The sequence below is a fragment of the Vibrio sp. PID23_8 genome, assembly GCF_003584965.1.
Taxonomy (GTDB): Bacteria; Pseudomonadota; Gammaproteobacteria; order Enterobacterales; family Vibrionaceae; genus Vibrio.
Genome location: NZ_LIXE01000007.1, coordinates 57,672 through 114,448 on the forward strand (window position 1 = coordinate 57,672; position 56,777 = coordinate 114,448).

Genomic DNA, 56,777 nt, shown 5'->3' on the forward strand with positions numbered 1-56,777 from the left:
TTGGTTCATTCCCCACGTTTAAAATTGAAATTTGGGCAGAGCTGGTATCTAGAGGTTGTGATAACCGTCTAAATACCGCCCAGTGCTGACAAGGATCGTTAACCGTGCGCATGTTGCCCCACGGTAGTGGAATGCCGTTACCGCGATAGACTGCTTTTAATTTACCCGGGCCATAAGCATCAAAATAGTGCCAGTGAGGGTATGGGGATACAACAGTCATACGTCGCATTGCGACAGAGGGAGAAACTCCCGCTTTTTTATGTACCGAGATTTCGTAACCTGAGCGGTCAAGTAACTGGCGATAAGGTACTTTCGGACACAATAATGCCCCCGCGAAGAAACTAGACTCAAAGTCAAGCCATGCTTGCAGAATGTCTTGAGAGTTAAGACTAGAACCTGATGCCGAGCCGTCTGGTTGATCCCAGTTGTTCTGTTGGCCGATGGACAATACGTTGTTCATCCCATCACTACTGTGTAGTACTCGATGGCCAATATAAACCGCAAGGTCGTATTTCAACCTGGTAGGGTAGTCACGCATGAGTTTGTTGAGATAGATGGTGCCTGGCGCTTCCATAAATGAGGTCACCAGTTGCTTGGCGCTGACGCCTAGTTCATCAATGACGTCTTGCGGTGCTCGGTCTACCCAACGAATGTTAAATCCCATACTTTTAGCGATATCAATCAGATCTTCTACTGATAAATTTAAGCGCTTCAATCCGACCTCTTCTGCTGCACGCTCTAAGTCTGGGAAATGGTTTTGGTGGTTTTCTTGGTGAGCACGAATTAACAAATGGGCAAATTGCCTCCCTGTGATGCCAGTTTGGGAAAGCATCTCAGGAATGGCAATTTGCAGAATATCGTTAGAGAACAAGAAGCTTGGCTCTAATGCCATACCATTGATGCCACCTCGATTGCCTTTGTTGGGGGTGATCGCTTCTAGCTCCGGCTTATCGTCCAAAAACCAAGCGGGCTCTTTTTGAAAAACTTCGGCAATCACCTCTAGCATATCGATGCTAGGAACCCGTTTTCCTCGTTCTATCATCGAAAGGTACGAAACGGATGGTGCGTACTCCGGATTAATTCTTACACAGCGCGCAGACAAATCCTCCAACGTTAAATGGTTGTTTTTTCTTAGGTTGCGAATTTTCGTACCTAAAAAATGGGACTGGCGAATCAGGCTTTTTGGCACAGACATTTTGTAAAATTCACACTGTAAAATTTTTGTTGTGAAATTGTAGTCAATAATTCGCTAGTCTTCATAATAAGCAGGCAAAGAAATTTACTCTCCACTTCACAAATTTGCCTGAAACTTAAACGTCAGTTTTAAGTTTTTACTCTAACTAGTGTGTTAAGTACGAGGATATGACGATGAATATGCTGAACTTCGATAAAAAAGAAACCCAACAACAACGTCCGTTTATCGCTGAAGCTGTATTTGCCGTCGAAGCGGTAAGTGCTGAGCAGCAGAGTGAGAAACAGGTGAAAGCGAAGCAACTACTCGACCGTATGTTTCCGTTGGAAAAAGGGTCACACCAAGATGTTTCAAGCTATGTGATTGATTACCGACATGTGCTGGTTTTCTTTAAAGATGGAACCCATAGTGGCCTGAAAAGCCCAAAACACTTTGTGGCTTATACGGGTGAAAAAGAAGACCCAAAATCCATTTTGTTTAAAGACGAGTCAGGCAGTCATGTTGAAGTGCTGTTTGGTTGTCATAAAGGCACGGGATGTATTGAGCTAATGGATATCAATGACATCCAACTCGAAACACGTACGACATTCAGCCCAGAGCTAACGGGCAATGCAACAACGGCGATGCGTCACTGGATTAGTCTTATTAAAGGCGATAAGAAAGGCAAACCAATGGCGTGCAGTGAAGATAAAGAATATACGGCTAAAAATGGTGAAGATTACTTTTTAAGTTACTGTTACAGAATGGATTAATTTACATTCAAGAGTCAGAATAACAAACCCCCAAGCACAAGCTTGGGGGTTTGTGTTTTGAAAAAGCCGTTTAGACGGGCATGACACGGTTCCGGCTTAGCTGTTTGGCTTCATAGAATTGTTTATCAGCTTTATTAATCAGCGATTCTAGCGTATCAACGATTTGGTACTCTGCCACGCCAAATGACGCAGTGATGCTTTGTACCTGTGTGCCAGAGCGTTTATCGGTGACGCGTAATTTTTCAATCATTCGCCGCAGTCTGTCTGCGTACTTGAGACCAATGCGAAACGACTTGTTTGGTACAATCAACGCAAATTCTTCCCCGCCAAAGCGGTAGGCACTAATACCATCTCGACAGCTTTTTCTGATCGTGACTCAGTGAGATTCGTAAGAAAAGTTGGAATATGGTTTCATGTAAAGCAAGGAGTGTCTTGTGAGCATTAAGGTGGGTCTGTACTGGTTTACAAATGATTTGAGAGTTCATGATAATCGATTGCTGCAACATGCATCCTCAGAAGTAGAAAAGCTCATTTGTCTGTATTGTTTGCCTAAAATTACGCCTTTTTTGGCACACTTTGCGCAAGAGCGTGAGTTTGGTCGGGTAAAACGACAATTTTTAGAGCAATCATTACATGATTTAGATAAATCTCTTATTGGGTTTGGGCAGCGATTATTTACAACGGTATGGGAGCCGCGAGTGGCGATCATCCACGCCATTAAGCAGTCAGGTGTAACGCACCTTTATGTAGATGCAGTTCCTTCTTCTGATGAGCAAAGTGTGATCCAAACCATCAGAACTCAATGTCCGCACATTTGTGTCGTTCAACATCATAATCGTAGTTTGTTCAACATTGTGCAGCTCCCCTTTACTCTCGATGCATTGCCCAAGACCTTTACTCAGTTTCGAAAAAAGACCGAGAAGCAAAAGGTCAAGTTACCCGATGAAATGGTTAAATCGCTTCCCCCACCACCTCCTGAATTAGATTGGCTTGTCTTATTAAGCTCGGATGAGGAAAGCAAATCAGCGTGGCTAAAAGGTGGTGAGCGGGCTGGGCTGATACATTGTGAACGATACTTTTTTTCGTCATTGGCGAGTCAATATAAAGACACTCGTAACAGTCTTGATGGTATAGACAACTCAACGAAATTCTCTCCTTGGCTAGCACATGGCTGTATTTCACCGAGGACCATTTTCGCAATGCTGAAGCACTATGAATGTCTCAATGGAGCGAATGACTCTACCTATTGGATTTATTTCGAACTTCTTTGGCGTGAGTATTTCTATTGGTATGCTCGCAGATACGGAAAGCAACTTTTTCAATTTGCTGGTATTCGAAACCAGCCGCCGCTTACCACATTTTATGCGCATCGCTTTTTGCAATGGAAGAAAGGTGAAACGCCTTTCCCTATCGTAAACGCTTGTATGCACCAACTCAATGAAACGGGCTACATGTCGAATCGTGGCAGGCAATTGGTTGCAAGTTGTTTGGTGCACGAACTTGGCCTTGATTGGCGCTATGGCGCAGCATATTTTGAATCACAACTGATCGACTACGATGTGGCATCGAACTGGGGAAATTGGCAATACCTGGCTGGAGTCGGAGCCGATCCGCGAGGGTCACGACAATTCAACCTCGAAAAACAGACGCAGATGTATGACCCATATATGGAATTTATTGACCGATGGCAAGGCCGTTGTGCTGGCGCCCAGTTGGACAGCGTGGACATGGTCGATTGGCCTATCGTGATGGAAAGCCAAGAAAAAACCTCGTCCTAGGAGAAGCCGTAATGCAATTTGAAGCCGTACGATTGGTTTTGGGCGATCAACTCAACAGTGAGCATTCTTGGTTTAAACAACCTGACGAAAGCATCCTCTACCTGATTGCAGAGCTTAAGCAAGAGAATACCTACGTGACGCACCATATTCAAAAAGTGTGTGCGTTCATCTCTGCAATGGAACTGTTTGCAAAAGAGCGCCAAAGCGAGGGTCATCAGGTCTTGTATCTTTCTTTAGATGACACCCAGCCTTTCGATGCTCTAGAGCAACTCTTACAGCATTATGTGAGTGACGTTGGTGCAATCAAGTTTGAATATCAACGCCCAGATGAATACCGACTTTTGGAACAGTTAACGAGACTCAAGCTTGAAGGGGTTGTGACGCGATGCGTTGATACTGAACACTTTTTATTACCTTTTGAAGAGATTGAATCACAGTTTCCGCAAGGTAAGCACATCATGATGGAGCACTTTTACCGCCGCATGCGTAAGCGTTTTAATATCTTGATGCAAGATGGCAAACCGTTAGGAGGGAAATGGAATTACGACGCTAATAACCGAAACAAGCTCAAAGCCAAAGACATTGAACAACTGCCACATCCCTTGATGTTCAGTACTGATGTGAGTGTGATTACTGATCGGTTAGCGCGACATAACATCAAAACAATAGGCAACCTTGGGGGGGATTTGATCTGGCCGATCAATCGCGCGCAAAGCTTGTCCTTACTCGCTCATTTTTGCAAAGTCTGTTTACCACTGTTTGGTCGCTTTCAAGACGCGATGACGGGGAAGCATGATGCTAAGTGGAGCTTGTATCACAGTCGGATTTCTTTCTCGCTTAATAGCAAGCTGCTGCACCCCAAAGAAGTGATTGATGCGTCACTCAAGGCATTTCATTCCAACGCTGATATTGATATCTCTCAAGTTGAGGGTTTTGTACGACAGATACTAGGCTGGCGGGAATACATTCGCGGCGTTTACTGGGCAAACATGCCTGCTTACCAGAAAAAGAACGAATTGGGAGCAGAAAGAAAGCTGCCCAACTTCTTCTGGAATGGCGAAACGAAAATGGCGTGCATGCGAAACGCAATTGGGCAGTCGCTAGATTATGCCTATGCGCACCACATCCAACGTTTGATGGTCACGGGTAATTTTTGTTTGCTAACGGAAGTCGACCCCGATCAAGTGGATGAGTGGTACCTCGGCATCTATGTCGATGCCATTGAATGGGTAGAAATGCCGAATACGCGAGGGATGGCGCTATTTGCTGATGGTGGCATTGTTGGCACAAAACCCTATGCGGCGAGTGGTTCTTACATCAACAAAATGAGCGATTACTGCAAGGGCTGCCATTATGACAACAAAGCACGTAGCGGTGAAGGCTCCTGTCCATTCAATAGCTTATATTGGCGCTTTATGAACAAACACGATAAACGTTTAGCAACCCACCCACGAATTAGGATGATTTATCGCTCTTGGGACAATATGGAAGAGCAGCAACGTCAAGCGATACTGGATACCGCAGAACACTACATAGAAAACGCGGAGAACTTGTGATGGAAATACTCATCGTCGGTGGTAATGGTGGAATTGGTTTGGCGATGGTGCAACAAGCAGCGGCTCGTTTTCCTCATGCTCGGTTGCACGCAACGTACCGCAATCAAAAGCCCAGTTGGTCGCATCCTCATGTTATCTGGTATCAAGTGGATGTGACGCAAGATGCCCAAGTCAAAGCGCTCAGTGAGCAAATTGAACAAGTTGATTGGTTAGTGAACTGCGTGGGTATGTTGCACACTCAAGATAAAGGCCCAGAGAAGAACCTTAACGCGCTCGATGCGGATTTTTTCCATCTCACCATTGCTGTGAATACTCTGCCGAGTTTGCTGTTAGCGAAATACTTTACACCCAAGCTAAAACGCAGTACCGCGCCCAAATTTGCCACCATATCGGCCAAAGTCGGCAGCATAGGAGATAATCAACTAGGCGGTTGGTACAGCTACCGCGCATCAAAAGCGGCGTTAAACATGTTCCTTAAAACCATGTCGATAGAATGGCATCGAATGGTCAAACATGGCACGGTGCTTTCACTTCATCCAGGTACGACGGATACCGCCTTATCAGCCCCATTTCAAGCGAATGTGCCTGAGGGTCAGTTGTTTACACCAGAACGTGTGGCAAATGATTTATTGAGCTTGATAGAAAACTCAACCCCTCAAGATAGCGGGGCATTTTGGGCTTATGATGGCACGTTATTACCTTGGTAAAAGATCAGGGCCTTTAAAAGTTAGAATCAGAAAGAGACGATGGGCGAGTGCCCTACATTTTCTTTGTTTTTACTTCTTTGTTTTTACTTCTTTGTTTTTACTTCTTCGACAACGCTCAGAACAATAAATGATCTCTTCCCAATTTCGCGCCCACTTCTTTCGCCAAGAAAATGGGCGTTTACACACAAGACAAACCTTTATCGGCAGATTGGACTTAAAACCTTTCATCGCTCTGATTGTTCACTCCTCTTGGTTTCACCTTGCTTGATACCGCTTGATTTTAGTCGAGTGTAGCTATTTGTTGAGTATAGCTATTTGTTGAGCGGTGCTACTTGTTAGGAGTGGCTACCTGTAGCATGAGGCTATTTATCGAATAAATACAGGTAATCGCCGTAACCTAGGCTCGCCATCTTGTTGACAGGGATAAACTCCATCGCAGCGGAGTTCATGCAGTAACGTAACCCGGTTGGTTTTGGACCGTCTTTAAATACGTGACCAATGTGAGAATCACCAAATTTACTGCGGATCTCGGTGCGAGGGTAGACCAATTTAAAGTCGGTCTTCTCGACGATGTAAGCTGGGTTAATTGGTCGAGTAAAGCTTGGCCAGCCAGTGCCTGATTTGTACTTGTCGGTAGATGAGAAAAGTGGCTCACCAGACACAATATCAACGTATATTCCGGCTGCCTTGTTGTCCCAGTACTTGTTGTCAAAAGGACGCTCTGTTCCCTCTTCTTGGGTGACGTAGTACTGTAGCTCGGTCAGTTTTGCCTTAATCTCTTTGTCGGAGGGTTTAGTGTAAACCTTTACTTTGGTTTGTAATTCCTGTTCTTCAATAAGCTGACGTAGTGTTTTGGGATTCTCTTGGCGATCGTCACCAAAAACTTTATCTAAGTATTTGTCTCGGCCAGATGCGTAGCGATAGTACTTATATTTCAAGCTACTCTTTTTGTAGTAATCTTGATGATACGTTTCTGCGGGGTAAAATTTTTCAAACGCGATCAGTTCTGTTTTGAGTGGCTTTGGATAGATCATTGCTTTATTGATTTCCATCATAAATTGCTCGGCAATCTGCTTTTGCTCTGCATTATGGTAGAAAATTGCAGGGCGATATTGAGAACCACGATCGACAAATGAGCCTTTGTCGTCCGTAGGATCGATATGACGGAAGAAATAATCTAGCACTTGCTCGTAACTCACTACGTTAGGGTTAAACTTCACTTCGATGACTTCAATATGGCCAGACTTTCCCGAAGAGACTTGGCGATAGGTCGGGTTTGCTAAATCACCACCTGAATAACCAGACACAACGTCCAATACTCCCGGCAATTGTTCTAAATCCGATTCAGTACACCAAAAGCAACCACCCGCTAATGTCGCAATGTCGGTAGTGCTCGATGCGTTGGCTTTACCCATGGTGTCGGCAGTCCCCACTTTGCTGAGTAGAATAAGCAGGACAGGAGTAACCAAAGCGAATGCCCACAGCAACTTAGATACTTTCTTCATAGCAGCCTCAAACGTTAGTTTCGTTATCAGTATTACGTAACAAGACAGGATAAGGCGTGAAAAAATTGCAGTGTTGTTGAAAATTCCTTTGCCCTTTTTGACCAGAAAGTTACAGTAACGGCACGAAACAAGCACTCATCGAGCGAAAGTAGAGTCGGTGAGTTGGATAGCAATATGAGGGAAACCATGCAAGCAGAAGTTAAATGGGTAGAAGGCTTTAAGTTCCTTGGTCAGTCTCAATCTGGTCATTCAGTGGTGATGGATGGCAACGGCGGCGCAACGGCACCAAGCCCAATGGAAATGGTATTAATGGCTGCTGGTGGTTGCAGTTCTGTAGACGTTGTTGATGGTTTGAAAACGGCGGGTCAAAAAGTTACTTCTGTTAACGCAAAGCTTACAACGGAGCGCCGTGAAACAGCACCGCGAATTTTTACACAAGTGAATATCCACTTTGAAGTTTCAGGGGAAGACCTAGACTCCGAAATCGTAGCTAAAGTAGCGGCAGATTCACTAGAGAAATACTGCTCAGTGTGTTTGATGCTCGGTAAAGGCGTAGAGATGACTCATAGTTGGGAAATTGTATAAACCCCTTTGCAAAATCACAAAATAGGAAAGAGAAAAGCGCGAGCTTTTCTCTTTTTTATCAATATTTTGCATTACTCTATTAACGTCAAAAGTTGTAGGAATAATCCAGTGACCGAATTAGAAAAAATGATGTCTGGGCAAGTCTTTGATGGTGGAGACGAAGAGATTGATGCGATTCGTACGAATGCAACCAAAACGTTACTCAAGTTGAATAGCAGCACCGATGCCGAAGAGCGTATTACCTTACAAGCAGAGCTACTAGGCAAGGTGGGAAATAGCTATATTCAACCACCATTTCATTGTGAATTTGGTAAAACCATTGAGATCGGCGAGCAGACTTTTATCAACATGAACGTGGTGATGCTTGATGGAGCCAAAATCACCATCGGTAGCCACGTTCTTATCGGCCCTAGTGTTCAGTTTTATACCGCTTCGCACTCTCTGGATTACCACAGTCGACTCAAGTGGGAAACGTTTTGTAAGCCGATCACAATCGAAGATAGTGTCTGGATTGGTGGCAACTCGGTGATCAACCAAGGCGTGACCATTGGTGCTCGCTCAGTCATTGCAGCTAACTCAGTGGTAAACAGTGATGTCCCACCAGACTGCCTTTACGGCGGCACGCCTGCCAAGTTGATTCGTCGTCTGGATCAAGAGAACTCGTTAAATGCTGCACCTGAATAGCGCACAAAATTATGTAGAACATGCGTAGATTGGAAATATAATGCCTTATAAATTTCTAATCAGTGATGACAAAAATGAGAAAGTTCTACGTAGTTGAGGGTGATATCAACGCCAAGAAAGCAAAATTAGCTTATCCAACATTGGTTTTGTGTGAGAAGTGTGTCAATCACTATGTCGTCATTAGCGAAGGTGAGAGAACGTATCAAGAATGTGCTAAATGTGGTGCAGATAAGTCTTAACGTCTCCCTGAATGGTAAAACACAAAAGCCACGGTTTCATTCTAAAAACTCGTGGCCTGTTTGTTTTTAGCGTGCAAAGATGTATGTCGATGAGTAAAGACTAGTCAATTTTTACTGTCGCCCATACAAAGCGGTGGTCAGAAGACACTTCTTTATCTGTACCACGATCCCCAACTCGAGAGTCATTAAATAACAAACGACCCTCTTCGCCTTTTGCTTGCCAATATACGCCTGTATCTACCACATCAAGGTCAGCAGATGGCACCGCGTAATCCACTCGTGAGCCAAACGTTGCAGTGCGTGTTTCTGGGTTAAGGGTGACCTTTGCTGTTGTCTTCGTGCGTTGCCCCTGCTGATTCTGGTGTGTTCTGTTGGCCGACGTGATCAACAGTTTGATTAACTAAAGAATCACTCATTAGCTCTAATACACCGTTGAATCGAGCGTCTGTTGCATTGCCAAATTCAGTATCTGCGTTTAAGTCCCCCCATCAATTAAGGGCGGCGTATTCTAAATTATCAATTCCAATAATAAACGTTTGCGGCGATCGTCTGACTCGTTTGGGGCAGCAGTTAACGAACTTAGAATGAGATTGCTTTTTGAATCAGCCATTTTGCGTATTTCGAGCGAGAGTGAGGAAAAGAGTCTCGAATAAGAGATTTTCATTGAGAATAAGACCATCTAAACTACTCGCCAGAAATGACCTTGATATTGGAAAGAAGAAAATGAAATACGACTGGATCTTGTTTGATGCTGATGAAACCTTGTTTCACTTTGATGCCTTCAAAGGTTTGCAGCTGATGTTTTCTCGCAAAGGCGTAGATTTTACTGAGCAAGACTTCGTGCACTACCAAACGGTCAATAAACCACTATGGGTCGATTATCAAGATGGTAAAGTGACGGCAGAAGAGTTGAAGCATAAGCGTTTCACCGAGTGGGCTGAAAAGCTGAGTACGACGACGGCAGAATTGAACAGTGCCTTTCTAGAGGCGATGGCAGACATCTGTACGTTGTTGCCAGGCGCAAAAGAGCTGATGGAAGCGCTGCATGGTAAAGCGAAGATGGGGATCATCACCAACGGGTTTACCGAACTGCAAGCGATTCGACTAGAGCGTACAGGAATGGCGAACTACTTTGATCATGTGGTGATCTCTGAGCAAGTTGGCATCGCGAAACCGGATTTAGGTATCTTTGAATACGCGATGGGGCAAATGGGCTACCCATGTAAAACTCGAGTACTGATGGTGGGGGACAACCTGCATTCCGATATTCTTGGTGGTCATAATTTTGGTATTGAAACTTGTTGGTTGAATACTACCGGTGCAAGTGTTGATGGCCAAATAGCACCAAACTATACGGTTGCTTCATTAGATGAGCTAAAAAGTATCCTTGTTGCGTAGATATCGTAGATTACCTAGGTGACCTTGGCTACCTAGCATGCAAAGTTCGTCTTAACATGCTAAAAAGGCTTTAGGGACCGGATTGAAAACACCATCGAATGCACGATGGTGTTTTTGTTTAATTCATCAACTATCACATTATTCATCAACAATCACGGCTTCGAGGTTCCCCCATGGCTCAAGTGCGACATCTTGCCCGCCGTTCCAAATAATAATCGGCAAAGGATCGGGTTTAACATATTCAGAGAAAGTGGAATCTGAAATTAGATCGGTCGATTTGACGGGGAACACCAGTAAGTCAGCAAACATAACCTGTTGATCGTATTTCAGGATGTCCGCTACTTTCCCCCAATAAATAAAATCATTGGCTTCCATCCATTCTGTGGTTGGATTGGTCTTGAGCATTTGAGAAGCTGGTGGATACTGAATATCAACGTCTAGCACTATTCCCTCTGTGCTGTCTCTTAATCTAACTTGAATCCCATCGTTAATGTTCTCGGTATAGGTGAACTGATCGGATGGCGGCTCGATTAATTGCGCTAAAGTAGCCGGGTTAGAAAAGTCCATACCGGGTAGGTAACGTTCCAAAGCGATGATCGGATCAAACCCGCCGATGTTGGTTTGTGCCTCTAAGACGCTGAACCTAGGTTTAGGGTCGGATTCTTCTGGGTTGATGACATAGGTCGACCATTCTGCTCGATAGCCATTGAGGTTTTGTCCCACCGATTGATAAATATTCAACGATACGGCGTAAACGGCTTTATGTTGCTCTGGATAAAAACGCATTTTGGCGAGCTTAAATGAGGGGGGTATAAAGGCTTTTTCAAATGCACGGACACGATGAGTGGCAATTTCAAAGTTGATAAACAGCGTCTTTGGTGCGTTCAGCAGTGAGAAGAACATCTTCGGTTTTTCTATGCCATAAAGAATGCCCAGACCTTGGTAAATATCTAGTAGAGCATAGTATAAGGTTGGTAGGGTGTGGGCTGGAAGCACAGCGGGTTGAGATTGAGCGATACCAAACAGCGTTGCAAATACGTCTTGTGGATCTTGCCCTTCCAGAACACAACCGATGAGGTGGGTGAAAAGCTCTGAACTATTGCTCGATTGTGTCGCTAGCGCACATGCACTAACACCACCAGCAAGTACTTGAGCAGGAGAAGTGACGGGTTGAACTAGGAACTCGCTCGTTTCCGCCAGTACAAATGCTTGTGGTGATCCTATAACGAACTGCCCCCATGGAAAGTCATGGTGGATGTCGATAGACCTTGGCTTGGTTGTGACGAACTTAGCACTGACCGAACTGCCATCGTAATAATAGCGGGAGACGCTTCCCATTGGCCCCAAGACTGTTTCACTTGCATCAAGATACCACTGTGAAAAGTGCAGGCGTTTGTTGATTTCTGTTCTGTCGGCTTTTTTTGTCTTGAGCGGAACCGTCCAATGTAAATTGCCCTCATTCGTTAGCAGTGTGCCGGACCATTGTTGAGGCAATGAGGTGAGTTGTATTTGCGCTGGTGTTAGATTGGATAGTTGCAACAAGTCAGTTCCAGGCGTCGCTTTATAGCTGGCAAATCGATACAGATACGTGGTGTCACTTCCTGGGAGTTGAACAAACGTTTTTAAGTCGACTTTATAACCTTGCTCCGCACGGGTAGTGAGTCCGATATCCGCGATAACATAGAATTTTTTCGGGAATAAAATCTCTCTTAACCGTTGCCATCCCTTTTCTTCGAGGAATGTGTCAAAGCGCGTGGCATCCGCTGGAGAACGATCAATGACGACTGGTTTGACGCTCGTGATCTGGTAGGGTGGAAAGATGCCAACACTGCTTGAAAATGCGTGTATTTGGGAGGGGGCGAGCTCCCATATGATGAGCCCGCGATCGTTTATCTCATAAGGAAAAATGGGGGGCTCCTGACCGGAGATGGTGGCTTGTCGAAATGCCGCATCTAGCCTTGCTCCGCCAAATACGTTGTTTCTAATTTCCGTCAGTATCTGCTTTTCTTCTAATGAGATACGGAGTGCGGGGTTGGTGTTGGCAAGTGTTGTTGAGCCTATCAAAGTGCAAAACACCAGGCTGACAACCATTGTCAGTCGAACGATCGCTTGAGTATTCATGAAAGGCCTCCTTGCCTACATTAGATATGTCACCAAGCAAGTATAGTTAATCCATAGGAAGATAATTTTAGCTTTTAAAATATCCATTGGAAGTTACTGGGTTGTGGTATGTAAGATAAGCAAAGAAGACAAGGGAAAACGCCGAATAATCAGCGCTGTCAGTGGGGAGCTTAGTCTACTTATGATTGCAGCTCTTTTTCACCCAGTTTGAAATAAATCTTGCCGACAATGACTTCAGAGATCAAGATGGTGAACACGACGGCAAAGAAGGCGACCACACCATTCCATGGGCCACTGAAGTTGATTTTGTCACCAAACAACAGGTTGATGGCTTCAAGCATGATGAATTTCGACCCGACTAAAATGACGTATGTCGAAAGTCCGCGATAGATCTTCGGGGCAGTGCCAGGTTTTGATTTAAAGTACTCTGCAATTTTGTGTTCTGCTTTAATTGAAAGTTTCAGGAGCAACTGAAGTAATAGTGCTGCTGCAAACGAAATCGTAAACGAATCAATGGTCACGAAATCCCAATATTCGTCGTAGAAGTTCAGTACCGTCAGGTCTACCAATACCGCTAAGGTATAACCAACAAACAGACGTTGTGGCGTGTTAAAACCGTAGACTTTATCTGCTGCGCTCATAAGAACCCTCAATCAAATAGTGAACAAGTTTGCAAAGTCTTGCCTTGCGCTGATGGAATAACTATAGAAATTCATTTGACCTAAAACTTGCCATTTTGCGCCATGTGCTCAAATGAAAGACAGTAGGCCGTCTATAAATGCCGGCGCAAACCGCGTTAGAATGGAGTTTCATTATGGGAAGGAATCATCATGGCAGACATTAAACAGCTCGATAGTAAAGTGGTGTATCAAAATAAGTGGATGACAGTGCGAGAAGATAAAATTTTACGCCCGAGCGGAGCCGAAGGGATTTATGGGGTGGTGGATAAACCAGACTGCGTCGCGATTCTGGCAATCGACTATGGGGAGATCCACTTAGTTCAGCAATATCGTTACACCATTGGTCAACGTTGCTGGGAAATTCCTCAAGGTGCATGGGAGTCAAACCCAGATGCTAACCATTTAGAATTAGCGAAAGGCGAGCTGCGCGAAGAGACAGGGCTACAAGCGGGGACGATGGAGTATGTTGGTCCTCAGTTTATCGCGTATGGATTTTTGAATCAGACCTGTCATGTCTATGTTGCCAGTGACTTGTGTGAAGTCGGTAACCACCTTGATGCAGAAGAAGAGGATCTCATCACTCGTGCTTTTTCTATAGCGACGTTCGAACAGATGATGATCGACGCTGAAATCAAGGATTGCGTTACCGTCGCAGCTTACGGTTTGGCTAAGCTTAAGGGGATGGTGTAGTTTTGCCGGTTAAGGGTTTGCTTGAGGTCGATCTCCATTACTTGGCCAGTCACGTACGTGAACATCCATCTGCGGGAAAGAAATTTCGATACCATGTTGTTTAAACAGTTTGTCAATTTTTGAGTTAATGATATGCAAGGTTGGCAAGCGATGATCAATTGAGTTTATATACACACGTAATTCAAAGTCCAAACTGCTTGCTCCAAAGGATAAGAAAAATACTGAAGGTTCGGGGTCGTCAAGCACAATAGAATGCTCTTTGGCGACATCATAGAGCAGCTGCTCTACTTTTTCGATGTCGGAGCCGTATGCCACGCCAATCGGTATCACAATTCGTGTAATGGAATCACTGAGTGACCAGTTTATCAGTTTTTCAGTAATAAACGTTTTGTTGGGTACGACGATTTCTTTATTGTCCCAATCAATAATGGTCGTTGCTCGTGTCTGGATTTTACTAACCGTACCGGAGAGATCATTAATAGTTACGATGTCCCCAATGCGGATTGGACGCTCAAATAATAAAATCAAACCAGAAATAAAGTTAGCGAAAATCTCTTGCAAGCCAAAACCGAGGCCGACACCAAAGGCCGCGACCAGCCACTGCAATCTTGACCATTGAAAACCGAGAGTAGAAAACGCGAACATGACACCAACCATTAAAATTAAATAGCGTAGTAGGGTCGTTATCGCGTATCCCGTACCAGGACCAAGCTCTAACTTTCGCAACACTAACAATTCCAAAATACCAGGTAAGTTGCGGATAGCAACGAAGGTCACTATGAGTGTGATAACGGCTAAAATGAGCGATTGAAGTGTCACGTCAACCAATGTTGAACTGCCGCTGATCACTTCGCTGACTTGCCATACGATAACTTTATCGAGCCAACGGGTCATTTCTAAAGCACTAGACCAGAGTGTAAGCAGCGCGATGACTAAAACGATTAAAGACAATCCTTTCAATAGTGTGGTCGATTGTTCATTTATTTCTTCGCTATCCAAGCCCTGAGCGTCAACGTCTGGTAAGTTTTCTTTTAGCCGAGCTATTTCCTTGGACTCTTCCTCTTGTTCTTGCAGGTGTGCAACTAACTCTTCACGTCGTGCGAGTAAACGTTGATAATTTAGTTGCCGATATTCAAGTTTAAGCCAACGTTCTCCTAGCTGATAGATAAATAACCCACCTAGCAGCAAGAAAATGGTCATCTGTTGATAGACCAGGAACATCCGAGATGCAACAGAAAGCCCCATCACACTCAATATGATGATGGCAATAAATGAACCCAAAATAATGCCCTTCAGTAAGAAGAACCCCACCCCTTGATGAAGTGGAGCAGGAAGTACCAACGAAATCCGATCAGACTTAAGTAACCCAAAATAAACGAAGGTCATTATTGTTATCAAAATTAAAAATAATAGCCTTGAAACTTCGGCTTGTTCATTGTTTGCGACAACTTCGGCGAAAGTGATGATGAGTAAAAAGGCAGTGATAGGTATGCAGAGTTGGTTACTCTTAACATTAAGAAAAGTACAGACCTGACTTGGCCACTTGAGATGAACCTCTAACAACCCATTTTTTTCGCTCATCCCATGAATGAGCTCTAAGGCAAACAGAGCAAAGGCGCTTGCCATGATTAGTATTTTTGAGTCGTTAAAATTCGGAGAAGGCCAGACCCAATATAACATCATGGCAGTACAGGCAAACCATATTGGTAGAATGAAAGCACGGCATATCACCAATAGTAATAGGGATACACTGTTTTGAAATCGGTCCTTTACAGGGTGACCGTATACTTTTTTATATTGAGCACTCAAACTTATGGAGTAAGCATCGGACTTACGACGGAGATAAAACAGAATTAAGGTGTAAGTAGGCATAAGTATGCTTACAAACAGTAATGAAGAATGATTTAAGCGTTTCGACATGGATGAAATAGGATGTGAAGTTCCAAACCACACCTTAGGGTCAAAATGAGCCATGTTTTGCCACAAAGGTGGATTGCTTCGTGCCCAGAGTTGTTGCTCTTTCAGGAAATTACGCGCATTTTTAACCTCTAATGCGTATTGATTAATACTTACCTGCAGTTTGCTTAGTGCAATAATCAATTTCTCATAGTCGTCAATAAGCTTTTCAAGTATTTGTTTAGAAAGATTATTTATACGTTCTGTCGGTTTTAAAGACGTATCATCGTTCTCTTGTGTAGGCACACTACTTTCTTTGTCTAATAACTGGGTGAGTTCATATTTTCGAATATGAGCATGTGCGATCTTATCAGGGATCACCCTGTCTTCCACCTTTTTGGGGAGCCTTTCTAATTGAACGCGAAGAGAGGTGCCAAAGGCAGGGCTGTTTTTTAACCAAGCTAGGTTTTCTCTCACCAAGCTTTGCTCTTCGGATAAGTTGTGTAGCTTCAATTGGTATTGTTGGGTGGACACTCGAGTGTCATCGATATCAACTAATACACTTTCCAGCTCGTCTGCATGCTGACGTAATTGATCAATATCTTGTTGTATTTTTTTTGATGGACCGACGATCCTCTCTGCGCTTGCTTTTGCTTCAGCGATTAATACTTTAACCGAGGCTTGCTCCAATTTTGTCAGATTATTTTGCAGCTTTTCTAAAACGGGTGAAGCTAATTCTAGTTTTTTTTCGAGCAGTTTCTGTTCGAGTTGAAGTAATTCAAAGCGTTCATCCAAGCTTTGTAAAGCCATAGATGTGGCTTCTTGTTTTAACTTCAATCCTTGTAAACGTGTCGCTGTAAGCCATTGGTCGACTTGAGAATGTGATGAAGATTTGATGATGGTATCTTTATCTGTTTTGGCAAAAGTTGCTTTGTCTATCTCTTGATTGAGTTTGGCGAGCGAAACGGGCAGTGTTTTTCGATCTTCGGTAAGTTGTGTTAGGTTTTGTGCATTGGAGCGCAACGTAATCTGCCATTGATTGATGGCGGCTTGAAGCGATGAAATTGACTGTGAGAGATCATTGTAATTTGTCGTTTCCGTTGTGTTAAATATGTCTAATGAGTTTGCTTGAGCGATTTGCTCTTGAAGTTGTTTTTCTTGCGTTGGGAATTGATGGATAACATTTTGATAGTTTTTGGTTAATGACTGCTGTGTCGCAAATTCATTGATTTCTTTCAAAAGGGTTTCGTATTGTGCGATCTTGGTTTTGTCTTTGGGAGATTCATTATTGAGTCGTGTGATTTCACTTTTCAAAAAATCAGTTTTTGGTAAATTTTGGGCAGTAACGAACGCAGATGTGACCAAGAATACAAAGGCGAAGAACCCCACATAAATCTTATATAATCCACTGTTTAACCGTATCTTCAAACTCTACCTCAACTTGCTCTAATCTCGTAAAAATAAGTGTATACGCTAGTTTAGATGGTCGCCTGTTTTCCGTACCCTAAAACAAAAAACGCCCCAGTGTGAAGTGGGGTGCTGTCATGCACCTATTTGGTGATGCATAGATGGCGATTTCTGCGGTAGTATTCTTCTAGTTAGGTATGCTTGGCAGAACTCTAACGTAGATATTGATTGAAATTACCAGTCAAAAGGGTGTAGAAACGGTAACGCTAGTGAGACATATGATATTGTCGCAACAGAGAAGGACTCCTCGTGCAGTACGTAAAAATTAAAGATTCAATTGTTGAACAGATAGAAGCGGGCACGCTCTCCCCTCGACAAAAGTTACCTGCGGAGCGAAAATTAGCCGAGTCCTTCAACACTACACGTGTCACTTTACGTGAAGCATTGTCGTTACTGGAAGTCGAAGGCCGGATCTATCGTGAAGATCGCCGAGGTTGGTTTATCGCGCCAGAGCCATTGCGTTACGATCTAACACAAACGCTCAACTTTCAGGCTATGGCTAAGGCACAAAACCGCATACCAAAAACACAATTAGTCGCGGCGAAAACTACGTTAGCGAATAAGCAAGCGACACGCTTATTGGACTTGCAACCGTTTTCTGATGTCTATCGTATTGATCGCGTACGTTATCTGGATGAGCGACCAGTGGTATACGTGACGAATTACGTTCGTCCAGATATTTTTCCAAACCTATTGGATTTCGAACTCACTGGCTCGTTAACAGATATTTGCCGTGAACACTTTAGTGTCGTGTATCAAAGCACTCGTTATCGGATTTCTACGAGTACGTTAATGGGGGAAATGGCTCAAGCACTTCGCGCCACCTCTGGCACTCCTGCGATGGTAATTGAACGCATCAATTACAATCAACATGGTGAGCAGATAAGCTGTGATATCGAATATTGGCGACATGATGCCATCAGTATTGAGTCTGTTACAGCGTTTACTCAATAGTAGCGCATTTACCGTTTGGGAGCGTGTCACTGAAGCACTTTCTTTGTTAAATAAACAATATCGTCAAGCAACTTGGAAGAGCCAACTATTACTCTGTGCTGTTTCCCTTGAACTTGAATCAGTGACCACGCTCTGAATGCTACCTCTTGACGTCACTTGGGTATAGGATCTGTTGGGGCGTTTATTTTTATTATGAGTTTGGTGTCTTGCAACTATTGATATATAGAGGAACCATTTTAACTTAACTTTAAACTGGCTAATGAAAACACTTGTTAGGATAGAGGCAATAGCTATCAGCTAACTATCGATTTAGTCTAAAATTTGTATTGGATATATTTATAGCCAAATATATCTATTAAATAATGACTAATCAAATTTTTTAATGTTCCGAAGTCATTTCTGGTCTTTATTAATGCTCTCTATTGTTCGAGTATTTATAAGCTCGAAGTTTAATGTAAGTAAAGAGCACATTATGAAACGTATAATCACTCTAGCAAGCCTTGTCACCTTGACAGTGGCACCGGGCACGTAGGTGGTTTCTTTTGGGCGGGTAATACTGAGACCATAAGTGGGGATGTTGTTGATAGAAAACAAGCAGCATACGAGATAGGATTTGATATGATTAAAGACTAACAGAGAATGGCTTCAAGTCCACGTCGGAAAGAGTTTGTCAATAGTTATGGTAATGTTGACCGAAAATCATTTTCTATTACTAATACGAAAGTAACGGTGGATGAGTTTCCTCAGTATTATGGCGAAAAAGTCTATCAATCAGTATTAAAAGTTAAATATGAATATCCTATTCGTGAACTTAGGTGTCGTTAGGTTTTATTATAAATTTATTTTTTAAGTAGCGACTTATTGATATTGAATAATGGGGGTTCCCCCCATTATATTTATTTTCTACGAGGAACTTACGAGTTGGTGGTTATTACGCTTTGCTATTAATTATCCCACATTACGTTATTTTTTTCTCGTGACGCTGCAGTAAGAAGTTCAATTAATGGAAGCGCCCTATTTTTTAAGCTAACAGCATGCTCTGTCATATCTTCGTCATCTGAAAGGCTTTTTATTTCTGGCAAATCACTTTCATTATCGAGCGCGATTTTTAAATTATTGAGTGCCGCTGGCACGTCATCGGCGAGGATCGCACCTGGGATCTCGGTACTATGCCCCATCATTTTAAGCATATGTAAAGCTATATCGTGGAACATGATGACGTTTGAATAGGATTTACAGCTAAATGTGACAAGCATCGTTAGTTATCCTTATGATTGAATAGATACTTTGGTAATCTTAGCTCATATTTTTTCTTATGGAGCTGAAAATTAGATGACCGATAAAGTGTTAAGTACCGAGTTGGGAAAGTTTGGCTACACTGATTGTTTTGGCTTTAAATACAAGATCAAAGGATGAAAGTGATAGGGGGCACTTTACCTTTATGATAGCCTCAGTGTTTAAAACTCAGATGCAAAAGGTGAGTAAAGATAATGAAAGTATTCAGCAATTTTGATAGTGGCAGTATTCACGTAGTGAACGCGGATGACAAAAATAACATCCGACTAAAAATACCGAATGACAACATGTCAGAATTCTACCAATGGTTTCACTTTCGTCTAGAGACAGAAGCCGAGCAATCGCACACGATTAAATTATTGGATTTGGCAAAATCAGCCTACCCGGAGGGCTGGCAAGGTTATGATGTGGTGGCGTCTTACGACCGTGAGGAATGGTTCCGTATTCCCACTGAATTTGATGGGGATACCCTGACCTTTACTGTGATTCCTGAGCATCGTTCTATCTACTTTGCTTACTTCGCACCTTATACGTACGATCGACACCTAGACCTGTTACACATGGCGCAAACTGCTCACCATTGTCAGTTAGAAACGTTAGGCCACACCATCGATGGCAACGACATGAGTTTATTGACTTTTGGTGAGCCAGAAGAGGGCAAAAAGAAAATTTGGATGATCGCCCGTCAGCACCCGGGTGAAACCATGGCTGAATGGTTTATGGAAGGGATGATTCAACGCCTTCTTGATGAAAATGATGCCGTTGCGCGTGCGCTATTAGAAAAAGCAGTGTTGTATGTTGTTCCAAATATGAACCCAGACGGCGGTATTCGTGGTCACTTGCGCACTAATGCAGTCGGTGTGAATTTAAACCGTGAATGGCAAACCCCATCTATGGAAAAAAGCCCGGAAGTATTCCTAGTACGTGAGCGAATGTTAGCAACAGGGGTGGATATGTTCTTGGACATTCATGGTGATGAAGCGATTCCATACAACTTTGTTGCCGGCTCTGAGGGGATTCCATCCTACGATGAGAACCTTGCTAAGTTAGAGGCGATGTTTAAGCAGGCGCTTTTAACCATTACGCCAGAATTCCAAGATAAAATTGGTTATGACAAAGACGAGCCAGGTAAAGCTAATTTAACGGTAGGCTCTAATTGGGTTGCGGAGCAATTTAAGTGCTTGTCTTATACGATTGAAATGCCATTTAAAGATAATAACAACTACCCAGATCCGCTTTATGGCTGGTCGCCGGAGCGAAGTGTGTTGTTTGGTCAGGATGTCTTAACGGCAACGCTTGCCGTTTCGGACGAAATTTGACCACATACATTCACAGTCCGCTTTTTGCGGGCTGTGCTACCTGTGAGCGATTCGACGCATCTATTTGCTAGAGTTGGTACCGTTTATGTGATGGCCGGTGATGAGAAACAGCTCGCACCAACTGGCTCTTTAGGTGAAGAAGTGCAACGTTTCGAAGACATGTTTGATGATGTTAGCAATGGTATGGATACAAACGATGTTGCGACAGGCTTGAACGAAAAGCTCGGTTCTGAGCCAGCGTCTGTCACTGGCTATCGGAAGGTTACATCCAGTTGAAGCGGTTGGCGGAACGTTCTCCGCCAATCATGGAAGATCTTCATGAGTTTGAAGGCGCTAAGCGCAGGTTATTCACAAGGCGGTGCCATATGAATCATCGCTAATCCGCCTAATGAGGTCTCACGGTATTTCTTGTTCATGTCTTTACCGGTTTGATACATAGTTTCGATAACTTTATCTAATGATATAAGGCATTTACTGGTGCGCTTTAAGGCCATGCGAGAGGCGTTGATGGCTTTAATTGCCCCCATCGCGTTTCGTTCAATACATGGCACTTGAACCAATCCCCCAATGGGGTCACAAGTCATACCCAATGAGTGTTCCATGGCGATTTCGGCGGCGATACAGATTTGTTCATTACTGCCCCCTCTTAGTGCCGTTAAACCCGCAGCGGCCATAGAAGAGGAGACACCAACTTCACCCTGACAGCCAACCTCTGCACCCGAAATCGATGCATTCGTTTTGTATAAGATTCCAATCGCACCAGCGACAGCGAGAAAGTCTTTAAGTTGCTTAGTGTCGAGTTCTTTGATGAAGCGATGGTAGTACATCAGTACTGCGGGAATCACACCCGCAGCACCATTGGTTGGAGAGGTCACGACTTGTCCTCCTGCCGCATTCTCTTCACTGACAGCAAAAGCAAACAAGTTAATCCAATCCATGATCTCCATTGGATCATTTTCAATCGCCGCATTGGCTTCAAGTTTCTTCAGTAGATTTGGCGCTCGGCGAGTGACGTTCAGCCCACCTTCCAAAATTCCTTCGGTATCGAAACCTCGTTGCATGCAAAGTGACATCACTTTCCATATTTGTTGTGCTTTTTGGTCAATGTCTTCTTGTTCACGAAATGCGCGTTCGTTTTGAAGGATCATTCCACCGAGGCTTAGACCGTTTTGTTCAGCTTTTTCCAGCATTTCATCAGCAGAAGAGAACGCGAAGGGGACTTGCACTTCCGTTTCGTTACAGCCGTGTTCTAGTTCTGCAGCGGTAGCGATGAAGCCTCCGCCGATGGAGTAGTAAGTTTCGAACGCCACTTGTCCGCCTTCAGCATCAAATGCGGTGATCATCATACCGTTCTCATGCAAGGGAAGATTATCGCTGTGGAAGACAATATCGTGAGCATAGTTGAACGCGATCACATGGACGCCTGAGACCGATAGAGTGCCATGTTCAATCGTATGTTGCAGTGCATTTTTGGCGCTCGACATTTTGATGGTATCAGGACGATTTCCCATCAAGCCAAGTACAACGGCACGGTTAGTATGATGGCCTTTTCCGGTCAGTGACAAAGAACCATAAAGGTCAACTTGCACCTTGTGTACTTTCGACATAGAGTCACTCAGTAGTTGAGTGAAATGGTAACCTGCAAGCATTGGACCATTAGTGTGTGAACTGGATGGGCCTACACCAACCTTAAAAATATCGAAAATCGACAGCATAATGAACTTCCTGTAGCCGTAGACCTTTCGCAAGGTCATTTAGAATAACATTGTTAAGTAGATGTTAATGTCGGGAGGGGGTATTGGCAAAGTGAATTTTTGTATACAAATCATTCAGTGCAAATTGGGGAAATGAGAACTTGGTAATGACGTTAGATAAGGTGGTCCTGGTTCTTGGTAAGCGGTTAGTGAACGATGAGCTGACTCTCGAGGGGCGAACTCGAGTAGAAGCATTAGTTGAGGCGTTAACGGATTTGCGCGTTGAAACGACGGCATTAGTCTTTTGTGGTGGCGTGACACGGGGTCAAACCGTCTCTGAAGCCGATGCCATGCTCACCTACTTTCGTCAGCTAACAGCCTCTGATTTCATGCCTTTTCCTCAGAGCCAAATCATCCTAGAAAACCAGTCACTTAATACAGTGCAGAATATGCAAAATTCAGTGGTAGCGTTGCAGCGAAGCGGGCTTTGCAAGAAGGACCAGCGGATTCAAGTCTCGTTGTTGTCCAATGATTACCACTTAGAGCGCATTTTAGAGATTCAAACCTTGATGGATGAACAAGGCTTACTGCGTGTGCTCAAAACGGGGAGTTTAGAGGCGGGGATTGAGTTAGATATTCCGATTGATATTAATCACCACATCAGCGCACACTATCCTCATGTTGGTACTTACGCTGAGGCGTTTTTATTGTCTGATGAACTCACAACGTATCGTGTGTATTTGGAGGGAGTGAAGAACAAGGCGTTTAAGCGAGACTTAGTTCAGGTGCAAGCCAAACCATTAGCCATTGCTCTCAAGGCGATAGAAAATCTCCAAGCTTTGCCTTTAGAACAAGAGGTTCTACGTCAAATCTCAGAAATGAAAAAGGCCATTGAGATGACGGCCATTGATGATTCAGTTCTAGCAGCAGAGCAAGCGTTGACGGTGCTCCATCCGATCCTCACAGCGTTAAATCAACGCCTCGATCCGGAAACTAGCGCTTTAGCTCGCGGTGAGTACGTACAGCACTCAATACAATCTAAGATTGCGAAAGCGTAATGAGGGTGAGGCTACGATGGGTTGCTTTCTTTGTGGTTGCTACGATAGTACTCCCACTGCTCAATGCGTTCATTTTCAGATAGAAGACAGTAGGTTATGCGTTCACCATTTTCCGTTACAGTTTCAAGTTCCCCGCCTTGTTGTACGCAGTATACTGCCGCTGGGTTTGACATTGATGTGTACTCTGTAGAGCGAGTTGCGCCTTCATAAGTTGAACAACCTGCAAGAACCATCGTGGCAGACACTGCTGTCATTAAACTTGTTTTTTTCATTCTTTATCTCCACATGGGATGAGCGACTATTGCGTTGATTATAGGAGACTTTAAGAAAAAGATTGTCTTCTGTTTGTTAAAAGCATGATCCGGTTAGGATATTTTAGAAATTGCTCGCTGTTTAAACAATTTGGCTTCAATCGTATCCAAATTGAAACTTGGGAAAGCCGATGAAATTCGGTAGTATGCGTGCAAAATATTCATAGCGGAAACCTCGATGAGACATCTAAAATCGACCACGCACCCAGATATTGAACATCTGGATGATAAAATCATCTTTCAGCGTAATGCTGCGCGAGCCATCGTGTTAGACGGTGAAGATGTATTACTACTCTATACAGAGCGTTACCACGATTACACTTTGCCGGGCGGTGGTATCGATGCGGGTGAAGATGTCATCGCAGGCTTGGTTCGTGAGCTAGAAGAAGAAACGGGGGCGAAGAACATTCATAGCATTAAGCCATTTGGTATTTTTGAAGAGTTTCGTCCTTGGTATAAAGAAGATGCAGACGTGATGCATATGATTTCGTATTGCTATACCTGCAAAATAGATCGTGAACTGGGTAAGACCGCTTACGAAGACTATGAGGTGAAGAATGGTATGCGACCAGTCTGGATGAATGTACACGAGGCGATTGCACACAACGAAAAGACCATGGCAGAGAGCCCGAAAAAAGGGATGAGCATTGATCGCGAAACTTTCCTTCTACAGTTGATCGCGAAGGAACTGTTGTAATACCAATAACAGTAAGTAAATGAACAGTTATTTAGTATGATTGGGATAATAACCCACCGATAAAAAGTCAACGCCAGTCATAAAAAAGTCCGAGTTCCTCCCCCGGAACTCGGACTTATTCCAGACGCGCAAGCGAAGCGTCATTCTTATGTTCTATTTCGATACTCTAATTTTGTATCAATATGTTTATGCCAATAACAATAGCCGCTTTGTATTTGCTGTGTAAATAATTAATAGGCAAAAAATATTGATTTTCATTTTTTTCGTAAAGACCTGTGATCAATATCTACACATATTGCAAGTTTTTTGGCTAGATTCTCACCGCTCGTATTGGATTTCTTAATTTTGAGATAGATTAATTGAACTTTTCGACGCGTGTTGGAAGTGAGATCAAGTACTTAGGGATTCATGACGCAAGGAAATGTAATTTTACATGCTTCTGACTTTGGCTGATTCATCATAAATCGATCAGCGGTGGCAGGCGGCCTAGGTCAATAAGTGGTTGCGGGTGATGTACCGATGGCGATGAAAATAATAATAAAGGCTGAAAAGAGTCACTGCGCAGTTTACTAACATCAACTAATTGCTCTAACGCATAAAAACGTTGGACGTATTGTTGCGTCTCTTTTGGCAATGTTAGCAGATTAAAATCGTCGGTTCCTGCTCGTTTTATTGCTCTTGCAACTCGACCTTCTCCAGCATTGTATGCCGCTAACGTTAGGGTGATGTCGTGGCCAAATTTTTGATATAGGAACGCTAAATAAGCTAGCGCAGCTTGAGTGCTAGCTTCGGCGTCAAACCGTTGGTCATTGTCTGATGACACCTGTAATCCAAATCGTATTGCGGTCGCCGGAATTAATTGCCAAAGCCCGGCAGCATTTGCATGGGAAACCGCATCTAGGTTATAGGAAGACTCCAACATTGGCACTAATACCAAGTTAGCTGGCAGCGACTTCAGCTTTAATTGTTTAAAAATGTGGTCTATCAATGAGCTGGCTGAATCAAGACGTTCGGCAATTTGCGACTTATAAGGGACGAGCACTTGATATTGGTGTTGAATATCATCACGGTGTGGTTTTGCATGAGCGGATGAGGAGGGACTCACTAAAGATAAGGCAACGAAAAGAAAGCCCACAGAGGAACACCGGGAAGGTATTAATGTCTGCGGGCAGAGCGAAAATCGCTTAGAAAGAGCGCTCTTCATAAGTATGTTGCACAGGTTGCTTGAGTTGACTGACTAACTCTTGGAACGCCGCAGAGCTTTGGCCATTACTCTGATTGTCCTGTTGGCATTGTTTCACAAAGGATTCCAACAGTGTCCATTGCTTTCTTGCTTGCGTGCCAATTTTAGATGGCAAGGCATTGAAGATTCGGTTCACACTGGCTTCATTACACGGCAACCCAAGAGCTCGCATTAGCTGGCTTCTTTCACTTGCAGAGCGACCAAGCTGATTCAAAATTGGCATTTGCTTTAGAATGTTTTCGTTTAGCGAATCGCCATCGAATTGCAAATACAATGTTTTTTGTTGTTGAATCAGCCCCAATAGTTGTTGGTAGAGTTTGACGTCTTCTGCGATAGAGCGAACAAACTGCTGAATGTGCTGTGATGCCGCCGTTGCCATGGTTGACTCCTAATGAGATGCGTTATTCGTGCCCAGTGTGGAATTGCATCACTGCTTTCGACAGCGCTTTGGTGTCGAGATTCAGCTCGCCACGTGCTAATGCGCTGCGGATCTGTTCGACCTTTGTCATGTCAATGTCTGGCAGTGATTGCATTTCTGCTTGAGCACGGTCTATAGCCGCGGTATTTGCTTGAAATGCGGGCTCTCGGTTTTTGCTCTGTGCGATAGGTTCGACAGGCTTTTTGCTCGCTTGCTGAAATTTAGTTTGTGGGACATGACCGCCCGTGACTTTATCGATTTTCATGTTGTGGTCCTTAATCATCATGTTCTAAATCGATTAGGCGACCAGGCTTTGATGAACATTAAACTTTAATTTTTACTCGATATCGATACTGGATGACGAGTAGTAAAGTGAGAAAATGTTACCTTGAGTCCAAAATCAGAATTGAGTATGGACTTGATTCACCCCTGTCACAACCGCCCGAATGACTTTACCTGAACCGATGTTCTCAACCTTAATCTGATGTCCTCTCTTTCCGTTTTCTAAGGCGACGCCCTTGGTGCTAGCACTAAATCCATCTTTGCTAGCGATGATGATCACTTCGTTGCCTTTTTCAATAAGTGGCGGAGCGCTGAGGTTGGTTGGATCAATCATTTGGCCTGCTCGAATACGGCGAATGGTTTCTAGCCCAATGGCTTGGTTTGTCTGTGTGTAGAAGTCGTCTTGACGAGAAATCGTTCGCGACTCAATTTTTAAGTTTGAGGTTGAGATGGATTCGTTACGTCCAATCGCAGTGGTGGCAACGAGAACCGGAAGTGTCACCTTAGATTTGATAGTCACATTGATTCGCCATTGAGAGTTGACATCTTCACAACTGACAGCTCGTTTTAAATTACCAATAGGCAACGGACGATTATCTCGTCCTGTGATTGCCAAAGGTGAATTACAAACGGGCAGATGATTGGCAGAACCTGGTACCCAAATTTGATAGTCCAGTTGATAATTTCCCCATTGGCGGGACTGTGCGACTTGCGCTACTTCTTGTTCAAACTGTTCGCTGACGATGGCTTTGAGCTCATCTACCGTCAGGGTTTTCTCATTAGCAATGGCATTCAACGAGCTTGCAATCAGAGCCAAACCGCAAAGCAGCATGATTGAGGGAAATCGACCTTTCCCCTTCTTTTGAATGGTTTCCGCAATCCGGAAGCGACGCTTCCCTGTCTGTTCATAATTCATTGATATATAAGAATAATTTTTATGGCATACATCTTGTTTTAATATTCGATGTATTCGAGCCGACTTTAAGGAAAGATGCATGGCGATCACATTCGAAAATGCGTTAGGTGTACATCCAGAGGCACTCAATTTTCGCGTTCAGCGTACCAAAGTCCTCGCCAGTAACCTAGCAAATGTTGATACACCTGGGTACTTGGCAAAGGACCTAAGTTTCACCACCGTGATGAATCAAATGTCAGCGGGCAGTGTGAACAAACCAGTGCCGAAGCTTCAGGTTGAGGCGCAATATTCGGTGCCTTACCAAAACAGCAAAGACGGCAACACTGTAGAACTGGGCGTGGAACAAGCCAAGTTCACGCAAAACAACATGGACTTTCAAACCAGCCTGACGTTTCTCAACATGAAATTCAGTGGCTTGGCGAAAGTGATTGAGGGACGTTAAACATGTCATTTACTGATATCTATTCGATCACTGGCTCGGCGATGACGGCGCAAACCGTTCGTCTGAACACGGTAGCCAGTAACCTGGCCAACGCCGATGCAGTGTCTTCGAATCCGGATGATGCCTACAAAGCACTGAAGCCAGTGTTCGCAACTGTGTATCAAAAAACACAGCTGGCGACGGAAAACGGTGTTTATCCGAATGCGGAAGTGCGCATTGTCGATGTGGTGCAGAATGCGGGTCAGGCAGAAAAACGCTTTGAGCCAAACAACCCGCTAGCGAACGATGAAGGATATGTGTACTACCCAGACATTGATGTGGTTTCAGAGATGGCAGACATGATGTCCGCAACGCGCAGTTTTGAAACCAACGTGGAAGTGTTGACGAATGTGAAAAGCATGCAGCAAGGTCTGCTTCGACTAGGGCAGGGTAATTAATGAGTCTCGCACAATACACCGCGCTTTCTTCTGATGCGCCAGTCGCGACCACTGCTAGTGGCGACACAGGTGGCATTTCCGCGAACCCGTCGGATATGAACAGCGCAACGTCACTGCAAAACGAGTTTATTTCGCTAATGGTGGCACAGATTCAAAACCAAGACCCACTTAACCCGCTTGATGGCACGGAGTATGTCAGCCAGTTAGCGCAATTTTCTCAGGTTCAAAGTACCGAAAACATGTCGATGCTCATGCAAAACAGCATGGTATTGCTCGACAACATGCAGGTACTTTCAACGGCGGGCTTGGTTGGTCAAACCGTGTATGTATCATCAAACGAGTTTGAACTTGGTGAAGGCTTGCAAAGTGGCAAAATTGAGCTAGAACATGGCTCGAACCAAGTCGCATTGGTCGTCAAAGATGAATTCGGTCAATCGACCAAAGTCCCACTAGGTGCACACGGTGCGGGTGACGTCGAGTTCTCTATCAGTCCAGAAGAACTTGGTTTGAAGCCGGGCAAATACACCGTCGCGGTGGAAGTTCAAGAAGGGCAAAAGAGCCCAAATGTTTTGCTGGCAGGCACGGTTGAGCAGGTACGTATTCCTAGCTCAGGTGGCGCAGCACTGGTCAATGTCCAAGGCGTTGGCAACGTTCCTTTCTATCAAATCACTCAGTTTGGTGCTTAACCAAATAAGGAAATCAGAGGTTATTTATGAGTTTTAACATCGCACTTAGTGGTCTGGACGCGACCAACACAGAGTTAAATACCATCAGTCACAACATTGCCAACGCATCAACGTACGGCTTTAAAGGTGGTCGCACAGAATTTGCAGCGGTTTACAACGGCATGCAACCGGGCGGCGTAGAAGTCGCGTCGATTTCTCAGAACTTCGATAAGAATGGTTCGGTGACAGGCACAGGTCGTGCAATGGACTTGGCGATCAACGGCAGCGGCTTCTTTGTGACGAAAGATCACATGGGTCAGATGCTTTACACTCGCGCAGGTGTGTTTGGTACTGACAAGAACAACTTCGTAACCGCAAATAATGGTGCCAAGTTGCAAGGTTATAGCGTAGACAACAATGCTAACCTTCAAACTGGTTCTGTTGGTGATATTAAAGTTTCTACGTCTTCACTAAATGCTAAAGCAACCGATAACCTTGACTTTGTGGCGAACTTTGATGCAAGCGCAACGGCAGTCGATCAAGCGATTTACCCATTTGATTCTTCCGATCCAAACTCATTCAACTCTTCTTACACCAGCAAGGTTTATGACTCACTTGGCAACTCGCACACAGTAACTCAGTACTTCACGAAGACATCAGATAACGAATGGCAAGTGAATGTGGAAGTCGACGGTGCGCCAACGATACCAGCAACGGCTCAAACGGTTCAATTCAATACCGATGGCACGCTGGCATCTCCAACGGGTTCTTTCAACGTTGCATTCCCTGCGGCGGGCGCAAACGCAATGAGCATTGATATCAGCTTGAACGGCAGCACTCAGTTTGGCGCTGCGTTTGGCGTGAGCACTAACAACCCTAACGGTTACACTTCAGGTGAGCTTGCGGGCGTTCGAGTGGAAGACAACGGTATGGTTTATGCGACTTACACCAATGGTCAGTCTCAGTTACAAGGTCAGGTTGTATTAGCCGATTTTGCTAACACGCAAGGTCTATCGAAAGTGAGCGGCACGGCATGGACACAGAGCTTTAGCTCAGGCGCACCAATCATGGGTGTTCCGGGTACGGGCACATTGGGTGACTTAACACCGGGTGCGTTAGAAGGCTCTAACGTCGACTTAACTAGCGAACTTGTCGCGTTAATGACGGCGCAGCGTAACTACCAAGCCAACGCGAAAACCATTTCGACCAATGACAAGCTGACTCAAGCTCTGTTCAACGCGGTGTAATGGGAGAGTCGCATGGATAGCTTGTTATTTACTGCCACGTCGGGTGCGAGCCGAGTCCTCAAGGCTCAGCACGTGCGTTCGAACAACTTGTCGAATGCTGACACCGCAGGTTTCCGTGCCGATATGGAGCGCGTTCGCAGTGTTGAACTACAAGGTTCGGGCTTTGATGGCCGCACCATGGTGGTGACCAACTCCGCCGCAACGCGTTTTGATTCTGGCGACATCATGAAAACTGGCCGCCCTCTCGATGTGGCGATCATGGGTGAGGGTTACCTCACCGTTGAAACACCTGCTGGCAATGAAGCTTACACGCGAGCGGGCAATATCAAAGTCGATACCTTTGGCGCAATGAGTATCAATGGCTTCCCTGTTGTGGGTGAAAACGGCCCTATGGTGGTGCCTGATTTTCAGAAGATTGAAATCAGTGAACGTGGCCGTGTGTCTGTCATTCCACCGGGTGGCGGTGCAGAAGTGGAAGTGGGCACCTTAAAGCTAGTAAAACCGACAATCAACCAACTGCAAAAAGAGAGCGACAGCTTGCTACATAGCGTAGATGGCGTGCCTTTCCCTGCGGATGAAACCGTGCAGCTTTCTCCAGAGCACATTGAGGGCAGTAACGTGTCTGCCATTGATGAACTGCTGAGCGTGATGTCGCTGACGCGTAACTTCGAAATGCAAGTACGCATGATGAAAACCGCAGAAACCTTGGCGCAAGCCGGAAACAAATTGATGGCGGCGAGATAACCCTTACACGAAGGGATTCTCGTCCAAAGGAGATAACCAATGCATTCAGCATTATGGGTAAGTAAGACGGGCATGGCAGCTCAAGATACGAAAATGACTGCCATCTCTAACAACCTAGCGAACGTCAACACGGTCGGCTTTAAGCGCGATCGCGTGGTGTTTGAAGACTTGTTCTACAGCATTCAGCGTCAACCCGGTGCGCAAGTCGACCAAGTGAATGAACTACCAAGCGGTGTTCAGCTTGGTTCCGGTGTTCGTGTTGTGGGAACGCAGAAAGTCTTCACTCAGGGCAACACTCAAAATACCACTCAAGAGTTGGATTTAGCGGTGATGGGACAAGGCTTTTTCCAAATCGAAAACTCTGACGGTCAGATCATGTATACGCGTAATGGTCAGTTCCACATCAACTCAGAGGGTTTGATGGTCAACAGCCAAGGCTTGCCACTGGAACCGCAAATTCAAATCCCAGACAACGCGATTTCGTTCTCTGTGGGTGTGGATGGCACGGTAACGACAACCTCTGCAGACGATCCAACGCCACAGCAACTGGGTCAGATTACGCTAGCGAAGTTTATCAACCCAGCGGGTCTAGAAGCTGTTGGTGGCAACTTATTCCGCGAGACAGAAGCAAGTGGTCCTGCGGATGAATTGATTGCGGGCGAAGACGGTGCAGGCAGCATCAAACAGGGGGCTTTAGAAGGCTCAAACGTGCAAGTAGTGGAAGAGATGGTCGACATGATCACCACTCAACGCGCGTACGAGATGAACGCCAAAGTAGTCTCTGCCGCAGACGACATGCTGAAGTTTGTCGCGCAATCGATGTAAGTAAGAAATTGGTGATGATGAAGGAAAAAGCAATGAAATGGCTATCGAAGAGTTGGGCAGTTGCCGTCGTGTTGCTGGTGGGGTGTGCGGGTCGTGATGAATTTATTCCACCCGAGCCAAACACAGAGGAATACGCGCCACCAGTGTTGGATTACACCTTGCCAGAGACCAAGTCCGGCAGCCTTTATCGTCACCAATACACAATGACGTTATTTCAAGATCGCCGAGCCTACCGAGTCGGTGATGTTTTGACCGTGCAGCTCTTTGAAGAAACCTCTTCAAGTAAGAAGGCAGGCACACAGTTTGGCAAAAGCTCAACCGTAGACTTTGCCGCGGCAACCATTGGCACCCAAACCATTGATGAGCTAGGCGTGAGTATTGATGGCAGCCGCAACTTTGATGGCAGTGCATCCAGCTCGCAAGGCAACAAATTACAAGGTGCGATCACCGTGACTGTGCATGAGGTATTGCCAAATGGTGTGCTTCGCATTAGCGGTGAAAAATGGCTGCGACTCAACCAAGGCGATGAATTTATCCGGCTCACAGGCATTGTGCGCGTTGATGACATCAACCGCAGCAACCAAGTTTCTTCTCAGCGTATTGCTGATGCTCGTATTACCTACGCAGGTCGCGGCGCATTAGCCGATAGCAACGCAGCCGGGTGGCTGACGCAGTTCTTCAACAGCCCATGGGTACCATTCTAATGAAGTCTATTAACGCATTTTTTACTTCTTTTCTATTGGCTTTGTCCTTGGGACTTCCTGCCACTTCACAAGCTGAAGTGGAAATTCCGATCATGGATTTGGTGGATGTTCAGGGCATCCGAGAAAACCAATTGGTCGGTTACGGTTTAGTGGTGGGTTTGGCCGGTCAAGGTGACCGTAACCAAGTGAAATTCACCGCTCAATCCATTACCAACATGCTGCGCCAATTTGGGGTTCAGATTGATGACAGCATGAACCCAAAATTACGTAACGTGGCGTCCGTAAGCGTTACCGCATCCGTTGACCCAATGGCTGGCCCAGGTCAAACACTGGATGTGGTGGTTTCCTCTATCGGTGATGCGAAAAGCTTGCGTGGTGGCACATTACTGTTGACGCCACTGCGCGGTATTGATGGCGAAGTGTATGCCATCGCTCAAGGCAGTGTGGTGGTGGGGGGCTTATCCGCCGAGGGTAAAAGTGGCTCTAAGGTAGAAGTAAACACACCAACCGCAGGTCGCATTCCAAATGGTGCAACGTTGGAGCGAGAAATCGAAACTGACTTTAACCAGCGTGACGAAATTACTTTGAATCTACGCAAACCAAGCTTTACGACAGCAAAGAACATCGCCCGTGAAATCAACAATACCTTTGGCCCAAATGTGGCAAAAGCGATCAACAAAGCGCGTGTAGAAATGCGTGCGCCAATGGATACCCAACAGCGTGTCACCATGATGTCGATGTTGGAAGAAATGAGCGTGGAAGAAGGCCGTAAACCGGCTCGAATCGTATTCAACTCTCGTACGGGTACTGTGGTGATTGGTAAGAATGTTAAGGTTGGTGAAGCGGCAGTAAGCCACGGCAACTTGACCGTTCGAATCTCCGAATCTCAACAAGTCAGCCAGCCTAACGCGTTTGCTGATGGTGAAACCAAAGTCGTGGATCAAACCCAAATCGAAGTAAACGAAGATCAGGCGCAAATGGTGATTTGGCCTCCGGGTACGGAACTGAACACCATTGTCAACGCTGTAAACAGCTTAGGTGCTACGCCAACGGATCTGATGTCGATTCTGCAAGCATTGAACGAAGCGGGTGCGCTGAATGCTGAACTTGTGGTGATTTAAGGAGTTAGCGATGAAGTTAGATACGAGCGGCGATCAAGCTCAACTCAATACCATGCTGTATCACGACAACAGTGCCCTAGCGAGCATCAAGAAAAGTCGCGACCAAGAAGGTGCTCTTGAAGTGGTTGCGGGTCAATTCGAGGCGATGTTCCTACAAATGGTGCTGCGTCAAATGCGCAGCAGCAGTGATGTATTGGCCGACAAAGACAGCCCGTTTGCTAGCCAGCAACAAGGCGTGTTTCGCGATATGTACGATGGACAATTAGCGATGGAGTTGGCGAAAAAACAGAACTCCGGTATCGCCAATATGCTGATCCAGCAACTTAGCCCTTCAATGCGCGAAGTGGCGTTCGACCAATCACGCAATGTCTCTCCAGCAAACGATGGAAAAGAGGTCAGTCTTGAACGCAAATCACAACTTGAAAAGGGTGACATCGCGATGACAACCGATGCAGTTAATCCCATGCAGCAAGCGGTCGCCTCTGTTAAACAAGTGCTCGGTGAAGCCGGAATGACGACCGCGTTTACTCAGCCGCTGATTAGGAAAATGGAGCTGTAAATGAACCTTGTGAATATCGCCCTTTCAGGCTTAAACGCGAACCGTGTGGCGTTGGATGTGACCGCGCAAAACGTGGCTAATATCAACACACCGGGATACAGCCGACAACAAGCGCTGATGGCATCCGTTGGTGACGGTAAGTACAACAAACTCAGCCCTGGCATGGGTGTTGAAGTGACGAGTATTCGTCGCGTAACGGACCAGTTCTTGGTTAAGCAAACATGGTCTACTAACAGTTTAGCGGCTTATTCGGCAGGCTATACCAGCGCGATGAGTCAGCTTGAGAACACGCTTGGCGCTGATGGATTCAGTGTTTCAGCAGGTTTAGATTCCTTTAACGCCGCACTTAATGATGCCACGGTAAAACCGGAATCGATTCCATACCGTCAGCAAATCATTAATGAATCAGAAGCGTTAGCGCGTCGTTTCAATACGCTAACTGAGTCTCTTCATAATCAACACAAAGACATGAGTGACCAGCGTACTGCGGCGTTGAACCATGCCAATAGCTTGATGGCGAACATTGCTGATGTGAACAAGCAGATAGTCGAGATGCAAGGCATAGGCGGTAACCCAGCTCAATTGATGGATACTCGTGATGCGTTGATTGACGAACTTTCTCAGATTGTTGAAATCAAAACGACCGACCAACCAGACGGCAGCATGCAAGTGACACTGGCTTCTGGTCAGCCATTGGTGATGGGATCGGATTACGGTCAGCTAGCGGCAAAACCCAACCCAACTGACCCATATCTTGCCGATTTGAGTGTCGATTTTGCATCGCAAAGCTTTGTCATTGACCACTCGGTAGGCGGCAAGTTGGGTGCGATTAACGATTATCAAACCGAAGTGCTAAAGCCAAACCAAGTTGCTTTGGATGACATGGCTAAAGCGTTGGCGGATGAATACAACGCAGTGCTGGCAACCGGGCAAGATCTCAACGGCAATCCGGGCACACCATTGTTTAGTTACGATCCTGCAAACCCTGCTGCAAGCCTAACCATTACCGATATCAGCGCGGAAGAATTAGCATTCTCCAGCGACGGCACGCCGGGTAATGCGGATGTATTGAATGACCTGATTCAACTTAGCAATAAGCCGGTTTCAGTCACTGGCTATGGTTCGCTGAGCTTGAACGATGCGTTCACCGCAATGGTCGGTGAAACAGCGATCAAAGCACGCCAAGCAGAAGCGGATTACGAAGCCAAAGCCGCAATGAACAAACAAGCGCATGCGGCGCGCGACAATGTTAGCGCCGTTAACAGCGATGAAGAAGCGGCAAATCTGATGACATTCGCTAACGCACACAACGCCAACATGAAAGTTATTAGCACCGCTAACCAGCTCTTCGACTCTGTATTGCAGTTATTCTAAAAGGAACCCGAGATGCGAATCAGTGACAGTCAATTTAGCCAGTTGATGCTGCAAAGTCTGCAAACCAACAACGCAGGTTTAGGGCATGTTCTTCAACAAATGGCCACGGGTGACCGATTAACCAAGCTTTCTGATGACCCAATGGCGTCGATTAAGCTGCTGAACCTTGAGCGTGAAAACAGCGCGATCGGCCAGTATCAAAGTAATATCGCCAACCTGAAAACCACACTTTCTGCCCAAGAAACCCACTTGGACTCCATTAATGAAAGCCTAAAGAGCGTGCGTGATTTGGTGCTTTGGGGCGCGAACGGCACATTAACCGATGAAGACCGCAGTGGCATGATCATCGAGCTAAAAAGCTACCGTGATTCGATTGAGTCTTCATTCAATGCCCAAGACGAAGAAGGCCACTACCTGTTTTCAGGTACTCAGACGGACAAGCCTGCGGTGAGTAATGCTGGTGGTGCGTACCAAGTTGATGGCAACAGCGACAAACGCGTGGTAACCGTTGCAAAGGGCGTGACCATGGATTCCAATATGACGGCAAAAGAGATCCTGGAACTTGGTGGTGGCGATAATGTGTTGAACCAAATCGACGTTTTGATTGCGGAATTTGAGAACCCGAGTCCGAATTTTCAAGCGGAGGTAGACGCGAGCTTATCTGCGATTGATGATACCTTGGCGAACGTACTGGGAGCGATGACAGAAATCGGTGGTCGCCATAACAACCTTGACCTAATGGACAGCGCACACGGTGAAAACAAACTGTTCGTTGACAAGGTGACCAGTGACTTATCGGCATTGGATTACAGTGAAGCATCAGTACGTTTAAGCAACTACATGGCCGCGTTACAAGCAACGCAAGCTAGCTACGTGAAGATCAACGATCTCAACCTGTTTGATCGTATTTAAGGAAGTTTTGTATGGTGATGAGCACAGTAGAGGTAAGACCCCATAGCATACGCTTAGGTGGGCAAGAACAAGCCTCTATCATGCCAACCCGCTCAGCGGATTCGAGCAGTGCGATTAAGCCGCGTCCTACGCAAGTTCAGGCTGACACAGCGTCAGCCTATTCTGTTTCCGGTATTCAGCTTACTCAAGGTCAGCAACAAGCAACAGCGGTACAAATTGCCTGTAAATCGTTGCAAGTGATTGGTAAGGAGCTGACTCAAATCAAGCGAGGTTTGACACAAGCCGTCAACCAAGGTGCACAGAATGTCCCTGGTCTGCAAGAAGGGCTCGTTCGTTCTAAAGCATCGATTCAACAAGTGGTTGAGCAAGCTCGTTTTGATGGGCAGAAAGTGATTGATAACGAACTGCACCTCAAGCTGGATAAAGCGGATATCCGTCGATTCTCGATCCCCGGTTTGAACGTGCATCGTTTGAGTGAGAAAGCTGAGCAAATCCGCTTGGACTTTCCGCAAGGCCAATCGGTGATGATCCAATTCGATGGTCAAGCCGATGGTGCACGTACCGTGAAAATGCTCGACCGCAGTTTGATTGCGATGGGCATGCGAGCATCACTGGCAGAAGATGGCACCATCTTGTTTGAAGCGCACGAGACTGCATATCAACAAATGCAGCAAAAAGTGTTAGTGACGGGTGAAGGTCATCGTTTTCCTGCAGGGCAAGCGAATGTGCTGAACCTAAAATCAGAACCGGATGGCATCGCTGAGTTAAGCTTTGATTTAGGCTCTCGTGATGGCATCAAACAGACCATCGCCAAAGTGAACCAGCATATTAGACAAGTGCAAAACAGCTTGGAAGAAGCCAAAGTGTTTCACGGTGAATTGAACTTACAAATGCGCTCTGTGCAGAGTCAATCTAACCAGATGAGTGTTGCTGATGTAAATGCGAAGCTCGATGACTTTATGGCAAGCTCAGGCCAGTTTAGCTCGACATTCCAAGCGCTCAATGCACAAGCGAATGTGCGTCGCCATACCGTGGTGGCGCTGTTGAAATAGCCCTTCAAGAACACTCCAAGATTCCCTTCTCAATTCACCAGTGGTTGCGTAACCTAGAAACGAGTTGGGAATCACCGCTATATAATCCTGAACTCTATTCCACTTGTTCCACCGATTCCGCCACTGAGCGATGCAGTTTTTGGAATAACCATCCCAATCCAATCAGTGATGCGCCTAAGCCTAAGAAGCTGATCGCACGCCAGAAACCATCCAGTGAGCTTACATCCCACAAGAACACCTTCAGCGCGACACACGCTAACACTGCCAGACCAATACGCTGAATTGTCATTGCTTTACGTGTTGCGCCTACCCAAGTCAGTATGCCACCGACAATCAACCCGGCAATCGAGTAGGTAAAAAGCTCAGCCATGCCAGTCGGTTGAGCTAGGGTCATCGAGACAGGTTGCCAGAACTGACGAACCGACATACCTAGCCAAGCGGTCGCTAAGATAAGCCCAAAACTTGCGACTACAGGGCGCGGGATCTGTAATGTGTTCCAACGCTTGTAAGTGGTGACTAGTAAAATAACCGCAGGCAGCAGCCATCCGAGTGACAGCATGTTGAATACAGGCAAAGACTCCGCGGAAACATTATTGATCATCAACGGCGACTCAAGGCTATTGAGTAGCATCATCAATACAACAAAGGTGCCCCAAAGCAGGTAGCTGTAAGCTTGATAAACCCGTGCTAGTTTCTGCGCAAACTGGCTGCGATAGCTATAAACCAAACCCATCACTAATGCTTGGTTAGCAAACACAATCGCCGAAGTGAAATCGATGTCGCCAAGGTAGCCGTATTGCCCTGTCAGCCAGTAGTTGGTTTGGGTGAACACCGCCATCAAGAACACATGTAAGAACGCACCTTCAAACCAATTGGCGAGCTCTGTATCTGAGCGATGCAATACGGTACGTGCGTAAGCAAGAATTGCCAAAGAAGGCAGATAACTGATCAGTACCCAAGCCCAGTGACCAGCATTGACAGGCTGCCACTGTGGAATAAAAGGTAATAAGGTCAGACGAACGACCAAGATGCCCATTGCGACTTTCACGGCCCAATTGGCAGGGCGGAACAGGTTAATTTGAGTTTGCAGCGCCATTACCGCCACTTGGATCGAAATGGCAGTGGTGAACCAAGTGTCACTTAGCCAAACAAAAGCCGTTCCGGCAATGATGGCATGCATGATGGCAGAACATTCCAGTGCTACAGCTTGAAGACGGTGTCCAAGTACTAGGTAATAGAATGCGACGAGTGCGGTGAATGCGGTCCAACCCAGAACGTGACGGCCCATAAACTCATCGGCGTAGAGCAAAGTTATCAGCGCCATTGATGGGGCGAGGACAAGCAACAACATCAGCGCGATTGGTGAACGATCACCAGCAAGGGTTTGGCAAAGTGTTCGTAGTGCGGTCAAAGTAATGCTGACTGCCAATGCCACTAATACCCATGTTTGTGCGTCGGACATGTAAATGGACTCTAGTGCAATGGAGAGCAGAAAAATTGCGGTTGCGGTAATCAACGTGCTTGGAAGGAATAAGCGTAAAGACCAACTTTGGCGAATCGCAGGTAGCCAGATTAATGCCAGCAGAAACGCATATAGATACAGCATTTGTGTGATATTAATTGTCGGCATCCGAGCGAGTGCAGACAGCATCAAAAGAACAAGTGTCAGTGCGATGGCTGTTGGCGGATGCGTCCACTTGCCGTGGCAATGACGATAACGTGGATGGAGTGCCCACCCCAGCCTTGGTACAGCAAAGACCAGATATAAGGTTAATGATAGGAAGATACCCAACCATGAGAATAACGTGTCAGTTGGCAGGCGTTCGATCAAGACCAACATCCACAACAGGTGAGGGATAGTAATACTAGGCGACAGCCACGCTCGCTGGACGGATTGCATCAATAAGGTCGCGGCGAAGGATATTGCGCTGATGTAGCTCGCCAATAGGTAGTAATTGGGCTCGGTTCCTGCAACCCACAACGGCGCTGAATATCCACCAATGAGACCAAGCACAGCCATCAACGGGCCTTGGCGCAGAGACAGCGCAAGACTAGAGAAAGCGGCACCCGCTAGGATAACTAAAGAAACACTCGGCAATAGCAGCTGATAAAAAACAAAGGCAAAAATGACGGTGCAGTAAACGCCAGTTAAGCCTGTTCCGGCAATGGCAGCGGGGACATACGTAAAGCCGTGAGCTCGTTTGGCACGCTCGGGGTTTTTCTGCTCTTTGCGGTGGAACCATTCGCCTGCGAGGACGGTGGCAAGAGAGAGCGAGAAGGCAATGGTGACGCGCATCAGAGGGGAGAGTTCAATATGACTGCCAATCACTTGCACTAAATAGCCACCACCAATCAGCATGGCGATCGCGCCAACCCAAACTAACCAGTTCTCTTGAATGTTGGCTAGTAACTTATTGGCTTGTTTTTCAAACACAGACTCGTTGATTTGATTAAGGCGAGCAATATGTACGTCATCGGAGTCTGGATTGCAAGGTTCAAATATTAGTTTTTGCTGATGTTGCAATTGTTCGTTGTCGGCGAGATCTTGGATAGGATCTGACGCGATCTCAAGATCATCTAAGGTGGTGAATGCATTCGATGAAGAGGGCGATGACTCAACATTTGACGTCGGTTCAAAGCGTTGCTGGCTTTGAGGTGTGACGCACTCGGAAAGGCGTGAGCGTAACTCAGCTAACTCTTTATGCAGTTGAGATATTTCATCTTCCAATCTCGACACTCGGCCGACCGCCTTCAATGTAATGAGCATGGCGAAAAATGCCAAAATCACCGCTAATAAGGTAAACAACGCGTACTCCCTATCTAACAATGATGACGAATGTTCTGATTTGTCATCGCTTGTATTATTAAAGGTTAGTCCACTGTGTTACAGGCGAGCGAAATGTACAACATGGGTCGTAAAATTTGGGAGATGAGCGATTCATTATTAATGAATGGCAATGAAAACTGACAGCTTACCAATAGTGGGCTAAGTTCAAATTTTTCAATTATTTTAATTTCTTAGCGAATTAACTCTTATTAAGCAGCAAACTCTTGTGCTTGTTTGTGTGCGTTGAAAGAAGAGGTAACTGGCGCATCAAAGACGAAAATATCCTTGATGCGACTTCGTGTTTTATGATTCAGATTTAGTTAAGTTTACCCTCATCTAACGCTGCACTGACCCAAACCAGAGGTGCATTCCAGTTGATGGTGATCTCATTGAGCGACCAGGCATTGATATTGTCTTTGTAACAGGTTTGACCGATACAATTGCCTTTCATGCCCGCGGCAATAGGGTCACTAAAGTTGATGGAGTTTGGCCCTCCAATCAGCGCACCGGGTGCAGGTGCGGGTGAATTTTCATCAACGGCTTTTGCCCAGAAGCGGTGATGTGGATTTTGCGCTGCGCGAGTGCCGTAGCCTGTGACATATGAGATGTTCATTGGGTTTGCGCCCAGTACATAGTCCATCGCGTTGGCTACGGATTTCAAGTAGCGTATATCTTGGCTAAAGTCGTTGGCATAGATAAGGAAAATGCTGCGATTTACAAGGTTGGAATTTGAACCCCAAGGGTAAGACTTCACGCTGTAAGGAATGTGGTAGCCTTCATTTTTCATCTGGCCTACGTATTGGTTTGCGGTGTGGATAATCGCCTGACGTGCCTTAAGGGTCACGCCCTCTCCCAAGGTATGTGGCACAACCGCTAAACTGATGGTGCCAAGTGGCGCAGTATATTGCCAGAAGATGTCGCCATCGGTGGCCTGATTACCTTTTGGTGTTTCTAGGTAGTGAGGTGAAGCTTCTAGGAAGGCTTTATAGTTAGGGTTTCCTGTCGCAATAAAGAGCTCAGTTGCCGCCCAGTAAAAATCATCGCTTAGTGACAGATCATCATAAGGGCCAGAGCCGGTAAAGTTGTCATAAGCATAGATCTCAGGTAAGCGATTTGCCGCTTTCCAAGCGTTTTCAGCCGCCGTTAAACACTGTTTGGAGAAGCTCGCATCGATGTTTTTCCAGATACGTGAACATTGAGCACCAATTGCGGCAAGGTTGAGTGTTGCTGCTGTACTTGGCTGACCAACATAACGTTTTTGAGTGTCTTTGTGTGGAGGGAGAGGCATCCCTGTCCATACTTCATCGGCAATTTTATGGAACGCTAGGTGTGAACCATCAACTTTGCTCAGTTGCAACTTTTTGCCATCTGACTGGTCACCAATTGGCGCATACACCATTTTGCCTTGCGGAATTTGCATTGCAAGCATGAACTCTATATTCCAACGTGCTTCAGAAAGCAGCGCATTGACCCCGTCTTGTGGCTCAGGAATTTTTGCCGAGCCATCAGAGAATGGCAGCGCAGCGCCCTCGACCCATGTGCCACGTTCGTACAAATTTAGCAGGGTCCATGTCGTGATGCCGCTATTCACCGTGTATTTACCGTGATCGCCAGCATCATACCAGCCACCCGTGACGTCAATCGAAAAGTCACAGCCAGGCCAGTCATTGCCCCATGCGTCTTGCTTGTCGTAGCAGGTGACAATATCTTTAGTATGGCCAGCAGGTCTTGCTAGGTCGTCCCGTTGGACATATTGTGGCTTAATCTCAATACCACTGCGGTTTTGGTAAAAATAGGAAAACGCGTCGTGCTTCAATGAGTGGTAGATGTCATTGCGAATATCAAACGGGAACCCCGTTTCGTCATCAACGGTGATGGTCAGCCCTTTTTGCTGTGTGGTGTAATGAGACAGATCGATGCGGTGCAGATTTTCACCCGAGGCTGTATTGAGGCCAAACGGCGTGGTTTGGCCTAGGTCAATACTGATACCTTGTGCATTTTTAAGTGTCCAACGCAGTGGTTCCGTAGATTCAGACGCCACGAAAATAAATTTGTCGGCCTTTGGCAAAAAACCAACCTGGTTTTGACGAATTGGTGAGGTTTCTGCGATATGAATATACGGCTTACCGTCAATGGAAACGTTGGTGATACAAATGGTGGCAGGCTTCTGTGCGCCCATTTGGAACTGAAACTCACCGCCAGCGTCGCTATCGTGCTGCTGAGTAAATTGATAGCGATAAGACTGTGTGGTTTTACCAATCCGCGTGTCTTCAGTAAAGTAGTGAGTATAAGGAGGACCTTCATGTTGAATTAGGGTTTTAACCTGAGTATCGACATCGGCTCTCGCATCGAAACTGATGGTGTACTCTTGGCCTTTCTCAAGCCCCACACCACCGTGGCCTAAAATAATGCTCCAAGCATTGGTGCCAGGATTGGTTATCTCCATGCACGCTTCGTCGCCACTGGTGTCAATCGAGCCCCCCGCTGTCCACCAGCCATCGATGCCATTGGTAAAGTTGCCATTTCTAATCATTTCATCTGCTTGAGAAGCAGCGGTGAATGACAGTGAAATAACAAGGGATATGAGCGTCATATTCTGTTTTTTCATAGTTCCTCCGTATTCATTAAAGTAAGCTTACAAGGGCAATGTGTGGTTGGATATTGAACGATATGTGATTGTGAACTTGGTGGGCTTTGGTTTTCGAGTTCGTGATTGCACTTGCGAGATTAGGCCAGTACATGAATCAGTTTCATCGCAAAATGGATTATTGTGGGTCAGTAAATGGAAGTTTAATGAGGTCGTATAAAAAGCACTAAGGCTCGATTATAGTCTCAAGTCATTGTCCATGTTGAGATTGCCATTTGCCATTTGCCATTTGCCGTTTTGGCATGGCGAGGCGGGTATTCGAGTGTGTAACCGCATTGGTAGAATATTTTTGACTACGCCCTCGTTTTTCACTGTACTAGTATGGAAAGGTATCGAGAAGGTGCAGGGTTCTGGAGATAAGTACAGGCGATTGGGTGCGGAAAAGAAGATAGGTTATTTCTAAATTTTCGCATTGACGTCAATGTTAAGGATCGCAACAATGCGCCATTATTCCACTTCAAGGCTACATTATGGCACCGCAGACTAACCGAAAAGACTTACACCTAGACGCTGTTTTACATCATGACATGAGTATGAAACACAAAACAGCGGGTTTCGAGTCTGTCGAATTTGAACATTGCGCTTTGCCAGAATGTGATTTTAAAGGCATCGACTTATCGACAGAATTCTTAGGTCACCAACTGGCGTTGCCATTTCTTATTAGCTCAATGACGGGCGGCGCGAAAGAGGCCGAGATCATTAACTGCCGCTTGGCAGAGGCTGCGAGTGAAATGGGTATTGCGATGGGGGTTGGTTCGCAGCGCGTAAGCTTAGAAGACAGTTTACATTCAGGGTTAGGTAAAACCATTCGTGACCTAGCTGATGGCGTGCCTTTGTATTCCAATTTAGGTGCCGCCCAACTAAGAGATAAACAGCGTCTCGACAATGCACAACGCGCAGTCGACTTCATTCAAGCCGATGCATTGTTTATACACTTGAACCCAATGCAAGAAGCTTTGCAGCAAAATGGTGACTACAACTGGATTGGCGTGCTTAAGTCGATTGAGCAGTTAAAGCAACGCATTGATGTGCCGATGATCGTCAAAGAGGTCGGTTTTGGTATCAGCGGAGCGGTTGCCACACAATTGGTCGACGTTGGTGTGGATGCGATTGATGTCGCGGGGGCTGGTGGTACAAGCTGGTCTGCCGTCGAGGGTTATTGCCAGACTGACAGTAAAATGCAGCATGCAGCAGAACTGTTCCGTGATTGGGGTATGCCTACCGCACGATGTTTAGCGCAAATTCGAGGTCAATACTCAGAGTTACCATTGATTGCTTCTGGTGGGATATACAATGGACTTGAAGCAGCAAAAGCCATTCATCTAGGTGCAAACCTTGTTGGTCAGGCAGGCGCAGTATTGAGAGCTGGCACAATCAGCACACAAGCAGTAGTTGAACACTTAGAGCAAATGGCACTTGAGTTGCGTTTATCTTGCTTTGGCACCGGTTCGGTGGACCTTAAAGCATTAGTTCAAGCTCGACGGATGCACAAACAAACGCTCTATTAACGCATCGAAGTTGACTGAATTAAAATTGTCGATTTTTTAACACTGGCAATGATAATTTCGGTATATTTCATTCACTGTTTGTAACTGGGCACTTAATTTTATGAAAAATCTGGTACTGCTACTGTTGGCATCTTCCGCTCTTACCGCGTGTTCTGATGAAGTTGGCACCGAAGGCTGGTGTAACGATATGAGCGACAAAGCAAAGACAGAGTGGACCACTGACAATGCTTTGGATTTCGCTAAGTATTGTGTCCTTCAAGATGGCATTGGCAGTGAGCAGTGGTGTAAAAACCTGAAAGACAAACCAAAAGGTGAATGGACGGCGAATGAAGCGACAAGCTATACCAAGCACTGCATTTTCTAAATAAGCTATTCCTATGCGTTATAGCACAGGATGAATCATTACCACGCCGAGCATCACGCTCGGTTTTTTTTCGACTATACCTATGTATGTTGAGGTTGCTTGGGTATTTGGCTTTGTGCTGACGGACATGAACGCAATGCGTTGCTGCTGAGCCCAAGTTTGAAATAAGGATGATCAGCTATAGTTAGAACGTGTCGATCTTTTGAGTGGTGTGATGCATGAAGACAGAAACGACAGTAGTAATTCGAGCGAGTTTTCTCCACTTTATTGAAAACCCTTGTGACGTCGATGATGAATCTGCAAGTTATGAGTATCTAGCTGATGGTCTATTAGTTGTAGAACATGGTCATATTAAGCAGCTCAAGGCGTTTGACGAATCTGACTATAAACAGTACGAACACATTGAGGACTTACAAGGCAAGCTCATTATGCCTGGTTTTATCGATACCCATGTCCATTATCCTCAGACACAAATGATTGCTGCTTATGGCGAGCAGTTACTGGAATGGCTCGAGACTTACACTTTTCCAACAGAGAAGCAGTTTGAAAACAAAGCGCATGCCAAAGCAATGGCAGAGTTTTTTATCAAAGAACTACTCAAAAACGGAACCACAACCGCCCTTGTGTTTTGTACTGTGCATCCGCAGTCGGTTGATGCTTTGTTTGAAGAGGCGATGCGTTTTAACCTGAGGCTTATTGCAGGCAAAGTCATGATGGACAGAAACGCACCTGATTATTTGCTCGATACCGCGGAATCCAGTTATTCGCAAGTCAAAACATTGATTGAAAAGTGGCACAACCATCATCGATTACAGTATGCGATCTCCCCGCGTTTTGCCCCAACGTCGACACCTGAGCAACTCGCTGTCGCGGGACGATTGAAAAAGGAGTACCCCGATGTTTATGTTCATACACATCTATCTGAAAATAAAAATGAAGTGGAATGGGTAAAGTCACTTTTTCCTGAGTACGTCGACTATTTCGATGTGTACAAATATTATGGTTTGGCCGGGAATAAATCCGTTTTTGCTCATGCGATACACCTGTCAGAGCCTGAATGGCATGTGATCAAACAAACGAACTCTGTCGTCGCGTTCTGCCCAACGTCGAATTTATTCCTTGGCAGTGGCCTGTTTGATTTGGAAAAGGCCGAAAAATTGGCGATTCGCTTTGGTCTGGGTACAGATGTTGGTGCGGGCACGAGTTTTTCGCTGCTCCAAACACTAGGTGAAGCCTATAAGGTGGCTCAATTACAGGGTGAAAAGCTCTCCGCGTACATGGGTTTTTACCTCGCGACGCTCGGAGGCGCTAAAGCATTAAGCCTTGATGACAAACTTGGAAACTTTGAGACAGGAAAAGAGGCGGACTTTGTCGTACTCAACTGGTCTGCTACCGATTTACAGAAATTGCACGCTCGTTACTCACAAGGCTTGTCCGATCGATTATTCGCGCTAATGATGCTTGGTGATGAGCGCAATATCCACTCCACTTTCGTCGCCGGGGAATTGGCGTATGTAAATGGTGAATGATTCATTTCTTGTGCCTACAATAATAATTCCATGGCCAGCTCGTACTGTACGTTGACAAACATGTGAGGTTCGAAATGAAAAAGATCGTCTTAACAATGATAACGGCTATTGCACTCTTTGGTTGTGAAGATGTGACAAAGAAGATGGAACAAACACAAGAAGCCGCCAATAAGAGCATTGATGCTGCTCAACAACAAATGGTGGACATACAGGAGCAGGTTGAAGACGTCGATTTTAACCTCGGCTTATATGGGGATGCGGCAATTTCAGCCGAAGGGTTAGCGGCATCGGTGGAAGAAGCTCTGGATGTCGACTTTAGTGATGCCCAAGCGGTTAAGGAAGTAAAAGAGCATATTGCCGTCGCATATCACTGCTTCGTTAAAGATACTTCCGCTTCTACGGCCGAAGACTTGATTAAAAAAATTGTTGCGACTATCAACAGTGAGCAGTCTAAAACGTTAATTGAAGAAGGGGTTGAAAGCGCCAAATTAGTAAAAGAGTGTGAAATGTAAGCGCCAAGAAAAGAGGAGTGGCCTTCAGCGTTTGCTAAGCGGAATTACTTACTTCCACTAACTAGAAGTGATGGTTTAGTATTGCATGGTATCCCCATGATTGTTAAGGCTCAAAATGAAAAAGATTATCTCAACAATGATAATGGCGATGGCGCTGTTTGGTTGTGAAGACGCGACAAAGGCGATCGATCAGGCACAAGAGGCGGCTAACAAAGCGGTAGACTCGGTTCAAGAACAAATTGATATCATTCAAGATCATGTCGATTCAGTTGACTTTAACCTTGAGCAATTTGGTGAAGCGACGGAATCTGCCCAAGCGTTAGCGGCGTCGGTGGAGGAAGCATTGGATGCGGACTTCAGTGATCCAGAAGCGCTTGTTGAGGCAAAAGACGATATTGCCAATGCCTATCGTTGTTTGGTAGAGGCATCTTCCGAGTCAACCGTAGAAAAAATGATGGATAACATTCTGGCGTCTATCAGTAATGATGAAGCTAAATCTCTGATTAAAAAGGGGATTGATAAAGCTAAGGCCGCGAGTGAGTGTGTGATGTAAGCATCACCAGATCAGCAAAAGGAGGATACGATGATCCTCCTTTTTTCATTTATGTCGTTCTGAATGACCATTGATTGTCACCTATCTTCGAGTGATGAACTAAAATTTCATAGTGTTTATAAAAATGGATAAAGGTTCAAAATGAAAAAGACATTTTTTGCAGTGATGATGGCCATGGCGTTGATTGGTTGTGACGACGCTAATAAAGCCGTGGATAATGTACAAGAGGCGGCAACTGAAACCATGGACAAAGTCCAGGAGACCGCCAATGAGGCTACGGAAGTGGTTCAAGAGCAAATGGAAAAGACCCAAGAACAAGTTGATTCAGTCGGGTTTGACTTCGAGCAATTTGCATCCACATCGGAGACGGCTAAGACACTGTCTAATACGGTAAAAGACGCGATGAATGTGGACTTCAGTGACCCGCAAGCTATCGAAGAAATGAAAGATCGCATTGCCAACGCCTATCAATGCTATGTTGAATCAACCTCCGAATCGGAAGCCGCAGATGCGATAAATAGCATGATGGCATCAGTGAACAGTGATGAGGTGAAGTCATTGATAGAAAAAGGCATTGAGAAAGCCAAAGCGGTAAAAGAGTGCGTGATGTAAACGGCACGCTAATCGGAAAGAGGGGATGAGGTTATCCCCTTTTTTGTGTCAAATAGCATGCTGTTGTATTGATTGGTCTATGCGCTTGGAGGCCACCCCCTCGCTGCATGGCACTTTAAACTAAGAAGAAAAAATAGAGAAAACAAACGAAGGCCAGCAATGTGGCGGACAGCACTGGATAGAGAATGTAAGAGTCTTGATGGCTGGTGCGCTGGTAGCATAGCGAAACTAGCAAAATGTTATACACCACAAGCAACAGGCTTATCATGGTGCCACTATTGAGATTGAGGCTCGAAAGTTGGGTGAGAAAAAATGCTAACAAAAGGTAGTCGAAAATGATCAGCCAAAGAAAGGCTTTTTTTAAAGCATCATTTTTGTTTTTAATAGGCGCAGGTACGGGCATATTGAACTCAACTAAACAGTCACAGCAACATCGGTTAATTGGTAGAAAAGGTCACGCAGTATTAAAGCCCTGGTGACCTTCTAGGGGGTTAGAGGTTTTGAATTTCCGTTTTTGGTGAGTCCGAATCCACCGAATAACGAATGATTTCCTGGCGAAAAACAGGCTGATTAAACTCTGCTTTTTGTTTTGCTTTTTGTAATTCGCTGTCTTGCTGATTACCAAATAACGTTGCCAACACCTGTGAGGCGGGGGTCGTTAAAACAAATAATTCAATACGACGGTTTTCGCTAGAATCTGGCTCTTCTGGATTAAGCAGGGCACGATCCGACATCCCAGTCACTTGCAAGACACGATCATCTGGCATGCCACCTTCCACCAAGGTGTTTCTTGCCACATCGGCACGAGAAGCGGATAGCGCCCAGTTCGATTGTCGACCAAATCGCTTCTTGAATGGCGTCGAGTCCGTATGACCACTGATGATCAATGGATTGCTGATGCGTTCGAACACAGGGGCAAGCGCAAGTAATAAGTCTTCAAAGAAAGGGGTTAACTCTGCACCGCCACGGCTGAACATGTGCTGCTTGTAATCATCTTGCAGAACAATGCGCAGACCCTGTGGTGTAATGGTGACGTTAACGTTACCTTGCGCACTGATTTGTCCCACGACTTCATCAATTACCTTAGCGAGCAGAGCAAGTTGTTCCTGGCTGTCGAAATTACCTGGGATAAGCGAGTCAATCTCTGGGCCATCGCCGTCACCTTGGAAGAAGGAGCTGACGACATGGTTAGAGTTGTGTTTACTTGGCACAGAAGAGTCCTGTGCCAAGTCGATAGGAGAGATACTTTGTGAGGTATCGAAAGGGTTACCGTAGCTCTTATCAAAAACACTCGAACTATGAAGGTGCGCCACAATGGCTTTACGCTCTTCCTTGTCGACCACTTGCATGACCCAAAGGACAAGAAACAGCGCCATTAACGCGATCATGAAGTCGGCAAATGCGACTTTCCACGCACCACCATGAAACTCATCATGGTTATTTGCTTTTGCGCGTTTGAACACCACATGCTCTTGTTTTTGCATTATCCCTCCTGCTCAGCTAGCCACTTCTCCATTTGGTTGAAAGTTGGTTTGATGTCTAACTGAATGTGTTTACGACCAGCGTCGATAGCAAGCAATGTTGGCTTTTTCGCTACGTAAGCAACCAGAGTGGCGCGTACACATTCGAAAGCCGTCATGTTTCGTCTAACGCGTTGAGCCATAGCGTTACTGAGTGGATCTAAACAACAGTAACAACCGAAAATACCAATGAATGTACCAACGAGGGCGGCGGCAACATGATAACCAACCAACGCAATTGAGCCGTCAATGGCTTGCATGGTGATAATGATGCCACCGACTGCCGCAAGAATACCGAACCCAGGAAGTGCCTCTGCCGTGCGCTGCATAGAGCGTGAAGGTAAAAGCATCTCGGTTTGAATCGCTTCGATTTCTTGTTCTAATAGTCCCTCTAATTCATGAGGCGACATTTGTCCCATTGCCATTAAACGTAAATTGTCGGTAATGAAAGAAATGAGACGATGATCGTTACTGATTTTCGGATAAGCGAGGAAAATTGAGCTCTGTTCTGGTGATTCAATGTGCGAATCCAGAAACTTAAAGCCACGGCTGCGAGCGGTTTCGAGCAGGTTGTTGAGTAGCGCCATTAGCTGCATGTAGTACTCATACTCTTGACGCGGGCCAGAGATGGTCGCACGTACTTGCTGGCGCATTTCTTTTAACACTTGTGGCGGGTTACCAATGATCAGTGAGCCTGCTGCCGCACCTATGATGATCAAAAACTCGGCTGGCTGCCAAATAGCGCTGAGTTTACCGCCTGCCCACATGTATCCGCCGAAGACACACATCAGGACGGTAATGGCTCCAAAAAACTTTTGCATCTTGTGACTCCTAAGAGGACATTAATTGGTTGAGTTGTTTTAGCGCTTGTTTGTGCAACTGACAGATGCGAGGTGGCGTCAGATCGAGCACGAGCGCGATTTCATGGAGGTTGAGCTCATGTTGATAGAACAAAGTGAGCAATAGTTGATCGCGTTTCGACATTTTTCCCAGCGCAGTGTCTAAGCTACGCCGGATGTGCTCATGTTCCATACCGTCATACTGACCACCAAAGTGGCTGTCGCTGCCGGTTTCCATTAATTGATCAAGGCTTTGCATCTCCCCTGCAAGAGCTGCATTTTGACGGTTGTAATAGTCTTGCTCATCAGTGCCGAGTGCTTTGATGATTTCAGCGTCGGTTGGCATTCTGCCTAGCGCTCGAGTGAGGTCTCGTGTCACGTCGTTAAGCTCATGTGCTTGCTGTCGGGTCTTGCGTGAGCGCCAATCCAAACGGCGAAGCTCGTCCAAAATAGCCCCTCGAACACGACAAACGGCAAAGGCGGGGAAGTGCGGATCATCCACATCCCCATAACGACGTCCGGCTTCGACAAGTGCAATCAAGCCAATTTGCTGCATGTCTTCAATACTGCAATGTGAGGTCGCATGAACGCGCAGTTGGTTTACGACGCGCTTAACCATGACTTGATGACGCTGCAGCAGTGCATTTTCATCAATCGGGCGCGACGGCGTATTCACTTCCTCCGTCGCGGTATAACTTTCCTGTAAGTTCATCTCCAACATAGCTGTGCTCCGTTATTGCACAACGTACTTGGTCAGCAAAACATCATCGATATCACGTACGATGTCGGTTTTTGCGAACGAAAGCAGTAGGTTCTCTTTGATTTCGCTTTGCAGGATATCAATGGCACCTGCTTGCTGAAGCTCATCAAAAGTTTTGTCGCTGAACAGTTTTAGCAGTGAGTTTTGAACCATCGGCATGTAGGCATCAATGTCCTTAATGCGCTCTGGGCGGCGTGTTTCCACCGCAAGTTCCAGCATCACAAAGTGAGTTTGCTTTTTGCCTTTGATGGTCAGCACCACTTTATCTAATGGATGAAAGCTTGGGCCTTTTGTCGTTGGTTGCTCAGAAGTTAAGAATGCCAACGGTGAATCTTCCAATAAGGCGCTAACGCTAGAGTCTGATGATGAAGACTCTGAACTTTTGTTGAGGTACCAAATACCGCCGACCACAGTGGCAGCGGAAACGAGGGCACTGGTGATGATCATGGTGATAAACAGGGCGATCATTTGTTGTTTGGTCATAACCTTTTTCCTCGATGATGCATTAGGCTTGAGTGTTCAGCCAATGCTCTGAATAGTTTGTTGTATTAGATTTGAAGGCGTTGGTTTCACGCGCGGTAAAGACGTTTGCTTCTTCTTGAGTGCCGTCATGAGAGTGTCGCTCTTGACCTTGATCCGAGCCAACGTTGACGTCTACGTGAACGAAGTTCTGCTCTTGCAGTTCAGTTCGAAGGCGCTCAGACACTTGCATCAGTGCCTCACGGGTTGCGGCGGTATTGGCGTTGATTTGTACGCTCAAGCGGTCGCCTTCAACACGCACCAACAAATCCAATTTGCCAAGCTCTGGCGGGTCGAGACGAATCTTGGCTTCTTGCAGGTTTTGCTGAGCTTGTAAAGTCACGCGATCTTGCAGCACTTGCATCATCTGCTCGCCCCATTTACCGGAACTGGTATCCACGCGAACGGCCGCCCACTCCGCACCTTGAGCTTGAGTTGCTGCAAGCGGTGAGGTTGGATTTGAATGTTGCGCTGTTGTTGTCTGCGATTGCGTGTTGGCTGCGAATATTTGCCCGTGAGCAGATTGATTCAGCAACGGTTGCAAATCAGAAGCAGAAACTTTAAGCGAATTTGCCGCGCTCGCTTGAACACCACTTTGGTTTTCTTGCGTAGGGGAGGTAAGCATTGAATTGGCTTGGGCGCCCATGTTTGCACTGTGCGAGGTGCTATTTGCCGACACTTGTGCAAGCTGGTTGGTTTCGCCTTGCTTAATCGCCGCCTTACTTATCCCTTGCATGAGAACTTGCGCTTGCGTGGCCAGATTCACCTCTGATGAAGCATTACCTAGTAACGTTTCATCAGAGGTGTCTTCTGTGTGGAGCTCTGGTGAACTGACATCAGGTTGCATCGCTTCCGCTGGTGAGGCTTGCGTATTTAAGCGAAATCCGGCAACGGTGATAGACGCGTTGGTTTGACCCTGTTGAGTGACCGTGGCTGAATTTGCTAGCGAAACGCCTTGCTCTGAACGCGCGTGAGAGATCTTCCCTACGGCGGTAGATTGAGAAGGTGAACTCGCAGGCATTGAGTTGGTGACCATCATTGCGTTAGCTCCATCGTCATTGCAAGTTGATACGCCATGGCTCGTTCCTGTTGGTCGTTAACCATATTCATCTCTTGCTGTAGTTCGCTGGTGGCTTTCTCGAGTGCAGCAAACGCAGTTGCATGCACCGTTTTTGCTCGCTGGATTTCCGGTGCGAGTTTCATATCGTTCAAGAAAGGCTTATGACTGATAAGCAGTTCGCGCAACTGTAAATCGTAGCGTTTTAGTGCTTGCCAATCGGCTGTTTTAGTAGCGATTTGGATCAGTTTTGATAAGTGGCGAAATCGCTCCGGCGACACTTTATGCTTGCTGTCCAAAGTTCATCCATCCTTCTCGAACGTTACCCATCACACGCTCTACGTTGTCCAAACGCTCTGCGTCATTTTGAGTGCTGCCGTAATACAACTCGACTTGGCAGAAATCGTAGAGTTGACGCAAGTTCTCGGCGATCTCTCCGCCATTCTCTTCATCCAATGCGCTGCTTAAGCCGATAAGGATGTTCATGCACTTGTTAATGCCAATTCCTTTTTCTTCGAGGCGATTCGCAGCAAGGTGACCGCGAATACGTTCAATTTCATCGAGTAACCCATCGATCAGCATGACGACGAGTTGGTGTGGATTAGCGGATGCTGCTTGAGCATCCAGATCGACCTGTTGGTATGAGTCGTAGCCGGAATCCATGAGCATAAGTATTTCTCCTAAAGCGTTAACCAAACAGCGACATGGTTTGGTTCATTTGCGTCATTAAGGTGTTCATTTGAGTAAATTGGGTGAGGTAGCGGTTGTACGACATCTCGTACTTGCGCTCTAAAGAGACTTGTTTGTCTTCAATGCGGTCCATATTGGCTTGCAGCGCATCTTTACGAGAATTGAACGTGCCAGACGAGAACTTCAAAAACGGTTCTGCCATATCATCGAGTGAGTCGAGCAGGGCACCATCACCGTTAAACATTGCTTCAAGCGCAGCGCTGTTACTCTTCTGTGCTTCGGCGAATTTGTCTTGGTCGACTTTCATTTTTCCATCGCGATCGATAGTGATGCCGACTTCGCTCAAACGCATGCCGCCATGTTCGCCACGAACAAGCGCATTTAATTGGCTTTCAATCGAACGTAGCGTTGGGTCACTGGCTAGAACGCCACGCGCTTGGTCTTCGCTACCAATTTGTGTGTACTCATCTAGCGTAGAAATAAGGGCGTTGTAGGTGTCGACAAATTTAGTGACTTGCTCATTCGTGCCTTCAAGGTCTGCACCGACTTCCATCGAGATAGGGGCTTCACCTGAGTTTTGTGCTTTGGTGACCGTGATGTCGACACCATCGATCACACCTTCAAAGGTATTGCTTGAGTTAGTCAGTTGCAGCCCTGTACCTTCCGCGCCAAGCCAGATAACAGCATCTTGAGGTTTACTGATTTCTGTTGTGTTGGTGAACGCATCTTCAAACCACGCTTGTCCTGTGCCAGTGGCACTGACATTGATGCTGTTCGCAACGCCTGTCTCGGTACTGGAGAGCATGAAGTGTGTTTGGCCATTTGAACGCACAAGCGTGGCATTCACGCCTGGGTTATCAGGGTTGTTGTTGATCGCGCTGACTAGGTCCGTCACGGTCGCTTTACCATCACCGTCAGTATCCACCGTCGACATATCTAACGTCATGGTTTCACCATTGATGGTGAACTCTAACGTACCGGTAGTTGGGACCTCGGTAGTGGCCTCCAAGTCTGCAGGCATACCGGTAGAAATCTGATGTGAAGTAGCCACTTGCTCAACGAAAATCTGGTAGTTACCGACTAATGCGTTGGCATCGGCACTCGCGGTGAAAAAGCCGTCTTGAGAGGTCGTTGCGGTATTTTTGATGATGCTGTTTGTGCTGCTGTTCATCTCGTTAACCGCAGATCGGAAGTCACGCAGCGCACTTTCGACTTTACCTAGAGCAGCCAACTGTGTTTGGTAGCGATCGGCTTGCAATTGGTAACGTTGCTGAAATGGCTGAACGTCTAACGTGGCGAACTGGGTTGCCATGGTAATTGGATCTAACGAACTCATGAGGTCGCTCCCTCTCTCATCTGTATTTGGCTTTTCTATGCCAGTAATAAATACTCAATCGCAAGATGTGTGCCTGATATCTATGTCTATATAAAACAGTATCTTACGGGCTATTCTGTGTGTTGGGAGGAAGCGACTTTTCCACCTTGCTGGTTCCGCTTTCCCCTTGATAGCTAATGGGGTTCCCAAATAAAAAAGGCGACCAAAAGTGGTGAAAGATTTAATCCAATGGAGGGAAGAAAAGCGAGGCATGAGCGAAATGCATAATGCGCAAATTTAGGCGTTTACTGCTAAGGGATTCAGATTTTTCTGATCCTGTTTGAATGCAAAGGTTTGCTATCTTATGCCCCTGCAATTTTTGTGGTTGCTAGCGGCTGGCTATTCCCCCCCCCCCTAATTCGACTAAAAAAGAATGACAATAATGAATGACTTTGTTTTACGACTGATGAAGTGTGCTCGTGCATATGAGGCTTTCATCGGTACCAAACTGCTCAGTAAACAGAACATTAATGCCGAAGAGCTGGTGAGCATCCGTGTAGAGACGCTTTCTCGATTTCCAGAGCTCAAAGCGTATGAGCCACATCGAGGTGTGGAATCTGTCGAACTGGAACTGTTCAACAAGTTTCTTCTCGCTAACAACGAAAAAGCCTCCCGGATACGAGGAGGCTTTGATTTTTTGGACGAATTAAATTTTGCGCGTTATTAGCGAATAGTGAGTCTCTATTAACGCAGTAGCGACATTGCCATACCTGGTAGCTGGTTAGTTTGAGAAAGAACCGTTGTACCTGCTTGCATTAGCATTTGGTTCTTCGTCATGTTTGAAGATTCAACGGCAAAATCAGCGTCTGTGATACGGCCTTTCGCTGCCGATGTGTTTTCAACCATGTTGCTTAGGTTTACTACAGTGTGGTCTAGGCGGTTGATTGTTGCACCCAAACCAGAACGTGCTGCACCTACTTCATCAATCGCTAAAACTAGCGCATCCATTGCTGCGGTTGCACCTGCGCCAGTACTGATGTCTAGGCCAGGAACGGTTGCGCTGAGAGCGGTATGTGCCGCAGCAACATCAGTATCTACTGTTGTAGCTAAGTCTAGAGTTTCTGCAGAAGAAGAGCCGATTTGTAGAGTAAGGCCGCCTGCTTTAATACCGTTTGCGGTTATAAGTGGGTCACCAGCATACTTAGTATTAGTCATGATGTTTTGTAGCTCAGTACCTAGTTCTGCAAACTCTTTTTGAAGAGCACCTTGGTCTTTAGCCGTGTTTGTGCCGTTTGCAGACTGAGTTGCTAGGTCGTTCATGCGGTACAGAATGTTAGTTGCTTCATCGAAAGCACCTTCCGCTGTTTGTAGCATAGACATACCGTCTTGTGCATTACGCATCGCAACGCTCATACCGCGAGTTTGAGCTTCTAAACGGTTAGAGATCTGTAGGCCAGCTGCATCGTCTGCTGCAGAGTTAATACGGTAACCCGTGCTCAAACGCTCCATTGCTGTGTTCAGTAGGTTACTAGTGTTGCTTAGCGTGTTTTGAGTAACCAGCGAAGCGTAGTTAGTGTGCATTGATAGAGCCATAATCTGTTCTCCTTGATTGTTCAATGTGGGACTATCGCCCCGCTCACTAACTAGAGGCGGTCGGTTGGCTTTAATGATTAATTGGAAATTTAAAAATTTTGCCAAAATCGCCAATTTTGATGGTTTTTGGTGATATCTATTCCAGAAAACTCGTATTTTAAGGCTGTTCAGACATAAAAAAGGGCGAGTTCTTATTTCTGAACTCGCCCTTTATCGTTACCCTATTTATTCATCGTCGAACGATTTAAACGACAATGAGGTGGGAATATCACTGAAATAGCCAAAGTAATAATTCGCACCGAGTAAGCGGTAGCGATTGAGTTCATTTTGGCTGGCGACTCTCCCTGCTACCCAAGGAAATTGATTGTGACGAAGAAAGCGCGCGATAGGCAGAAACGCGTGCTGATCTTGT

60 protein-coding genes and 1 pseudogene (2 of these 61 cut by a window edge) are annotated in these 56,777 nt (G+C 45.8%); 33 read left to right on the plus strand and 28 right to left on the minus strand.

Annotation, left to right across the window (positions count from 1 at the left end; genetic code table 11):
* A protein-coding gene (locus AK966_RS12945) for a DUF3612 domain-containing protein (protein ID WP_099078296.1) crosses the window boundary here: on the minus strand, positions 1–1,195 show its 5' portion. 362 nt of this gene lie to the left of the window's left edge; the window shows 1,195 of its 1,557 coding nt (coding positions 1–1,195); it begins with the start codon at positions 1,193–1,195; the stop codon falls past the left edge of the window.
* 173 nt (positions 1,196–1,368) lie between these two features.
* Here AK966_RS12945 and AK966_RS12950 point away from each other — a divergent pair, with 173 nt between their 5' ends.
* Entirely contained in the window at positions 1,369–1,944 is a 576-nt protein-coding gene (locus tag AK966_RS12950; RefSeq protein WP_172438053.1) for a hypothetical protein, read from the plus strand.
* Between the two features lie 70 nt (positions 1,945–2,014).
* Here the strand turns inward: AK966_RS12950 and AK966_RS12955 are convergent.
* Positions 2,015–2,314 (minus strand): annotated as a pseudogene (locus tag AK966_RS12955) (GGDEF domain-containing protein); the annotation flags it as partial.
* A 64-nt stretch (positions 2,315–2,378) separates the two neighbouring features.
* Here AK966_RS12955 and AK966_RS12960 point away from each other — a divergent pair.
* From AK966_RS12960 to AK966_RS12970, 3 genes are read left to right on the plus strand one after another with little or no spacing between them, the layout of a single operon-like run.
* Entirely contained in the window at positions 2,379–3,722 is a 1,344-nt protein-coding gene (locus AK966_RS12960) for a DASH family cryptochrome (RefSeq protein WP_099078294.1), read from the plus strand.
* A gap of 11 nt (positions 3,723–3,733) precedes the next feature.
* Positions 3,734–5,278 (plus strand): cryptochrome/photolyase family protein, encoded by a 1,545-nt coding sequence (locus AK966_RS12965; protein ID WP_099078293.1) that lies wholly within the window; start codon positions 3,734–3,736, stop codon positions 5,276–5,278.
* On the plus strand, positions 5,278–5,985 hold the full coding sequence (locus AK966_RS12970) for an SDR family oxidoreductase (protein WP_099078292.1): 708 nt from the start codon (positions 5,278–5,280) through the stop codon (positions 5,983–5,985). Before AK966_RS12965 ends, AK966_RS12970 begins: the two co-directional genes overlap by 1 nt.
* Before the next feature lie 69 nt (positions 5,986–6,054).
* Here the strand turns inward: AK966_RS12970 and AK966_RS12975 are convergent, their stop codons facing one another.
* Together AK966_RS12975 and msrB are read right to left on the minus strand one after the other, a co-directional pair.
* Positions 6,055–6,213 carry a DUF2256 domain-containing protein gene (locus AK966_RS12975; RefSeq protein ID WP_099078291.1) on the minus strand — a complete coding sequence of 53 codons (159 nt, stop codon included), beginning with the start codon at positions 6,211–6,213 and terminating at the stop codon, positions 6,055–6,057.
* Positions 6,214–6,347: 134 nt separating this feature from the next.
* Positions 6,348–7,490: a peptide-methionine (R)-S-oxide reductase MsrB gene (gene msrB, locus AK966_RS12980; protein ID WP_119464301.1), complete on the minus strand. Its 1,143-nt coding sequence runs from the start codon at positions 7,488–7,490 to the stop codon at positions 6,348–6,350.
* 186 nt (positions 7,491–7,676) lie between these two features.
* Between msrB and AK966_RS12985 the strand changes: the two genes are divergently transcribed.
* From AK966_RS12985 to AK966_RS19940, 3 genes are all read left to right on the plus strand, one after another.
* Positions 7,677–8,075, plus strand: coding sequence for an OsmC family protein (locus tag AK966_RS12985; protein WP_099078289.1), 399 nt, complete (start codon positions 7,677–7,679; stop codon positions 8,073–8,075).
* Between the two features lie 108 nt (positions 8,076–8,183).
* Positions 8,184–8,759: a sugar O-acetyltransferase gene (locus AK966_RS12990; protein WP_099078288.1), complete on the plus strand. Its 576-nt coding sequence runs from the start codon at positions 8,184–8,186 to the stop codon at positions 8,757–8,759.
* A gap of 74 nt (positions 8,760–8,833) precedes the next feature.
* On the plus strand, positions 8,834–8,998 hold the full coding sequence (locus tag AK966_RS19940; RefSeq protein WP_099078354.1) for a hypothetical protein: 165 nt from the start codon (positions 8,834–8,836) through the stop codon (positions 8,996–8,998).
* Between the two features lie 100 nt (positions 8,999–9,098).
* On the opposite strand, the gene AK966_RS19945 is transcribed toward AK966_RS19940, so the two are convergent.
* Positions 9,099–9,275, minus strand: a complete 177-nt coding sequence (locus AK966_RS19945; RefSeq protein WP_172438052.1) for a hypothetical protein — start codon at positions 9,273–9,275, stop codon at positions 9,099–9,101.
* A gap of 446 nt (positions 9,276–9,721) precedes the next feature.
* Between AK966_RS19945 and yjjG the strand changes: the two genes are divergently transcribed.
* The gene (gene yjjG / locus AK966_RS13000; protein ID WP_099078286.1) at positions 9,722–10,396 is read left to right on the plus strand and encodes a pyrimidine 5'-nucleotidase; all 675 of its coding nucleotides are present in this window, start codon (positions 9,722–9,724) and stop codon (positions 10,394–10,396) included.
* A gap of 138 nt (positions 10,397–10,534) precedes the next feature.
* Here the strand turns inward: yjjG and AK966_RS13005 are convergent, their stop codons facing one another.
* Entirely contained in the window at positions 10,535–12,517 is a 1,983-nt protein-coding gene (locus AK966_RS13005) for a hypothetical protein (protein ID WP_119464302.1), read from the minus strand.
* A 179-nt stretch (positions 12,518–12,696) separates the two neighbouring features.
* On the minus strand, positions 12,697–13,158 hold the full coding sequence (locus tag AK966_RS13010) for a hypothetical protein (protein WP_119464303.1): 462 nt from the start codon (positions 13,156–13,158) through the stop codon (positions 12,697–12,699).
* 189 nt (positions 13,159–13,347) lie between these two features.
* On the opposite strand from AK966_RS13010, the gene AK966_RS13015 reads away from it, so the two are divergent.
* On the plus strand, positions 13,348–13,887 hold the full coding sequence (locus tag AK966_RS13015) for an NUDIX hydrolase (RefSeq protein WP_099078283.1): 540 nt from the start codon (positions 13,348–13,350) through the stop codon (positions 13,885–13,887).
* A 9-nt stretch (positions 13,888–13,896) separates the two neighbouring features.
* On the opposite strand, the gene AK966_RS13020 is transcribed toward AK966_RS13015, so the two are convergent.
* Positions 13,897–17,172, minus strand: a complete 3,276-nt coding sequence (locus AK966_RS13020; protein ID WP_253252655.1) for a mechanosensitive ion channel domain-containing protein — start codon at positions 17,170–17,172, stop codon at positions 13,897–13,899.
* 327 nt (positions 17,173–17,499) lie between these two features.
* Here AK966_RS13020 and phnR point away from each other — a divergent pair, with 327 nt between their 5' ends.
* The gene (gene phnR, locus AK966_RS13025) at positions 17,500–18,204 is read left to right on the plus strand and encodes a phosphonate utilization transcriptional regulator PhnR (protein ID WP_119464304.1); all 705 of its coding nucleotides are present in this window, start codon (positions 17,500–17,502) and stop codon (positions 18,202–18,204) included.
* A 944-nt stretch (positions 18,205–19,148) separates the two neighbouring features.
* On the opposite strand, the gene AK966_RS13035 is transcribed toward phnR, so the two are convergent.
* Positions 19,149–19,460: a DUF1840 domain-containing protein gene (locus AK966_RS13035; RefSeq protein ID WP_099078281.1), complete on the minus strand. Its 312-nt coding sequence runs from the start codon at positions 19,458–19,460 to the stop codon at positions 19,149–19,151.
* Positions 19,461–19,694: 234 nt separating this feature from the next.
* Between AK966_RS13035 and AK966_RS13040 the strand changes: the two genes are divergently transcribed.
* Both AK966_RS13040 and AK966_RS13045 read left to right on the plus strand, forming a co-directional pair.
* A complete protein-coding gene (locus tag AK966_RS13040) occupies positions 19,695–20,819 on the plus strand; it encodes a M14-type cytosolic carboxypeptidase (protein WP_099078280.1) in 1,125 nt (374 codons plus the stop codon).
* Positions 20,820–20,861: 42 nt separating this feature from the next.
* Entirely contained in the window at positions 20,862–21,095 is a 234-nt protein-coding gene (locus tag AK966_RS13045) for a hypothetical protein (protein WP_143699929.1), read from the plus strand.
* 68 nt (positions 21,096–21,163) lie between these two features.
* Here the strand turns inward: AK966_RS13045 and AK966_RS13050 are convergent, their stop codons facing one another.
* Positions 21,164–22,534, minus strand: a complete 1,371-nt coding sequence (locus AK966_RS13050; protein WP_119464305.1) for an L-serine ammonia-lyase — start codon at positions 22,532–22,534, stop codon at positions 21,164–21,166.
* Positions 22,535–22,680: 146 nt separating this feature from the next.
* On the opposite strand from AK966_RS13050, the gene AK966_RS13055 reads away from it, so the two are divergent.
* The gene (locus AK966_RS13055) at positions 22,681–23,571 is read left to right on the plus strand and encodes a YdcF family protein (RefSeq protein WP_099078277.1); all 891 of its coding nucleotides are present in this window, start codon (positions 22,681–22,683) and stop codon (positions 23,569–23,571) included.
* 11 nt (positions 23,572–23,582) lie between these two features.
* On the opposite strand, the gene AK966_RS13060 is transcribed toward AK966_RS13055, so the two are convergent.
* The gene (locus tag AK966_RS13060) at positions 23,583–23,843 is read right to left on the minus strand and encodes a DUF333 domain-containing protein (protein WP_119464306.1); all 261 of its coding nucleotides are present in this window, start codon (positions 23,841–23,843) and stop codon (positions 23,583–23,585) included.
* A 217-nt stretch (positions 23,844–24,060) separates the two neighbouring features.
* Here AK966_RS13060 and AK966_RS13065 point away from each other — a divergent pair, with 217 nt between their 5' ends.
* Positions 24,061–24,579, plus strand: a complete 519-nt coding sequence (locus AK966_RS13065) for an NUDIX hydrolase (RefSeq protein ID WP_099078275.1) — start codon at positions 24,061–24,063, stop codon at positions 24,577–24,579.
* Between the two features lie 457 nt (positions 24,580–25,036).
* Here the strand turns inward: AK966_RS13065 and AK966_RS13070 are convergent, their stop codons facing one another.
* From AK966_RS13070 to flgA, 4 genes are all read right to left on the minus strand, one after another.
* On the minus strand, positions 25,037–25,783 hold the full coding sequence (locus tag AK966_RS13070) for a lytic transglycosylase domain-containing protein (RefSeq protein ID WP_119464307.1): 747 nt from the start codon (positions 25,781–25,783) through the stop codon (positions 25,037–25,039).
* On the minus strand, positions 25,764–26,201 hold the full coding sequence (gene flgN, locus AK966_RS13075) for a flagellar export chaperone FlgN (protein ID WP_099078273.1): 438 nt from the start codon (positions 26,199–26,201) through the stop codon (positions 25,764–25,766). Before flgN ends, AK966_RS13070 begins: the two co-directional genes overlap by 20 nt.
* Positions 26,202–26,223: 22 nt before the next feature.
* A complete protein-coding gene (gene flgM / locus AK966_RS13080; protein WP_119464308.1) occupies positions 26,224–26,505 on the minus strand; it encodes a flagellar biosynthesis anti-sigma factor FlgM in 282 nt (93 codons plus the stop codon).
* Positions 26,506–26,640: 135 nt separating this feature from the next.
* Positions 26,641–27,438 carry a flagellar basal body P-ring formation chaperone FlgA gene (flgA, locus tag AK966_RS13085; protein WP_119464309.1) on the minus strand — a complete coding sequence of 266 codons (798 nt, stop codon included), beginning with the start codon at positions 27,436–27,438 and terminating at the stop codon, positions 26,641–26,643.
* 79 nt (positions 27,439–27,517) lie between these two features.
* Here flgA and flgB point away from each other — a divergent pair, with 79 nt between their 5' ends.
* From flgB to AK966_RS13145, 12 genes are read left to right on the plus strand one after another with little or no spacing between them, the layout of a single operon-like run.
* The gene (gene flgB, locus AK966_RS13090; RefSeq protein ID WP_099078270.1) at positions 27,518–27,880 is read left to right on the plus strand and encodes a flagellar basal body rod protein FlgB; all 363 of its coding nucleotides are present in this window, start codon (positions 27,518–27,520) and stop codon (positions 27,878–27,880) included.
* A 2-nt stretch (positions 27,881–27,882) separates the two neighbouring features.
* Complete coding sequence (flgC, locus tag AK966_RS13095; protein WP_099078269.1) at positions 27,883–28,317, plus strand: flagellar basal body rod protein FlgC; 435 nt, start codon at positions 27,883–27,885, stop codon at positions 28,315–28,317.
* On the plus strand, positions 28,317–29,003 hold the full coding sequence (flgD, locus tag AK966_RS13100; RefSeq protein ID WP_099078268.1) for a flagellar hook assembly protein FlgD: 687 nt from the start codon (positions 28,317–28,319) through the stop codon (positions 29,001–29,003). Before flgC ends, flgD begins: the two co-directional genes overlap by 1 nt.
* Before the next feature lie 26 nt (positions 29,004–29,029).
* Positions 29,030–30,229, plus strand: a complete 1,200-nt coding sequence (gene flgE / locus AK966_RS13105) for a flagellar hook protein FlgE (protein WP_099078267.1) — start codon at positions 29,030–29,032, stop codon at positions 30,227–30,229.
* A gap of 12 nt (positions 30,230–30,241) precedes the next feature.
* Positions 30,242–30,973, plus strand: coding sequence for a flagellar basal-body rod protein FlgF (gene flgF, locus AK966_RS13110; RefSeq protein ID WP_099078266.1), 732 nt, complete (start codon positions 30,242–30,244; stop codon positions 30,971–30,973).
* A gap of 39 nt (positions 30,974–31,012) precedes the next feature.
* Positions 31,013–31,798, plus strand: coding sequence for a flagellar basal-body rod protein FlgG (flgG, locus tag AK966_RS13115; RefSeq protein WP_005432423.1), 786 nt, complete (start codon positions 31,013–31,015; stop codon positions 31,796–31,798).
* Between the two features lie 32 nt (positions 31,799–31,830).
* A complete protein-coding gene (gene flgH / locus AK966_RS13120; protein WP_099078265.1) occupies positions 31,831–32,502 on the plus strand; it encodes a flagellar basal body L-ring protein FlgH in 672 nt (223 codons plus the stop codon).
* Positions 32,502–33,623, plus strand: coding sequence for a flagellar basal body P-ring protein FlgI (locus tag AK966_RS13125; protein WP_182852673.1), 1,122 nt, complete (start codon positions 32,502–32,504; stop codon positions 33,621–33,623). The genes flgH and AK966_RS13125 overlap by 1 nt, the downstream gene beginning before the upstream one ends.
* A 10-nt stretch (positions 33,624–33,633) precedes the next feature.
* Complete coding sequence (locus AK966_RS13130; protein ID WP_099078263.1) at positions 33,634–34,182, plus strand: rod-binding protein; 549 nt, start codon at positions 33,634–33,636, stop codon at positions 34,180–34,182.
* Complete coding sequence (gene flgK, locus AK966_RS13135; protein ID WP_119464311.1) at positions 34,183–35,556, plus strand: flagellar hook-associated protein FlgK; 1,374 nt, start codon at positions 34,183–34,185, stop codon at positions 35,554–35,556.
* Positions 35,557–35,568: 12 nt separating this feature from the next.
* A complete protein-coding gene (flgL, locus tag AK966_RS13140; protein WP_099078261.1) occupies positions 35,569–36,468 on the plus strand; it encodes a flagellar hook-associated protein FlgL in 900 nt (299 codons plus the stop codon).
* Positions 36,469–36,479: 11 nt separating this feature from the next.
* Positions 36,480–37,520, plus strand: coding sequence for a flagellin (locus tag AK966_RS13145; protein WP_099078260.1), 1,041 nt, complete (start codon positions 36,480–36,482; stop codon positions 37,518–37,520).
* Between the two features lie 94 nt (positions 37,521–37,614).
* Here AK966_RS13145 and AK966_RS13150 read toward each other — a convergent pair whose 3' ends face one another.
* Both AK966_RS13150 and AK966_RS13155 read right to left on the minus strand, forming a co-directional pair.
* The gene (locus tag AK966_RS13150; RefSeq protein WP_119464340.1) at positions 37,615–40,287 is read right to left on the minus strand and encodes a DUF2339 domain-containing protein; all 2,673 of its coding nucleotides are present in this window, start codon (positions 40,285–40,287) and stop codon (positions 37,615–37,617) included.
* 376 nt (positions 40,288–40,663) lie between these two features.
* Positions 40,664–42,955, minus strand: a complete 2,292-nt coding sequence (locus tag AK966_RS13155) for a glycoside hydrolase family 9 protein (RefSeq protein WP_119464312.1) — start codon at positions 42,953–42,955, stop codon at positions 40,664–40,666.
* A 509-nt stretch (positions 42,956–43,464) separates the two neighbouring features.
* Here AK966_RS13155 and fni point away from each other — a divergent pair.
* The 6 genes from fni (at position 43,465) to AK966_RS13185 (ending at position 48,072) form a co-directional block, all read left to right on the plus strand.
* Positions 43,465–44,502, plus strand: a complete 1,038-nt coding sequence (gene fni, locus AK966_RS13160) for a type 2 isopentenyl-diphosphate Delta-isomerase (protein WP_119464313.1) — start codon at positions 43,465–43,467, stop codon at positions 44,500–44,502.
* A 100-nt stretch (positions 44,503–44,602) separates the two neighbouring features.
* Positions 44,603–44,866 carry a DUF3012 domain-containing protein gene (locus AK966_RS13165; protein ID WP_099078257.1) on the plus strand — a complete coding sequence of 88 codons (264 nt, stop codon included), beginning with the start codon at positions 44,603–44,605 and terminating at the stop codon, positions 44,864–44,866.
* A 218-nt stretch (positions 44,867–45,084) separates the two neighbouring features.
* Positions 45,085–46,395 (plus strand): guanine deaminase, encoded by a 1,311-nt coding sequence (gene guaD / locus AK966_RS13170; protein WP_099078256.1) that lies wholly within the window; start codon positions 45,085–45,087, stop codon positions 46,393–46,395.
* 74 nt (positions 46,396–46,469) lie between these two features.
* Positions 46,470–46,907, plus strand: a complete 438-nt coding sequence (locus AK966_RS13175) for a hypothetical protein (protein ID WP_099078255.1) — start codon at positions 46,470–46,472, stop codon at positions 46,905–46,907.
* Positions 46,908–47,022: 115 nt separating this feature from the next.
* Complete coding sequence (locus AK966_RS13180; protein WP_099078254.1) at positions 47,023–47,460, plus strand: hypothetical protein; 438 nt, start codon at positions 47,023–47,025, stop codon at positions 47,458–47,460.
* A gap of 141 nt (positions 47,461–47,601) precedes the next feature.
* Positions 47,602–48,072, plus strand: coding sequence for a hypothetical protein (locus AK966_RS13185; protein WP_099078253.1), 471 nt, complete (start codon positions 47,602–47,604; stop codon positions 48,070–48,072).
* 115 nt (positions 48,073–48,187) lie between these two features.
* Here the strand turns inward: AK966_RS13185 and AK966_RS13190 are convergent, their stop codons facing one another.
* The 9 genes from AK966_RS13190 to fliD form a co-directional block, all read right to left on the minus strand.
* A complete protein-coding gene (locus AK966_RS13190) occupies positions 48,188–48,475 on the minus strand; it encodes a hypothetical protein (RefSeq protein ID WP_099078252.1) in 288 nt (95 codons plus the stop codon).
* An 88-nt stretch (positions 48,476–48,563) separates the two neighbouring features.
* Positions 48,564–49,556, minus strand: a complete 993-nt coding sequence (locus AK966_RS13195; RefSeq protein ID WP_099078251.1) for a flagellar motor protein MotB — start codon at positions 49,554–49,556, stop codon at positions 48,564–48,566.
* Entirely contained in the window at positions 49,556–50,413 is an 858-nt protein-coding gene (gene motA, locus AK966_RS13200) for a flagellar motor stator protein MotA (protein ID WP_099078250.1), read from the minus strand. The genes AK966_RS13195 and motA overlap by 1 nt, the downstream gene beginning before the upstream one ends.
* Before the next feature lie 10 nt (positions 50,414–50,423).
* Complete coding sequence (gene lafS, locus AK966_RS13205; RefSeq protein WP_099078249.1) at positions 50,424–51,152, minus strand: lateral flagellar system RNA polymerase sigma factor LafS; 729 nt, start codon at positions 51,150–51,152, stop codon at positions 50,424–50,426.
* 12 nt (positions 51,153–51,164) lie between these two features.
* Entirely contained in the window at positions 51,165–51,674 is a 510-nt protein-coding gene (gene fliL, locus AK966_RS13210; protein WP_099078248.1) for a flagellar basal body-associated protein FliL, read from the minus strand.
* A 22-nt stretch (positions 51,675–51,696) separates the two neighbouring features.
* Entirely contained in the window at positions 51,697–52,749 is a 1,053-nt protein-coding gene (locus AK966_RS13215; RefSeq protein WP_119464314.1) for a flagellar hook-length control protein FliK, read from the minus strand.
* Positions 52,746–53,066, minus strand: a complete 321-nt coding sequence (locus tag AK966_RS13220; protein ID WP_172438050.1) for a LafD — start codon at positions 53,064–53,066, stop codon at positions 52,746–52,748. Before AK966_RS13220 ends, AK966_RS13215 begins: the two co-directional genes overlap by 4 nt.
* Positions 53,050–53,436, minus strand: a complete 387-nt coding sequence (fliS, locus tag AK966_RS13225; RefSeq protein ID WP_099078246.1) for a flagellar export chaperone FliS — start codon at positions 53,434–53,436, stop codon at positions 53,050–53,052. The genes AK966_RS13220 and fliS overlap by 17 nt, the downstream gene beginning before the upstream one ends.
* Positions 53,437–53,455: 19 nt before the next feature.
* On the minus strand, positions 53,456–54,793 hold the full coding sequence (gene fliD, locus AK966_RS13230; protein WP_119464315.1) for a flagellar filament capping protein FliD: 1,338 nt from the start codon (positions 54,791–54,793) through the stop codon (positions 53,456–53,458).
* A 421-nt stretch (positions 54,794–55,214) separates the two neighbouring features.
* On the opposite strand from fliD, the gene AK966_RS13235 reads away from it, so the two are divergent.
* Complete coding sequence (locus AK966_RS13235; RefSeq protein WP_259343770.1) at positions 55,215–55,499, plus strand: hypothetical protein; 285 nt, start codon at positions 55,215–55,217, stop codon at positions 55,497–55,499.
* Positions 55,500–55,516: 17 nt separating this feature from the next.
* Here AK966_RS13235 and lafA read toward each other — a convergent pair whose 3' ends face one another.
* The gene (lafA, locus tag AK966_RS13240) at positions 55,517–56,365 is read right to left on the minus strand and encodes a lateral flagellin LafA (protein ID WP_119464316.1); all 849 of its coding nucleotides are present in this window, start codon (positions 56,363–56,365) and stop codon (positions 55,517–55,519) included.
* A gap of 225 nt (positions 56,366–56,590) precedes the next feature.
* On the minus strand, positions 56,591–56,777 hold the 3' end of the coding sequence (locus AK966_RS13245) for an EAL domain-containing protein (protein WP_172438061.1). The gene runs 584 nt beyond the window's last position; only the last 187 of its 771 coding nucleotides appear in the window; the start codon falls outside the window, past its right edge — the gene reads right to left on this strand; its stop codon occupies positions 56,591–56,593.

Excerpts from the sequence above, each read along its gene's own strand:
- AK966_RS12950 (WP_172438053.1), top strand. The coding sequence starts at position 1,369 with ATGAATATGCTGAACTTCGATAAAAAAGAAACCCAACAACAACGTCCG.
- AK966_RS12965 (WP_099078293.1), top strand. The coding sequence starts at position 3,734 with ATGCAATTTGAAGCCGTACGATTGGTTTTGGGCGATCAACTCAACAGT.
- AK966_RS12970 (WP_099078292.1), top strand. The coding sequence starts at position 5,278 with ATGGAAATACTCATCGTCGGTGGTAATGGTGGAATTGGTTTGGCGATG.
- AK966_RS12975 (WP_099078291.1), bottom strand. The coding sequence starts at position 6,213 with ATGAAAGGTTTTAAGTCCAATCTGCCGATAAAGGTTTGTCTTGTGTGT.
- msrB (WP_119464301.1), bottom strand. The coding sequence starts at position 7,490 with ATGAAGAAAGTATCTAAGTTGCTGTGGGCATTCGCTTTGGTTACTCCT.
- AK966_RS12985 (WP_099078289.1), top strand. The coding sequence starts at position 7,677 with ATGCAAGCAGAAGTTAAATGGGTAGAAGGCTTTAAGTTCCTTGGTCAG.
- AK966_RS19940 (WP_099078354.1), top strand. The coding sequence starts at position 8,834 with ATGAGAAAGTTCTACGTAGTTGAGGGTGATATCAACGCCAAGAAAGCA.
- yjjG (WP_099078286.1), top strand. The coding sequence starts at position 9,722 with ATGAAATACGACTGGATCTTGTTTGATGCTGATGAAACCTTGTTTCAC.
- AK966_RS13005 (WP_119464302.1), bottom strand. The coding sequence starts at position 12,517 with ATGAATACTCAAGCGATCGTTCGACTGACAATGGTTGTCAGCCTGGTG.
- AK966_RS13010 (WP_119464303.1), bottom strand. The coding sequence starts at position 13,158 with ATGAGCGCAGCAGATAAAGTCTACGGTTTTAACACGCCACAACGTCTG.
- AK966_RS13015 (WP_099078283.1), top strand. The coding sequence starts at position 13,348 with ATGGCAGACATTAAACAGCTCGATAGTAAAGTGGTGTATCAAAATAAG.
- AK966_RS13035 (WP_099078281.1), bottom strand. The coding sequence starts at position 19,460 with ATGCTTGTCACATTTAGCTGTAAATCCTATTCAAACGTCATCATGTTC.
- AK966_RS13040 (WP_099078280.1), top strand. The coding sequence starts at position 19,695 with ATGAAAGTATTCAGCAATTTTGATAGTGGCAGTATTCACGTAGTGAAC.
- AK966_RS13050 (WP_119464305.1), bottom strand. The coding sequence starts at position 22,534 with ATGCTGTCGATTTTCGATATTTTTAAGGTTGGTGTAGGCCCATCCAGT.
- AK966_RS13055 (WP_099078277.1), top strand. The coding sequence starts at position 22,681 with ATGACGTTAGATAAGGTGGTCCTGGTTCTTGGTAAGCGGTTAGTGAAC.
- AK966_RS13060 (WP_119464306.1), bottom strand. The coding sequence starts at position 23,843 with ATGAAAAAAACAAGTTTAATGACAGCAGTGTCTGCCACGATGGTTCTT.
- AK966_RS13065 (WP_099078275.1), top strand. The coding sequence starts at position 24,061 with ATGAGACATCTAAAATCGACCACGCACCCAGATATTGAACATCTGGAT.
- AK966_RS13070 (WP_119464307.1), bottom strand. The coding sequence starts at position 25,783 with ATGAAGAGCGCTCTTTCTAAGCGATTTTCGCTCTGCCCGCAGACATTA.
- flgN (WP_099078273.1), bottom strand. The coding sequence starts at position 26,201 with ATGGCAACGGCGGCATCACAGCACATTCAGCAGTTTGTTCGCTCTATC.
- flgM (WP_119464308.1), bottom strand. The coding sequence starts at position 26,505 with ATGAAAATCGATAAAGTCACGGGCGGTCATGTCCCACAAACTAAATTT.
- flgA (WP_119464309.1), bottom strand. The coding sequence starts at position 27,438 with ATGAATTATGAACAGACAGGGAAGCGTCGCTTCCGGATTGCGGAAACC.
- flgB (WP_099078270.1), top strand. The coding sequence starts at position 27,518 with ATGGCGATCACATTCGAAAATGCGTTAGGTGTACATCCAGAGGCACTC.
- flgC (WP_099078269.1), top strand. The coding sequence starts at position 27,883 with ATGTCATTTACTGATATCTATTCGATCACTGGCTCGGCGATGACGGCG.
- flgD (WP_099078268.1), top strand. The coding sequence starts at position 28,317 with ATGAGTCTCGCACAATACACCGCGCTTTCTTCTGATGCGCCAGTCGCG.
- flgE (WP_099078267.1), top strand. The coding sequence starts at position 29,030 with ATGAGTTTTAACATCGCACTTAGTGGTCTGGACGCGACCAACACAGAG.
- flgF (WP_099078266.1), top strand. The coding sequence starts at position 30,242 with ATGGATAGCTTGTTATTTACTGCCACGTCGGGTGCGAGCCGAGTCCTC.
- flgG (WP_005432423.1), top strand. The coding sequence starts at position 31,013 with ATGCATTCAGCATTATGGGTAAGTAAGACGGGCATGGCAGCTCAAGAT.
- flgH (WP_099078265.1), top strand. The coding sequence starts at position 31,831 with ATGAAATGGCTATCGAAGAGTTGGGCAGTTGCCGTCGTGTTGCTGGTG.
- AK966_RS13125 (WP_182852673.1), top strand. The coding sequence starts at position 32,502 with ATGAAGTCTATTAACGCATTTTTTACTTCTTTTCTATTGGCTTTGTCC.
- AK966_RS13130 (WP_099078263.1), top strand. The coding sequence starts at position 33,634 with ATGAAGTTAGATACGAGCGGCGATCAAGCTCAACTCAATACCATGCTG.
- flgK (WP_119464311.1), top strand. The coding sequence starts at position 34,183 with ATGAACCTTGTGAATATCGCCCTTTCAGGCTTAAACGCGAACCGTGTG.
- flgL (WP_099078261.1), top strand. The coding sequence starts at position 35,569 with ATGCGAATCAGTGACAGTCAATTTAGCCAGTTGATGCTGCAAAGTCTG.
- AK966_RS13145 (WP_099078260.1), top strand. The coding sequence starts at position 36,480 with ATGGTGATGAGCACAGTAGAGGTAAGACCCCATAGCATACGCTTAGGT.
- AK966_RS13150 (WP_119464340.1), bottom strand. The coding sequence starts at position 40,287 with ATGCTCATTACATTGAAGGCGGTCGGCCGAGTGTCGAGATTGGAAGAT.
- AK966_RS13155 (WP_119464312.1), bottom strand. The coding sequence starts at position 42,955 with ATGAAAAAACAGAATATGACGCTCATATCCCTTGTTATTTCACTGTCA.
- fni (WP_119464313.1), top strand. The coding sequence starts at position 43,465 with ATGGCACCGCAGACTAACCGAAAAGACTTACACCTAGACGCTGTTTTA.
- AK966_RS13165 (WP_099078257.1), top strand. The coding sequence starts at position 44,603 with ATGAAAAATCTGGTACTGCTACTGTTGGCATCTTCCGCTCTTACCGCG.
- guaD (WP_099078256.1), top strand. The coding sequence starts at position 45,085 with ATGAAGACAGAAACGACAGTAGTAATTCGAGCGAGTTTTCTCCACTTT.
- AK966_RS13175 (WP_099078255.1), top strand. The coding sequence starts at position 46,470 with ATGAAAAAGATCGTCTTAACAATGATAACGGCTATTGCACTCTTTGGT.
- AK966_RS13180 (WP_099078254.1), top strand. The coding sequence starts at position 47,023 with ATGAAAAAGATTATCTCAACAATGATAATGGCGATGGCGCTGTTTGGT.
- AK966_RS13185 (WP_099078253.1), top strand. The coding sequence starts at position 47,602 with ATGAAAAAGACATTTTTTGCAGTGATGATGGCCATGGCGTTGATTGGT.
- AK966_RS13190 (WP_099078252.1), bottom strand. The coding sequence starts at position 48,475 with ATGCCCGTACCTGCGCCTATTAAAAACAAAAATGATGCTTTAAAAAAA.
- AK966_RS13195 (WP_099078251.1), bottom strand. The coding sequence starts at position 49,556 with ATGCAAAAACAAGAGCATGTGGTGTTCAAACGCGCAAAAGCAAATAAC.
- motA (WP_099078250.1), bottom strand. The coding sequence starts at position 50,413 with ATGCAAAAGTTTTTTGGAGCCATTACCGTCCTGATGTGTGTCTTCGGC.
- lafS (WP_099078249.1), bottom strand. The coding sequence starts at position 51,152 with ATGTTGGAGATGAACTTACAGGAAAGTTATACCGCGACGGAGGAAGTG.
- fliL (WP_099078248.1), bottom strand. The coding sequence starts at position 51,674 with ATGACCAAACAACAAATGATCGCCCTGTTTATCACCATGATCATCACC.
- AK966_RS13215 (WP_119464314.1), bottom strand. The coding sequence starts at position 52,749 with ATGATGGTCACCAACTCAATGCCTGCGAGTTCACCTTCTCAATCTACC.
- fliS (WP_099078246.1), bottom strand. The coding sequence starts at position 53,436 with ATGCTCATGGATTCCGGCTACGACTCATACCAACAGGTCGATCTGGAT.
- fliD (WP_119464315.1), bottom strand. The coding sequence starts at position 54,793 with ATGAGTTCGTTAGATCCAATTACCATGGCAACCCAGTTCGCCACGTTA.
- AK966_RS13235 (WP_259343770.1), top strand. The coding sequence starts at position 55,215 with ATGAATGACTTTGTTTTACGACTGATGAAGTGTGCTCGTGCATATGAG.
- lafA (WP_119464316.1), bottom strand. The coding sequence starts at position 56,365 with ATGGCTCTATCAATGCACACTAACTACGCTTCGCTGGTTACTCAAAAC.